The sequence below is a fragment of the Streptomyces echinatus genome (assembly GCF_014203595.1).
GTDB lineage: Bacteria > Actinomycetota > Actinomycetes > Streptomycetales > Streptomycetaceae > Streptomyces > Streptomyces echinatus.
Genome location: NZ_JACHJK010000013.1, coordinates 230,687 through 288,357, shown reverse-complemented (window position 1 = coordinate 288,357; position 57,671 = coordinate 230,687). Strand labels below are relative to the sequence as shown.

Below are 57,671 nucleotides of genomic sequence, written 5' to 3'. Positions count from 1 at the left end.
CGCCCGTGTCCGTCGTCGACCGGTGTCCAGGACCTTGGTTCTCCGTCGAACCCGGGTGCGGTCCGGACGCTCCTGCCGACGGGCAGGGCGGACCTACGCCGGAATGCGGCGACATCCGCGCACGGCTTCGCGGATCGCCAACCGGCGCCATCCGTCATGGAAGTGAAATCGGCGGCCACCGTCGGCACATGTCCGACGACAACCCGGAAACTCCACGCTTTTCTGTCAACGGGCGCGTGCAGGCGCCGCGTATTCGGCGTTCGGCGACTTCAGAGGGGGCGACGCGTCAGCGCTGTGACGGTGACACCGTCGCCCGTGTCATGCCTTGAACGAGAAAATCCCCTCAGATCTGCGGCGAGTGCCGGCGTTGCTGATCCACGGCACTCGTCTTTCCCCCGTGCGCCACGGAACTCGCATCCCGGCGGTGTGCGGGACGCGGTTCACGAGACGCTCTGTCAAATCGGTGCAGCACTGCACCCGCACGCCGGTCAGGCGGCACGCGACGGTTGGCAGAGTCCAGGCCTGAGTGGCTCAAACTCTCCGCGACGCCGCAACTCTTGTTACAGCAGGAGCTCTTCGCATGGCCCCGCCTCCTTCAAGATCTCGTGAGGAGAATAGGCCGGTGGTGCGATCCATTGCAACCGTCATCATCTTTGGTGCAGAGAATTGCACCAGCGGTGCCGTGTTGCCGCGTGCACACGCCTATGAGGCCGACCGCCCCGGTGGCGGGGGCGCCCCCGGCGACCGGACCGCACGGCCGGATCGCGTCGCCGCCCGCCCGTGTTCCCGCACGCCCCGGGGGAGCCGAAGACTGTGTTCCGCGTCACCAACCGGAAGCGGAGCCGGCCCTCCTGGTACGTCTGTTTCCGGCCGGACCCCACCGGGCACGCACCGCCCTCCCGCCGGGGCCCGATCGCCTCCGTCGCCCTTTCGCGGGCCCGCCCCCACGGAACCCGCCCCGGCCCCCGGTCCCGTCGCCGGGCGGAGGCGGCCCCTTCCGGTCCCCGGCCCCCGTGCGCCCGGTCCGCTCCCCGTGGCCGGCGACCGGGCCTCCGGTCCCCTCTCCGCCGGACGGCTCCACCACGGGCGAGCTGCGGAAACGTCCCAGGCCACCCCGCCGTCGGCACCCCCTCGGACCCCTCCGGCCCCCCCGACCCGCGCAGGGCGTCATGCAGTACCGTGGTGAACCACGCGGCATTGAGGGGGACAACTGTGACGCGTCAGCGGGGTGCGGGTGACGAGGCGACGGTCAGCTCTCTGGACGAGCAGATGCGCGCGGCGAAGACCGCGATAGCCGCACGCCTCCGGCATGTCCGGCAGCATCATCCGGAAGGCCCGTTCACCCTGGCGGCGCTGGCCGAGCGCACCGGAGTCTCCAAGCGGACCCTGGCGTCGGCCGAGTCCGAGGACGGGATGAACCTGACCCTCGAGACCCTGGTCAAGGTCGCGCACAGCCTCGGCATCCAGCGCTGGGCCTACTTCCTCGACGAGGAAGTCTTTGCACAGGTCAACGCGGAGTTCGAAACCGTCAGAGAACTCAGACAACGCGCCGTGCAAGGCGTGGCCCTGCGGACCGCTTCCGCCGCGGAGCCGTCCGCCGCGTCCTTGTCCGAACTGTCGGAACTGGTCATAGGGATCCTGCGCTCCGCGAAAGCCGCGAGTGACACCTTGAAGGGTATTTCCTCCCCTCCGGGCGAGCAGACATCCAGCGACGCGCAGAAATCGTGAAAACGGTGAAATGGTGGCGGGGGCCCGGCCGGCGGCGAGCGGAAAGCCTTCGGCGACGCTGCGAGAACCTGGTACGCGACCTCTCTTTGCCGACACACGGCCAAGTGACGGTCGACACACTCGTCGAGCATCTCGCCGAGCTCTACGGACAGCCCATCCACCTCGTTCCGTTACCGCTGCCCCTCGGCAGCCCCGACGGATTATGGGTGGCCGCCGACGGCGAGAACTACATAGTCTTCGAGCAGCGTCTGGCCCCCGTTCACCAGCATCAGGTCATCCTTCACGAGCTCGGCCATCTGATCTGTGGTCACGGAGCGGCCTCGGTGATGACCCCCGAAGCCACCCAGCTCCTGGTTCCCTCGCTCGACCCGGGCATGGTGCGACGGGTCCTCGGCCGTGAGCACTCGCATTCGGAGGCCGAGGCCGAAGCGGAACTCGTCGGCTCCCTGATAGGGCGCCAGGTCGGAATCTGGACCGCGGAACGCACATGGGACGTTCCTCCCGAAGCGCGCGAACTCGCCGCCCGTCTCGCGGCGTTGGAAAGCCCGTCCCAGCGAAGGAACGATGAATAGCATCCTCTACCCCGCCTGCGCGCTGGTCTCCCTGCTCGCACTGGTCTTCAAGCTGCGGGTCATACGCACCGATCGCTCACCGACACAACTCGGCCTGGTGGGCAACTTCTTCTTCCTGTTCGTCACCTTCACCGTCTCGACCCCGGCTGTCTGGATCGCGATCAGCCGCGCCGTGGGGATCGTCAACTTCTCGGGCCTGCTGTCCCAGAGCACGGTCATCCTGTCCGCCGCGTGCCAGCAACTGGTTCTGCTGCACCTGTCCCACACGAGAGACGTCGCCTGGCGCAAGGCCGTCCCGCGGCTGGCCGCGCTCGCCACGGTCCTCGTCGGCATGGTGGCGCTGTTCTTCACCGCCACCAGTGCGGGCGAGAACCCCGGCGACTTCGCTCTGACCAGGGCGAAGTACTACCCCGCCTACATCGCCCTCTACCTGCTCGGCTATGCCGCGAACCAGATCGACATCGGTGTCATGGGCTGGCGCTACGCGAAGATCGCGCCCACCCCGTGGCTCCGGCGCGGGCTGTGGCTGGTCGCGGCGTCCCTGCCCTTCGGCATGATCTACACCGGCTGTCGCGTGGCGGACATCGTCGCCGGCCAGTTCGGGACCACGGGCCACCCCTGGGAGCCGATAGCCCAGCTCGCGATCGCGGGCACGGTACTGAAGACGGTCGGCTGGACCCTGCCGGACTGGGGGCGCTACCTCGGCGCCGTCCGGGAATGGTTCGAACTCCGCCGCACCCACCGGGAACTGGCCCCGCTGCACCGAGCCGTGACCGCTCAGGTGCCCGAACCGGTTCTCGCCCTGGACGACGGGGCGGACCTGCGCACCCGGCTGTACCGGCGGCTGGTGGAGATCCGCGACGCCCAGTGGGCGCTGCGCACCTGGATGGACCCGGCGGTGGCGGACGCGGCCAGGCGACGCGCCACGGCCGCGGGACTGGCCGACGACGACCTGGCGGCCGTCGTCGAGGCCGCCCAGCTCAAGGACGCGCTGCAGGCCAAGGCCCGAGACCGCAGACCCGAGGCGCTCACGAGCACCCCGCGCATCGCCCAGCCGCAGGATCTGGCGGCCGAGCTGGTGTTCCAGCGCAAACTGGCCCGCGCCTTCGCCGAGTCCCCGTCGCCGCAGCCCCTGGAGCCCGCTCTGCCGACCTCATGCCCATGAGCACCGGCCCGGGTCAGGGCATCGGGCGCGCGGCCCCGTGACCGGCCCTTCCGGCCGCCCTGACCGTTCCGGTCACCGACCCGGTGCACCTGCTCGGTCAGGGCACCGGGCCGTTGCCCGTGGCCGGCCTGTCCAGTCGTCCCGACCGCTCCGGTCACCGGCCCCCGTGCGCTCCGACCGTTCCGGCCCCGGCGACCGTGTGCCCTGACCGTTCCCCGGCCACCGTGCCTCGCGCCGTTCCGGCCACCAGCCCCGTGCGCCCCGGCCGTTCCGGCCACCAGCCCCGTGCGCCCCGGCCGTTCCGGCCACCAGCCCCGTGCGCCCCGGCCGTTCCGGCCCCGGCCCCCGTGTGCTCCGGCCCCGGCCCCCGTGCGCCGCTCGTTCGGTCAGGCGCTCGCGTTCTTTGCCGTCAGGGCCTGGAGCAGTACCGGCGTCACCAGCTCGACCTGCCACGGACGCGCGCCGTAGCCCTCGAGCGCGCTTGCCACGGTCCCGGTGTCGGCGGCCTGCGGCGGCTCCCAGCAGATCCGCCGCACGGTGTCCGGGGACACCAGGTTCTCCTGCGGCATGTTCAGTCGCTCGGCGAGCGCCGACACCCCCGCCCGGGCGGCGGACAGCCGCGCCGCGGCGGCCGGATCCTTGTCGGCCCACGCTCGCGGCGGCGGCGGCCCGGTCACGGGCTGTCCCGGCTGCGGCAGCCCGGAGTCCGGCAGCGCCTTGGCCCGGTCCACCGCGGCCTGCCACTGGTCCAGCTGACGCCGGCCCGTCCGGTGCCCGAACCCGTTCAGCGCGGCGAGGGCGTGCACATTGCCCGGCAGGGCGAGCGCCGCCTCCACGATGGCCGCGTCGCTCAGCACCTTCCCCGGCGACACGTCCCGGCGCTGGGCGATCAGGTCCCGCGTCTGCCACAGCTCCCGCACCACGGCGAGCTGCCGGCGCCGGCGCACCTTGTGCATCCCCGACGTGCGGCGCCAGGGGTCCTTGCGCGGTTCGGCCGGCGGCGCCGTCGCGATCGCGTCGAACTCCTGCAGCGCCCACTCCAGCTTGCCCTGCCGGTCCAGCTCCTTCTCCAGGGCGTTCCGCAGGTCGATGAGGAGCTCGACGTCGAGCGCGGCGTACCGCAGCCACGGCTCGGGCAGCGGCCGGGTCGACCAGTCGACGGCGGAGTGTCCCTTCTCCAGGACGTAGCCGAGGACGCCCTCCACCATGGCGCCGAGACCGACCCGGGGGAAACCGGCGAGCCGGCCCGCCAGCTCGGTGTCGAACAGGCGGGTCGGGACCATGCCTATCTCGCGCAGGCAGGGCAGGTCCTGGGTGGCCGCGTGCAGCACCCACTCGACGCCGGTCAGCGCCCTGCCGAGTCCGGACAGGTCGGGGCAGGCCACGGGGTCGACCAGCGCGCTGCCGGCGCCGTCGCGGCGCAGCTGCACCAGATAGGCGCGCTGGCCGTAGCGGTAGCCGGAGGCGCGCTCGGCGTCCACGGCGACCGGGCCGGAGCCCCCGGCGAAGGCGGCGATCATCCGCGTGAGGGCCGCCTCGTCGGTGATCACGGGCGGAATGCCCTCGCGGGGTTCGAGCAACGGAGTCGGCGCCCCCAGCACAGAAGATCCGGCGTCGTCCGGAGGAGTGCCTCCGGTGGTGCGCAGGGAGCTGTCTGCTGTGGTCTCTTGGGCGTCGGTCACCCGTCAAGGGTATCGGTGTGCGGACGGCGCCCGTCGACGGAACGTTCCGTCGACGGGCACGGGAGGGGCGTAAACCGGTCAGCTCGGGGCAGGGCCCGGTTCACCTGAGGGAACACCGGATTCCGCCGAAGGGGGTATCCGGTGGGCTCAGTGGATGATCCCGGTGCGCAGGGCCACGGCCACCATGCCCGCCCGGTCACCCGTGCCGAGCTTGCGGGCGATGCGGGCGAGGTGGCTCTTCACGGTGAGGGCCGACAGGCCCATGGAGACGCCGATCGCCTTGTTCGACTGGCCCTCCGCGACCAGCCGCAGCACCTCGACCTCGCGTCCGGACAGCTCCCGGTAGCCGCCCGGGTGGCTCGGGGCACCCGGGGGGCGGCGGTGCATGCGGGCGGCGCCGCCGAGGGGAGCCGCGCCGGGCCGGGCGGGGAGCCCGATGTTGGTGCGGGTGCCGGTGACGACGTAGCCCTTGACCCCGCCGGCCAGCGCGTTGCGGACCGCGCCGATGTCGTCGGCGGCGGAGAGCGCCAGCCCGTTGGGCCAGCCCGCGGCGCGGGTCTCGGACAGCAGGGTGAGGCCGGAGCCGTCGGGGAGGTGGACGTCGGCGACACAGATGTCGCGCGGGTTGCCGATGCGGGGACGAGCCTCCGCGATGGACGAGGCTTCGATGACATCGCGCACACCGAGCGCCCAGAGGTGGCGGGTGACGGTGGAGCGGACGCGCGGGTCGGCCACGACCACCATGGCGGTCGGCTTGTTCGGGCGGTAGGCGACCAGGCTTGCGGGTTGCTCTAGGAGAACGGACACCAGGCCTCCTGGGTGGGGGACGGGGCCGGCTTGTGGGGAGGTAGCCGGGACGAACGGTGCTTTCAAGGTCACAGTCGTCTTCGGCAGCAAACTCGTCCGCCTTTAGAGAATGATCACGATCTAGTGAGTAACAATCTGTGCAATTCGGACACGCGATCGATCATCCGAAGATCGAGTCGGTTCGAGCGAGTGCGATTCGAGTACGGAAAGTGGCCGTATCGACAAAGAGATGGTCAACAGCGCGTTTCGCGGCGGCCGCTCAGCGGGACTGCGGGCCCCTGCGCTGCGGCAGCGTCACCACCGAGGCGTCCCCCGGGCCGGCCGGCGGCAGACCCCCGACCTGGGCCAGCAGATCGCACCAGGCGAGCAGGTGGGCGGAGGTGTCCGGCGCCCCGCCCAGGCCCTCGCGGGGCGTCCACGACGCCCGGATCTCGATCTGCGAGGCGGCCGGCCGCTCCGCCAGTCCGCCGAAGTAGTGCGAACCGGCCCGCGTGATCGTGCCGCTCGGCTCGCCGTAGGTCAGCCCGCGCGCCTGCAGCGCCCCGGTCAGCCACGACCAGCACACCTCGGGCAGCAGCGGATCGGCCGCCATCTCCGCCTCCAGCTCCGCCCGCACCAGCGTCACCAGCCGGAACGTGCCCTGCCAGGCCTCGTGCCCGGCCGGGTCGTGCAGCAGCACCAGCCGCCCGTCGGCCAGCTCCTGCTCGCCGTCGACCACCACCGCCTCCAGCGCGTACGCGTAGGGGGCGAGCCGTTGCGGGGCGGGCGTCGGCTCCACCTCGACCTGCGGCCGCAGCCGGCTGCTGCGCAGGGCTTCCACCGCGGCCCGGAAGGCCGGCGGCCCCGACGTGCCGGAGTGCCGGTCCGCATCCTCGGTGTCCTTCACGTCGCCCATTCCATCAGCGCTGTCCGACATTCGTCCGTGAGCCGCAGCCATGCGGGGAAGAGTAAGGGGAACCGGGCCTTCGTGCAGGGCAAGACACCCGCTACTCCGCACCCGGCTGACGCGCGCGGCGGCGGGCGGCCGTGCCGCCCGGGTCACCGCATACCCGCCCGGCGGCGCACGGCCCCGGGGCGCCCGCGTCCGCGCCCGCGCGCGTGCCCTCACGCACTCCCGCGCCCGCGGACGTGCTCTCACACACGCCCGCGCCCTCGCCCACGGACGCGAACGCTCCCCGCCGCCCGCCCACGCCCACGGGGAACCGGCACCGCCGCCCGCCCATGCCGACGGGCGAACCGGCCACCGGCGGGCCGGCCGGCACCGTGCCGGCGGGTGTCCGAAGCGGTGGCCCCCCCTCCGTACACACCGCGCAGGTCCCGTTCCGGCGGCATGCGAAACTTGCCTCGTGACCGCCAAAGACACCACGCAGCCGACAGCGACGTACGACAGCGCCTTCCTCAAGGCGTGCAGGCGTGAACCGGTGCCCCACACGCCCGTGTGGTTCATGCGCCAGGCCGGCCGCTCCCTGCCCGAGTACCGCAAGGTGCGCGAGGGGATCCCCATGCTGGAGTCCTGCATGCGGCCCGAGCTGGTCACCGAGATCACGCTGCAGCCGGTGCGCCGGCACGACGTGGACGCGGCGATCTTCTTCAGCGACATCGTCGTCCCGCTGAAGGCCATCGGCATCGACCTCGACATCAAGCCCGGCGTCGGCCCCGTCGTCGCGGAGCCCGTGCGCACCCGCGCCGACCTGGCCCGGCTGCGCGACCTCGGCCCCGAGGACGTGCCGTACGTCACCGAGGCCATCGGCATGCTCACCGGCGAACTGGGCGCCACCCCGCTGATCGGTTTCGCTGGAGCGCCTTTCACCCTCGCGAGCTACCTGGTCGAGGGCGGTCCCTCGCGTACGTACGAGAACGCCAAGGCGATGATGTACGGCGACCCCGAGCTGTGGTCCGACCTGCTGGACCGTCTCGCCGACATCACCTCCGCCTTCCTGAAGGTGCAGATCGAGGCCGGCGCGAGCGCCGTGCAGCTCTTCGACTCCTGGGCGGGCGCCCTGGCCCCGGCGGACTACCGGACGTCGGTCATGCCGGCCTCGGCGAAGGTCTTCGACGCCGTCGCCGGCTACGGCGTCCCGCGCATCCACTTCGGCGTCGGTACCGGTGAGCTGCTGAAGCTCATGGGCGAGGCCGGCGCGGACGTCGTCGGCGTCGACTGGCGCGTCCCGCTGGACGAGGCCCAGCGCCGCGTCGGGCCCGGCAAGGCGCTCCAGGGCAACCTGGACCCGACCGTCCTGTTCACCGACAAGGACACCGTCGCGGCCAAGGCCCGCGAGGTGCTCGACGCCGCCGCCGGGCTGGAGGGCCACGTCTTCAACCTCGGCCACGGCGTCATGCCGAACACCGACCCGGACGCGCTGACCCGGCTCGTGGAGTACGTCCACACCGCCACCGCGCGCTGACTCACCAGGAGTAGTGGGGCCGTGCCCGTCTGCCGAACAGCAGGCCGGGCGGCTCCGGCGGGGGAGGCGTGCCGGGCTTGAGCGGCCAGGCCAGCAGCATGCCCACCACGAAGCCGACGACGTGCGCCGCGTACGCCACCGTGCCCCCGCCGGACACCCCGTGCCCGGACGAGTACACCGCCTGCAGCGCGAACCAGAAGCCCAGCACCAGCCACGCGGGCAGCCGCAGCGGCAGGAAGACCAGGAACGGCACCAGGACCCACACCCTGGCCTTCGGCCACAGCACGATGTAGGCGCCGAGGACCCCGGCGATGGCGCCGGACGCCCCGATCAGCGGGTCGGCGGAGTCGGCGTTGAGCAGCGCGAAGCCGTAGCCCGCCGCGTAGCCGCAGACGAGGTAGAAGAAGAAGTAGCGGATGTGGCCCATCCGGTCCTCGACGTTGTTGCCGAAGATCAGCAGGAAGAGCATGTTGCCCAGCAGGTGCAGCCAGCCGCCGTGCAGGAACATCGCAGTGAAGACCGACAGCACGGGCGACTTGTCGTAGGCCGGCGGCCCCACCACGCAGCCCGGGCCGTGCGGGCCGAGGCCCACGTCGCCGGTCGGGACCAGCCGGGGCAGCTGATGGTGGATCAGCTCCTGGGGGACTGCCGCGTAGTGGTCCATGAAGGCGTGCAGCCGGCACAGCTGCACCAGGTCGCCGCCGCCGGTCACGGTGCCGGCCGTGCCGGGCGTCGTGAGGAACACCAGGACGTTGGCGGCGATGAGCGCGTACGTCACCCAGGGCGTGCGGCGCGCCGGGTTCACGTCATGGACGGGGATGACCACACAGAAGTAGTGCCCGCGATGCGGCGGGCGAATCGGTGAACGCCTCGGGGCGGGCGCGCGTATCTCTCCTCAACCGACGTGAGGATCAGGCGATGACGAACGCTCCCCAGGTTCCGGCGATGCACGCTCTGCCCGACGGCGAGGCCGAGCTGTCCTTGGTGGTACGGCTCCCCTGGGAGGACCTCGCGCGGCTCGGCCAGGAGGCCGGGCGGCTGGCCTCCCAGATGCAGCGGCCGGTGACGCTGGACGAGGCGGTGAGTTACCGCCTGCGCTCGACCCGTCCGTCCGCCTCCCACGCGAAGCCCTCGGGGGAGCAGCCGGCCGCCGTCTCCTCCGGGGCGGGCGTGACTTCCCTGCCCCGGATCAGCGGGACGGCCTAGGGGGTTTCGTTTGGATCAGGTCGGACCCGGGCTGATCCAAACGAAACCCCTAGCCCTGGCGCGGGGCGCGGCCGCCGCCCGGGGCGGGTCCCGCCGGCCCGGCCGCGCCCGTCCGACCGTGCCCGTCCGACCGGGCCGCGTGCCGGCACCGCCCCGTCGCCGGGGAGCGAGCCGTCCCGGTGACGGTCAGGGGGTCTCGTGGCGCACTCGCGCCGTCGCCTTCCGGGCCGCCACCAGGACCGGGTCCCACACCGGTGAGAACGGAGGGGCGTATCCCAGGTCCAGGGCCGTCATCTGCTCCACCGTCATCCGCGCGGTCAGCGCCACGGCCGCGATGTCGACCCGCTTGCCCGCCCCCTCCCTGCCGACGATCTGCACGCCGAGCAGCCGCCCCGTGCGGGTCTCGGCGAGCATCTTGACCGTCATGGGGGCGGCGCCCGGGTAGTAGCCGGCGCGGCTGGTCGACTCGATGGTGACCGCCTCGAACCGCAGGCCCACCCGGCGGGCGTCCTTCTCCCGCAGGCCGGTGCGGGCGATCTCCAGGTCACAGACCTTGCTCACCGCCGTGCCGACGACACCGGGGAAGGTGGCGTAGCCACCGCCGGCGTTGGTGCCGATGACCTGGCCGTGCTTGTTGGCGTGGGTGCCGAGCGGAACGTACTGCTCCTGCCCGGAGACCAGGTTCAGCACCTCCACACAGTCGCCGCCCGCCCAGATGTTCTCGTGGCCGCGCACCCGCATCGCGAGGTCGGTGAGCAGACCGCCGTGGGCGCCGAGCGGCAGGCCGGCCGCCCGGGCGAGCGCGGTCTCCGGGCGGACGCCGATGCCGAGGATCACCACGTCGGCGGGGTACTCGGCGTCCTCCGTGGCCACCGCCCGCACCCGGCCGTCCTGACCGGTGAGGAGCTTGGTGACCTCGGCGTCGTTCACCATGGTGATGCCGAGGCCCTCCATGGCCCGGTGCACCAGCCGGCCCATGTCCGGGTCCAGCGTCGACATGGGCTCCTCGCCGCGGTTGACGACCGTCACCTCGAAGCCCCGGTTGATCAGCGCCTCGGCCATCTCGACACCGATGTAGCCGGCGCCCACGACCACCGCCCTGCGGCCACGCGTGCGCGCCAGGGTGTCCAGCAGGGCCTGGCCGTCGTCGAGCGTCTGCACACCGTGCACACCGGGGGCGTCCGCGCCGGGCAGGTCCGGACGGACCGGGCGGGCGCCGGTGGCGATGACGAGCTTGTCGTACGGCGTCCAGGACTCGGCGCCGGAATCGACGTCACGCGCGCGTACCCGCTGCCCGGCCACGTCGATCTCCGTGACCTCCGTGCGCATCCGCAGGTCGATGTCCCGCGCGCGGTGCTCCTCGGGCGTGCGGGCGATCAGCCGGTCCCGCTCCGGGACCTCGCCCCCCACCCAGTACGGGATGCCGCACGCCGAGAAGGAGCTGAAGTGGCCGCGCTCGAAGGCCACGATCTCCAACTCCCCGGGGTCCCGCAGCCGCCGGGCCTGCGACGCCGCGGACATGCCCGCGGCGTCACCCCCGATCACGACCAGCCGTTCCCTGCCGCCGTTGCCCCGTCCACCGCTCATGCCCATGGGAACACGCTACGGGGCGCGGGCATTTCAGTCCCGGTCCCCCTCCCGGTTCCCCGCTCGTTCCCCCTGCCGGTGCTCCCCGGCCACCGCCTCCGCCTCCGCCGCGGAGTCCGGCGCCGGCCGGGCCGACGGCAGCGGGCCGAGCGCGGTCGTCGCGGGCGCGGCCTCCGCGCGGCGCGGCAGCCGGGGGCGTACGACCCGCCGCCACAGCACCGTCAGCAGCGTGGCGAGGGCCGCGAACGGCAGGGCCGCGCCGAGCGCGAGGGCGATCCAGCGCAGCACCGAGACGAACACGTGCCAGCCGCCCGCCAGGGCGTCCGTGAAGCCGGGCGAGTCGTCCGCCTGCCGCACCGGGGTCTCGGACAGCGTCAGGGTGACGGTGGCCAGACTCGTGCGGTCCTTCAGCGACGCCTGACGGGCCAGCAGCGCCTCCAGGTCGGCCTGACGGGTGCTCAGCTCGCCCTCCAGCGCGACGACGTCGCTGAGCTTCGCCGCCTTCCCCATCAGCGCGCGGATCCGGTCCACGCTGGCCCGCTGCGACCTGACGCGGCTGTCCACGTCCACCACCTGGTCGGTGACGTCGACCGCCTTGGCCGTGCGGTCGACCAGCCGGCCCGTGCCCTGCAGGCCGGTGAGGACCTCGTCGTACCTCTCGGTGGGCACCCGCAGCACGACCCTGGTGTGTTCGTGGCCGTCGGTGTCCCGGCTCGTGGTCTCGTCGCCGACGTAGCCGCCCGCGTCCTCGGCGGTCGTCCGGGCGGTCCGCAGGGCCTTGGGCACGTCCCCGACCTCGACGGTGAGGGACGCGGTGCGGATGATCGCGTCCGGGGTGAGCGCGGGCGTCGCGCGCGTGGCCTTTCCGCGTTCCGCCGCCCCGCCGGGGACACCGGCCGCCGGGGCGCCCGCGTCCGAGGCGGACTTCGCGGAATCGCCCCCCGAGTCGCCGCCGCCGCACCCGGCGAGCGCGAGGGACGCGGCGAGCAGGACCCCGGCCAGGGCCCCGACGGGCCGGGCGGAGCGGACGGCGAGGGCGGAGCGTGGTGTGCGCATGGGCGGTACCCCCCGAGGGCTGTGGGCTGTGTCGGTCCTTCGACGCCGGGCCCTGCGGGAACGTTGGGCGTGGCCGGTCCCGATGCGGTCACGGTCCGGACTCGTCCCGGACACCGGGTCCCGGAGGGGGTGTCGGCGGGGTCTGAGAGAGTGGGGACATGAGCACAACGGGCAAGGGCCTCGGGCACGTCGTCGTCATCGGGGCCGGCATCGCGGGGCTGGCCGCCGCGCACCGGCTGCTGGCGCGGGGCGCGCGCGTGACCGTGCTGGAGGCCGGCGACCGGGTCGGCGGCAAGCTGCTGCCCGGCGAGATCGCCGGTGTGCGGGTCGACCTGGGCGCCGAGTCCATGCTCGCCCGCCGCCCCGAGGCGGTCGCCCTCGCGCGCGAGGCGGGACTGGCCGAGCAGCTTCAGCCGCCGGCCACCGCCACCGCCTCGATCTGGACCCGGGGCGCCCTGCGGCCCATGCCCAAGGGCCATGTGATGGGTGTGCCCGGCACCGCCGCCGCGCTCTCGGGTGTCCTGTCCGACGAGGGCCTGGCACGCATCGAGCGCGACGCCGGCCTGCCCCGCACCGAGGTCGGCGACGACGTCGCCGTGGGGGAGTACGTGGCGGCCCGGCTCGGCCGCGAGGTGGTCGACCGGCTGGTCGAACCCCTGCTCGGCGGTGTGTACGCGGGCGACGCGTACCGCATCTCGATGCGCTCGGCCGTCCCGGGGCTCTTCCAGGCCGCCCGTGCCCACGCCTCCCTCACCGAGGGCGTCCGGGAGATCCAGGCCAGGGCCGCGGCGAGCGGGCAGACGGGCCCGGTCTTCATGGGTATCGCGGGCGGAGTCGGCCGGCTGCCGCTCGCCGTCGCCGGGTCGGTGCGCGCCCGGGGCGGCGAGATCCTGACCGGAACGCCCGCCCGTGCACTGCGCCGGGAGGCGGCCGGCGGCTGGCGGGTCACCGCGGGTGAGCGGGTGCTGCACGCCGACGCCGTGATCGTCGCCGTACCCGCGCCGGCCGCCGCCGGGCTGCTGCGCGCCGAGTCCCCGGGGGCCGCCGCCGAGCTGTCCGCCGTCGAGTACGCCTCGATGGCCCTGATCACCCTCGCCTACCGGCGCGCCGGCCTGGACCTGCCCGAGGGCAGCGGCTTCCTGGTGCCGCCCGTCGACGGCCGGACCATCAAGGCCTCCACCTTCGCCTCCCGGAAGTGGGGCTGGATCGCCGACGAGGACCCGGACGTGGTCGTGCTGCGCACGTCCGTGGGCCGCCACGGCGAGACGGAGGTGCTCGGCCGCGACGACGCCGACCTGGTGGAGGTGTCCCGGCACGACCTGCGGGAGGCCACGGGCCTGGACGCCGTGCCGCTGGAGACCCGTGTGACCCGCTGGACCGACGGCCTGCCCCAGTACCCCGTCGGGCACCACGCGCGCGTGGCACGCGTGCGGGAGCAGGTCGCGAAGCTCCCGGGGCTCGCGGTGTGCGGCGCGCAGTACGACGGCGTCGGCATCCCGGCGTGCATCGCGAGCGCGTACGCGGCGGTGGACCAGCTGGCCGGCGACCGGTCGGGGGTCGAGGAGCTGACGGCCAACCCGGTGCAGAGCCTGCACGGCGGAGCGGGAGAATAGGGACCATGAGTGACGACGCCCCCATCACCGAGTCCGGCAGGATCCCGAACAAGGGCAAGCTGGCCAAGGACCTCAACGAGGTCATCCGCTACACCCTCTGGTCGGTGTTCAAGCTGAAGGACGCGCTGCCGGAGGACCGCGCGGGATACGCCGACGAGGTCCAGGAGCTGTTCGACCAGCTCGCCGCCAAGGACGTGACGGTCCGCGGCACCTACGACATCTCGGGCCTGCGCGCCGACGCGGATCTGATGATCTGGTGGCACGCCGAGACCAGCGACCAGCTCCAGGAGGCGTACAACCTCTTCCGCCGGACCAGGCTGGGCCGCCACCTGGAGCCGGTCTGGTCGAACATGGCGCTGCACCGCCCCGCCGAGTTCAACCGCTCGCACATCCCGGCGTTCCTCGCCGACGAGACGCCGCGGAACTACGTGAGCGTCTACCCGTTCGTGCGCTCCTACGACTGGTACCTGCTGCCCGACGAGGACCGCCGGCGCATGCTCGCCGACCACGGCAAGATGGCCCGCGGCTACCCGGACGTGCGCGCCAACACGGTCGCCTCGTTCTCGCTCGGCGACTACGAGTGGGTCCTGGCCTTCGAGGCCGACGAGCTGTACCGCATCGTCGACCTCATGCGCCATCTGCGTGCCTCCGAGGCCCGGATGCACGTCCGCGAGGAGGTCCCGTTCTTCACGGGCCGCCGCAAGAGCGTCGCCGACCTGGTGGCGGGCCTGGCGTAACCCCCCCCCGAAGGGGCGCACCTCCGGCGGGGCACCTCCGGCGGGGGCGCCCCCGAAGGTGCGCGGGGAACCGCGCGACGGGCCACGACGCCCCCGCGGCCGCCGACGCCCCCCGGGCGGCACCCTGGTGGGCCGCCCGGCACCGCCGGCCCGGCGCTGGCGCCGGCGTTGTCCTAGCGCACCCTGCCCTTGCCCTTCAACGCCTCCCGCCGGACCCCTTTGCCGGCCGGACCGCCGGAGGCGACCGGTTCCGGGCGCGGCGCGCAGGACGCGTGCCGCGCCGGGAGGCGGCCCGTCAGCAGATACGCCTCCAGATGCCCGTTGACGCAGGCGTTGGGGCCGCCGCCGATGCCGTGCGTGCCCGCGTCCCGCTCCGTCACCAGCACCGAGCCGGCCAGCCGCCGGGTCATCTCCAGGGCGCCCTGGTACGGCGCCGCGGCATCCCGCTCGGCCGCCAGGACCATCACCGGCGGCAGCTCACCCGGCCCGGTCCGCACGTCCAGCGGCTGCTGCCGGGGCGCCGGCCAGTAGGCGCACGGCAGGTTCAGCCACGCGTTGTCCCAGGTCTCGAAGGGCGCCACCCGGGCGAGGCGCGTGTTGTCGCGGTCCCACACCCTCCAGTCCGTCGGCCAGGGCGCGTCGTTGCACTCCACCGCCGTGTACACCGCTTTGCCGTTCTCCGCCTCGGCGGCCGTCTCCGGGCTCGGCGCGGCCAGCCGGACCAGCGGTCCCGGGTCGCCGTGCAGGTAGGCCGAGAGGGCCGCGGCCCGGCTCGGCCAGAAGTCGTCGTAGTAGCCGGCCGTCAGGAACGCGTTCTGCAGCTGGCCGGGACCGACCTTCCCGCCCGCCGCCTTCGCGGCCAGCCGCTCGCGCGCGGTGTCGTAGCCGCGCTGCACCTTCGCGGGTGTGGCACCGAGCCGGTACACGTCGTCGTGCCGGGCGATCCAGTCGCGGAAGTCCGCCCAGCGTTCCTCGAACGCCGCCGACTGGTCCAGGTTGCTGCGGTACCAGATCTTCTGCGGGTCCGGGTTCACCGCCGAGTCCAGCACCATCCGCCGCACGTGCGAGGGGAACATCGCCGCGTACAGCGCGCCGAGATAGGTACCGTACGACGCCCCCATGAAGGTCAGCCGGTTCTCGCCCAGCGCGGCCCGCAGGACGTCCAGGTCCCGGGCGTTGTTGAGCGAGTTGTAGAACCGGAGTGCGCCGCCGGCCCGCTGGGCGCAGCCGCGCGCGTACGCCTTCGCCTGGGCGACGCGCTGCCGCTTGTAGGACTCCGAGGGGTGCGCGGGTGACGCGGAGGGCCCCTTGAAGAACTGTTTCGGGTCCTCGCAGGAGAGCGGGGCCGAGCGGCCCACCCCGCGCGGGGCGTAGCCGACCAGGTCGTAGGCGGCCGCGATCCGCTTCCACTCCCGGACCGTGCCGATCAGCGGGAAGTACATCCCGGAGGCGCCGGGGCCGCCCGGGTTGTAGACCAGGGCGCCCTGCCGGGGAACCTTCCGCTTGCTGTTGTGCGGGTCCTTGTGGGTGGCCGGGATGCGGCTCACCGTCAGCTTGATCCGCTTGCCGTCGGGGTGCGCGTAGTCCAGCGGGACGGACACCGTGCCGCACCGTGTCCCGGCCGGCGCCTGCGGCAGGTCGGCGGCGGTACACCGGCCGAAGTCGATGCCGGCCGCCCGGGCACGGGCCACGGCCTTGGCGGTGCCGTGCAGCTCGGCCGTACCGGGGGCGCCCGGGGTGCCGGGCGCGCCGCCCGCCGGGGCCGCCGCCAGGGTGGTCAGGAGCAAGGACCCGGCGGCCGCGTAGAGGGCGGCAGCTTTCATCGCGTATCCCTTCGGTGCGCGGCGGCGATGGCACGGCTGCCACGGCCCGGCGCCAATAAAAGGGATATTTCGTACGGCTGTGGGGGAAGGCAAGCACCACCCGGCCGGTGTCGGCGCCATTGCCCCCTATGCGCCGCCCGAAGCCGCCGCCGTCACTCCCGCCAGGGCTGGTCGCGGTGGGTGAAGGCCGCGCGCAGCTCCGGCTCGCCGATCGCGCGGATGCCGCGCACGGCGACGGAGGTGAGGAACGACCTCTCGTCACCGGCCGGCTTCCCGGCCAGCGCGCTCAGCAGCCGCTGTCCGGCGGGGGAGGCCCAGCGCGAGTACGGATGCACCTCGAACCGGGCGATGGCCAGGCAGCTCAGCGTCAGTACGAGGGGCAGGGCGAACCACAGGCCCACCAGCAGGCGCGGTGTCCCGGTCTGGACGGGCAGCAGCAGGGCGGTGACGCCCAGCACCACCACGGCCGGCACGGAGGCCCGCACCTGGCGGACGGCGGACCCCACCGTCGTCTCCGCGCCCTCGGGCACCGCGAGCCCCGCGCGCACCAGCCCGTCGGCCAGCCGGCGCACGGCCTCCGTGCCGGCCGCCCGTGCCCGTACCGGCGCTATCCGCGACTGTCCCTCGGGTCCTATGGCCCCTATGACGGACCGCTCCATCTCGTCGCGCCCCCGCGGGTCCACGACCGTGGCCCAGCCGGTGTGCGCGAGCAGCAGCCGTCGCTGCCGTGCCATGGAGACCAGGGTGACGTCGGCGACCCGCGCGGGGCCGCCGGAGAGGAAGGCCGCCTCGTACAGCGTCAGATCACGCTCCCGGCCCGTCGGCGCGTCATGCGCGTCCACGGCTGCCGCGCGAACGGCCGCCAGACACAGGCGAGTGCAGGCCGTACCGGCGAAAGCCCAGGCCAGGAGCAGGAGAAGGACCCAGAACATGACGTGTTTGTATGCCAGAGGCCTGGGCGAACGCCATGCCCTGTTCACGATCCGGACGGAGTGTTGCCGGTATGTGACGTTCCGTTTCCTGTGCTGGTCAGGGGTCGTGAGGGACCGTCAGAGGCGGTCGGGGGGCGCTCAGGGGCCGCTCGTCGCCGGCGGCAGGGAGGAGGTGTCGTCCGGCGGCGGGGTGACCGGCACGACGGCACTCGGATCGACCGCCGGCGGGGTCGGCACCGGGGAGGCGGAGGCCGCGAGGTCCTGCGCCAGCGTGCGGAAGTCGACGTACCCCGTCGCCTCCAGGACCTTGATGTGGTCCAGGACGGTCGCGTTGGCGTCGTCGGCGAGATCGCGGACCAGGGAGTTCTGCGTGCCGGCCCGGACCTGGGCGACGAGGGAGAACACCCGGCCGTGCGCCAGCCGGAGGAGGCCGGCGAACTGGCGGTCGAAGTCCTGGCCCTCGGCCGAGGTCAGGGTGGCGAGCCACTGCTTCTGCTGCTCGTTCGGCTCGTTGGGCAGGGCCACGCCGAGCTGGGTGGCGACGGTCCGCACGTGTGCGTCCAGGGAGGTGTGGCCGTCGACGAGGTGCCGGCCGGCCGTGCGGACGGCCGGCGCCGTTCCCTTCCGCAGCGCCAGCTCTCCGGCGGGCAGCTCCCACAGTCCGGCCAGCCGGACCTTGGTGACGAAGTCCCGGTCCTGCTCGGACAGCGGGCCGTACGGTGTCGTCACCGTCCGTGTGCTCAGCAGGGTCGCGCTCGCCGGGTCCTGCCGGTCGGCGTAGGACCACAGCGGGACGAGCAGGGCGACGACCGTCGCCGCGAGGGCGGTGACGATGAGGCCGGTGCCGCTGACTATGCCTCGGCCGTGGATGGGGGAACGCGGTCGCATGGTGCCTCCTGCACCGCACGCCGGGGGTGCTTGGGGTGGGTGCGGGGTTGGCATATTACTGGGGCCGCGAAGGGGGTTTCGCCGACGGTGGGTGTTCTCGGCGGCGTCGGTGTGGGGTGGGTGGTCCGGTGCGGGTGCGTCGTGGCCGGTCGCGTAGTTCCCCGTGCCCCTTCGGGGCGCTTCGGCTGGGGGTGTTGTCAGGGGTGGGTTCGTCGGAGCGTTTGGAGCATTCTGCCCGTGCGGCCTCGTTCGCGCCTCCGTGGAGCCGGGCCCGCGCGGTCCAGCCACCAGTCCCGCAGGCGCCGTCGCGCGCCCGCGTCCCCCGGCCGCCCCAGCTTCAGCAGATGCCCGGCGAAGTCCAGGGCGTCCCGGCGGTATCCGTCGGTCATCGGCCGGTGCCGGGCGTACTCCAGGAACTCCTCCCGGTACCCCGCCCCCAGGATCTCCGGCAGCTCGGGCGCCACCTTCGCCACCACGCCCGCCCGCTTCGCCGCGAGCGCCCGCGCCTGCACCCCCATCCGCACCCGGTCGAACCCCTCCGGCACCGGCGTCCCCGCCACCAGGGACGACAGCACGGCGGCCTGCGCCACGCCGAGCCGCTCCCGCACGGCGGCCACCGGCCGCACCAGAACGCCGACGCCCCCGGCATCCGGTCCGACGGCCTCCGCGCTCGTCGCCCTCGCGCCGGCGGCCTGCGCGCCCCCGGCCCCCGTGACGTCCGCCGGCGCCGTGCCCGTCGTCGACGGGACTGCCGGGATGCCTGCCAGGGCCGACCGGTCCTCTCCCCCGTCTTGCGGCGCGCGTGAGCGGCCCGCCGCCACGGCCCCGCGGATGGCGTTCAACTCCGCCTCCAGTACAATGGGTTCGGGGAAGTTCTCGTCCCGTTCCAGGAGGACGCCGGGCGGGGCCACCCGGGCGGCGAGGCCGGTCAGGATGTCGAGCACCGGGAGCGGCACGGGGTGCGCGTGGCTGTCGTGCCAGACGCCGTCGCGCTCGAAGCCGCCCGCGACATGGACGTAGGCGATCGCCTCCACGGGCAGCCCGGCCAGCGCCTCCGCCGGGTCCTCGCCCCGGTTGACGTGATTGGTGTGCAGGTTGGCGACGTCGATCAGCAGGCGCACACCGGTCCGCTCGACCAGCTCGGACAGGAACTGCCCCTCGGTCAGCTCCTCGCCCGGCCAGGAGAACAGCGCGGCGATGTTCTCCAGGGCCAGCGGCACCGGCAGCGACTGCTGGGCGATCCGGACGTTCTCGCACAGCACGTCCAGCGCGTCCCGGGTGCGCGGCACGGGCAGCAGATGGCCGGCCTCCAGACGCGGGGAGGCGGTGAGCGCGCCGCCCGCCCGGACGTAGGCGATGTGCTCGGTGACCAGCGGGGAGCCGAGGGCCTGAGCCCGCTCGGCGAGCGCCGTCAGCCGACCCTCGTCGGGGTGGTCCGCGCCGCCGAGGCCGAGGGAGACGCCGTGCGGGATCACCGTCACCCCGCGCTCGCGCAGCCGCAGCAGCGACTCCGGGACGTGACCGGGGCAGACGTTCTCCGCCACGACCTCCACCCAGTCGATGCCCGGCATGCGCTCCACGGCGTCCGCGATCTCCGGCCGCCAGCCGATCCCCGTCCCCAGTCGCCGCATGGCGCGTCCCCCTCCTCGGCCTGTGCTCGTGCGTCGAGTGACGGGGGTATGGCCCCGGCGGACGGCATCGAACCCCCTCCCCACCGCGTTCAGAGCAACATTTGAGGTTCGCTCCCGTGCCGGGCACCGCTCCGGAGGCCGGTCGCCCGGGACCGTGTGCGCGCTCGTGGGAGCCGGTCTGGGCGTCTCCCTGGCCCCGGCGAGCATCCGGCGCATCCGTCTCAGGGGCGTCGCCTTCCGCGGGACAGACCCCGGTACCGCCCGCACCCGGGTCGCCGTCGCCTGGCGTGAGCACGACCGAAGCCCCCTGGTCGCCCACCTGCCGGCGACGGTCAGTCAGGATCCGCCGCCGGACGGACCCTGGGGCGCGACGAGGGCCCGGACGCCAGCGGCTGCCGAATATGCCAAAAGCACACTGCTGAATCCCGGGTTCCGGTAGCAGGCTGCTGTCGTACCGGTCGCCCCCGCCGCGCCGGCGCCCCGACGCCTCCCCGCCCGGGCGGCCTTTCGCGCGGTGGGGCCACGGCCGGTACGACGGGCGGTCAGCGCAGCGCGGGATGGTCGGCGACGACCGTGCAGGAACCCGGTGCGATCTCGGTGAAGCCGGCGTCCCGTACGAGCGGCAGAGCGCCGCCGGTGAGCCGGGCCCAGTCGGCGGGGCCGGCCGTGCGGACGGACAGGGCGTGACCCGAGTCCCGCCACGCCGTGCGCTCCGCGTCGGACAGCGCCCACCAGGCCAGCTGGGCGCCGTGGCCGGCCTGGGCCATCGCCTTGCCGGCCGACATCTCCAGGTCCGGGTTGAGCCACAGCACGGGGTGCGCCGGGTCGGCGGCGACGGGCGGCTCGGGATCGTCCAGGTCGGTGCCCGACACCTGCAGCTTGGCCAGGTCCTTGGGCCAGCCGTCCAGCGGGATCGGCGGGAAGACCCGGACCTCCGCGGACTTGCCGGTCACCGTGACCCCGGGCAGCGCCTCGGCGCGCCGCCACTCGGCGCCCCGGGCCCGCCGGACGACCTTCCGGATCCGCGCGTCCTCCCAGTTCCGCACGGCCTCCGCCCACTCCCCGTCACCGTGCGCGCGCTCGTCGCCGAGGAGGACGAGGACGGCCCGGGCGGCCGTCTCCAGCGCGTCGGTACGGGCGGGCGGGGCACTCCGCTCGATCCGCACGACGAGCGGCAGCACGAACTGCGGGGCCTCGTCGCGGGGGGCGTGCCCGGGCTGGAAGGGACTGTCACCGGAGGGTGCTGGAACGTGGCTCACGGGAGCCCAGCCTACGAACCCGCGGCCGGACGGATCAACGCGCGGGTCGGCTCGAGGCCCACGCGGGCTGGGCGGGGCGGGGCGGACAGGGCCTGGCCGGGCGGGGCGGGATCGGACGAGGTGGGACCGGGCCGGGCGCGGTCGGGAAAATCGCGGTGCCGTCCGATGAACCGGCGGGCCGTGTCGTCCCGTCTTGATCCACTGAAGAAGGGGAGGGCCGATGAGCCAGTATTTCGAGATCGGTGACGAGACGCTCTGGAACCCGTCCAACGGGGCCGCGCGACTGTTCCTGCGGCAGGTGGAGGTCTTCGAGGCCGAACTGGAGCTGCCGTCCGGCCTCGGGCCGATGCGGAACGACGAGTGCGAGATCGACCCGGCCGTCTTCTCGGTCTTCGTGCACGCCCTGCTCGCCCGGCACCGGCGGACCGGCCACGGCGTCGTCCTGGCCCTGTCCGAAGGGTTCGTCGCCACCGTCGTCGCCCTCGCCGGGCGCGCCGGGACCGACATCGACTGGGCCCGGCTCGAAGCCGTGCCGGACGGCCCCCGGTCGGACGTGCACGTCTCGGCGGCCGGGATGTCCGGGCCGGGCGACGGGGGCCCCTGGGCCGCGGCGCTGCGCGCCAGGGCGGCCGAGCTCAGCCGCGGCATGGCCCGCTGACCCGCCGGCCGGGACATCAGCCATACCCCTCCGCACCGGAATGCCCCCCATGAACCCTGACCCGCGTCCGACCTCCGTGCGACCCATGCACCCCATGCACCGTGACCTGCGTCTGACCGCCGTCGGCCGCCGCTACGGCATCCGCGGACCCTGGGTGCTGCGGGGCGTCGACCTCGCCGTCGCCCCCGGCACCCTCACCCGGATCGAAGGGGCGAACGGCACCGGAAAGTCCACCCTGCTCCGGCTGCTCGCCCGGCTCGACGCGCCCACCGAGGGCCGGATCACCGGGCGGCCGCGCACGGCGTACGTGCCGGAGCGGTTTCCGTCCGCCCTGCCCTTCACGGCCGCCGGCTATCTCACCCACCTCGGTACCGTGCACGGCCTGTCCCGGGCCGACGCCGCCCGCCGCGCCGCCGAATGGCTGGAGCGGTTCGGCGCGGGCGCCTACGCCGGGACGCCGCTGACGCGGCTGTCCAAGGGCAGCAGCCAGAAGGTCGCCGTCGCCCAGGCCCTGCTCGGCGACCCGGAGCTGCTGGTGCTGGACGAGGCGTGGACCGGGCTCGACACGGCGGCGCGGGAGGAGCTGGAACGGGCGGTGGCCGAGCGGACGGCCGCCGGGGGCGCCGTGGTGTTCGTGGACCACGACCCGGGCCGGCTCGCCGGGATGCCGGACGCGACGTACACCGTGCTCGACGGCGGTCTGCGGGCGCGGACGGACGGCGGAAGCCCGCCGGCCGGACCGGTCACCGTCGTCGTGGTGCGGGGAGCCCCGGGCGGGCCGCTGCCGCCCGAGGCGGTACGGATCGCCCTCTCCACCGAGGAGACCGGCCCCGGCGGCCACCGCCTCACCGTCCCGGTCTCCCGCTCCGACGTCCTGCTGCGCACCCTGCTCACGGCACGCCCGCCCTGGCACGTGGAGCGGGTCGAACCCGCCGGTGCACCGCCCCCCGACCCCGGAAGCCGCCCATGACCGCACTCCTGCGCTACCAGGCCGACCTGCTGCTGCGCTCTCAGCGCTGGCTGCCGCCGGTGATCCTGTACGCCGTGTTCCTGGGGGTCGGGGTGCAGAGCGGCCAGCCGGTGCTGAACTCGCTCGGCTACACCGCCGCGGCCCTGCTGCCGGTGGCCGCCTGGCTGGTCCGCGTCTGTGTCACCGGCGAGCCGCCCGCGGCCCGCGCCTGCGTCGCCGCCGCGCGCGGACCCGCCCGCGCGCACCTCGCCTGTCTGCTGACCGCCCTGCTGGCGGCCGTGCTGCTCGGGGTGGCGGCCACCGTGGTGGTGACGCTCATCAGCACACCGGTGAGTGACGGCCACCGGGTCCACATCGCCCCGCTCCGGGCCGCCGCGGCCGGGCTGCCGGTCGTCCTCGCCTGCGCGTCGCTCGGCGCGGCCGTCGGCGCGCTCACCAGTCACCCGGTGCTGCGCTCTACCGGCCGGGCGGTGCCCGCGCTGCTGCTGGGCACGCTGCTCGCGGTGGTGTCGGCCGGATCCCCGGCGCAGGCCGCGATCAGCGGCCTGGTCACCGGCTCGCGGACCGGCCGGGCGCACATCGCGCTGCTGCCGCCGACCGTCGCGGCCCTGTGCACGGCCGCCGCCTTCGCCGCGGCGGCCTGGCTCGCCGGCCGCCGGTCACCCTGAGGTCAGCCGGAGCAGGCGGTGCGCTGCGCCTCCTGCCACTCGCACCGGGGGCACAGCGTGATGCCCTTGTACGAGTCCGGGTACTCCGTCGGCTCCCGGCACAGCACACACTCCGCGTACGGCGGCCCGTCGGCCTTCGCCGGCTTCACCGCGTCGACGATCGTGCAGTAGTCCTCGTCGCTCATGTCCTCAGGGTAGGACGGCCCCGCCGGATCACTGCCGTCCGTCGGCCTGGCCGATCAGCTCGGAGACCTTCACGAACCGGTAGCCCCGCTCGCGCAGCTCCGGTACGACCGTGCGGACGACCCGCTCGGTCGTCGGGGCGGCGCTGCGGGTGCAGTGCAGGACCACCACCGACCCCGGCTTCACCCCGTCGAGCACCTGCTTGACCACCGCGTCGGCGTCCGTGGCGAACGCGTCCCCGCTGACCACGTCCCACTGCACCGCGGTCACCCCGAGCCCGCTGAGCTCGCGCAGCGCCCGCTGGTCGTAACAGCCGCCGGGGAAGCGGAAGTACGGCATCGCGTGCGGCACGCCGGCGGCGCGGAGCGAGGTGTACGCCCGCTGGACGTCCGCCTTCATCCCGTCGGCGTCGACCGTCGGCAGGCCGTAGCAGTCGGCGGTGAACGCGTAGTGGCTCCAGGAGTGGTTGGCCACCTCGAACTGCGGGTCGTGGCCCAGCCGGCGGGCCTCGTCCGGGTACTGGTCGGCCCACCTGCCGGTCATGAACACGGTCGCCGGCACCTTCAGTTCGCGCAGCGCGGCGATCAGGCCCGGGTTGTCGAAGTGCTCGCCGGAGGCCGCACGGGGCTCCTGGTCGGCGGTCATGTCGGCGTCGAAGGTGAACGCGACCGTCTTGCCCAGGGTGCGCGGGCCGTGCTCGAAGACCGGGGTCAGCCCGCCGGGGCCCGGTGCCAGCACGGGCGGACGCGCGGCGGAGGGCGAGGCGGACACGGTGGGCCCGGCCGGGGCCCGGCGGGCGGGGCCCGAGGTCCCGCAGGCGGTGAGCGCCGCGCCCAGGGCGCAGACGGCGGTGATGCGGCGTACTGATGGGATCACCGTACGAACGTAGGCAGAAAAGTGTGTTTATACGGCGATATGGTCCGTGGCGCGGCGGTACGGTCACCCGCGCGGCGGGCGTACGGCCCCCGGTCAGTCGAGGTCGCGCCGTTCCAGCGGCTTGACCGCGGGGCCCTGGAGCACCGTGCCGTCGACGGCGAAGCGCGAGCCGTGGCAGGGGCACTCCCAGGCGCGTTCGGCGCGGTTGAAGGAGACCAGGCAGCCGAGGTGGGTGCAGCGGGCCGACACGGCGTGCAGGGCGCCCTCGTCGTCGCGGTGCACGGCGAGCCGTTCGCCGCCGGACCGCACCAGCGCTCCGTCGCCGGGAGCCAGGTCGTCCACGGAGGCCGGCGGCCTCAGCCGGTCGCCGACGAAGTGCCGGGCCACCTCCGCCTGCGTCTTCAGCAGCGACGGCGCCTCACGCACCACCGACTTCAGCCGGCGCGGGTCGTACAGCCCGCTCCAGGCGCAGTCCCGGCCGGTGATCAGCGCGGTCAGCAGCCGCCCGGCCATGATGCCGCCGCTCAGGCCCCAGCCGCCGAAGCCGGTGGCGACATAGGTGTGCCGGGCGCCGGGGTGGAACGGCCCGACCAGCGGGACCGTGTCGGTGGACTCGTTGTCCTGGGTGGCCCAGGCCTGGTCCAGGGTCGCCCCGGGGAAGTGCACCTCGGCCCAGGCGGCCAGCCGGTCGAAGCCGGCCCGCGGATCGCCGGTGCCGGGCGTGAAATGCTCCCCGGTGACCACGAGCAGCCGCCGCCCGTCCTCGCCGTAGGGCGCGGTGCGCACCGAGCGGGTGTTCTCGTCGGGGGTGATGTACATGCCGTGCGGGTCCCGGCCGTCGCCCAGCGGCCCGGCGACGACGAGTTCCCGGCGCGGGGAGAGCCGGGCGAACAGCAGGGCCCGGTCGAACACCGGGTAGTGGGTGGCCAGCACGACGTCCCGGGCGGTCACCGTGGCGCCCGCCCCGGTCGTCAGCCGGCACGGCTCGGCCTCCGCCAGACCGGTGACCCGGGTGCCCTCATAGACCTGCCCGCCACGCGCGATCAGATCGGCGGTGATCGCCCGCAGGTACTTGACCGGGTGGAACTGCGCCTGCCCGGTCACCCGGACCGCGCCCGCCACCGGGAACGGCAGCCCGGTCTCCGTGGTGAACACCGCCGGCAGACCCGCCTCCCGCGCGGCCTCCGCCTCGGCCCGCACCTCCTCGGCCCGGCCCCGGTCCCGGACGTAGGTGTACGCGTCCCTGGTCTCCCACTCGCAGTCGATGCCCAGCTCCGCCACCAGCGCCGCCGCGTGCTCGATCGCATCCGACTGCGAACGGGCGTACAGCCGTGCCCCGTCGGGCCCGCGGGTGCGCCGCAGCCGGTCGTAGACGAGGGTGTGCTGGGCGGTCAGCTTCGCGGTGGTGTGGCCCGTGACCCCGGCCGCCACCCGCCCGGCCTCCAGCACCGCCACCCGCAGCCCGGCCCGGACCAGCTCGTGGGCGGTGCTCAGCCCGGCGATGCCGGCGCCGACGACGGCCACGTCGACGTCGAGATCCTCGTCCAGGGCCGGGTGGGCCGGGCCGGGGGCGGTCCGCAGCCAGTACGACTCGGTGACCTTCCGCTGCTCACGCATGCCCGCCGGGTACCCCGGCCGACGGGGCTCACCTGTGCCGGGGGCGGCCCGTCCGGCCGGGTCGCGGCGGCCTCCGGTCGCCCGCGAGCCCGCCCGCCTCAGGTCGCCCGCGAGCCCGCCCGCCTCACGCCTGCTTCAGCAGCCGCTCCCGGCTCTCCGCGACGTCGAAGCCGGCCTCCGGATACCGTGGGTCCAGCTCGCGCAGATGCTCCAGCAGCAGCCGGCTGACGGCCCAGTTCCGGTACCACTTGCGGTCGGCCGGGACCAGGTACCAGGGCGCGTGCGGGGCCGCGCAGCGCTCCAGGGCGAGTTCGTACGCCTCCTGGTAGGCGGGCCACAGGGCACGCTCGTCGATGTCGCTCGGGTGGAACTTCCAGTGCTTGTCGGGACGGTCCAGCCGGCGCAGCAGACGCCGCTTCTGCTCCTCGTAGGAGAGGTGCAGGAAGCACTTGACCAGGGTGACGCCGTCCTCGGCCAGTTCCCGCTCGAAGTCGTTGATCAGCCCGTGACGGCTGCCGATCTCGGCGGGCGGGGCGAGCTGCCGGACCCGGGCGATCAGGACGTCCTCGTAGTGCGAACGGTCGAAGATGCCGATCTCGCCCGGTTCCGGCAGGACCCGCCGCACCCGCCACAGGAAGTCGTGCGCCCGCTCCTCCTCGGTGGGCGCCTTGAAGGCGTGGATACGGCAGCCGGACGGGTTCAACTGACCGATGACGTGCTTGACCGTGCCGCCCTTGCCGCTGGTGTCCATGCCCTGCAGCACGAGCAGGACCCTGCGGTGGTCACCCGCCGTGCCCGCCGCCCACAGCCGCTCCTGGAGCCCGGCCAGACGCCGTGCCATGCGTTCCCGGTCCGCCTGCGCGGCCTCCTTGCCGTCCGGGGCGCCGGGCGTGGCGCGGGCGTCGTACCCGGCGAGGTCGACCGGCTCGCCCGGCGGGAGCCGCAGCAGCTCCCGGAGTGTCACGCTCCTGTTCCTGGCCGGGGGCTTCGGCACCGGCACTCCTTCCGGCCTGACACGGGCACTCCTTCCGGCCTGATCCGAACGGACGACCCTAGCCGGGATGCGGTCCGCCGTTGGTGTGCGGCGCGGGCTGCGGCAGGTGGTCCGGCTCCGCCGGCGGTGGCTGCGCGCCCCGTTCCAGGAAGTGCAGCAGCTCCACCGGGATCGGCAGGACCAGGGTGGAGTTCTTCTCGGCCGCGACCGCCATCACCGTCTGCAGCAGCCGCAGCTGGAGCGCGGTGGGTGTGTCCGACATCTGCTGGGCGGCCTCGGCGAGCTTCTTGGACGCCTGGAGCTCGGCGTCGGCGTTGATGATCCGGGCCCGGCGCTCGCGGTCCGCCTCGGCCTGGCGGGCCATCGACCGCTTCATCGTGTCCGGCAGGGACACATCCTTGATCTCCACCCGGTCGACCTGGATGCCCCAGCCCACCGCCGGGCTGTCGATCATCAGCTCCAGGCCCTGGTTGAGCTTTTCGCGGTTGGAGAGCAGATCGTCCAGATCGCTCTTGCCGATGATCGACCGCAGGGACGTCTGCGCCATCTGCGACACCGCGAACTTGTAGTCCTCGACCTTCACCAGGGCGCTCGCCGCGTCGACCACCCGGAAGTAGACCACCGCGTCCACCCGGACGGTGACGTTGTCGCGGGTGATGCCCTCCTGGGCCGGGATCGGCATCGTCACGATCTGCATGTTGATCCTGTGCAGGCGGTCCACGAAGGGAATGATCAGGTTCAGGCCCGGTTCCCGCACGTCTCCGGTGACCCGGCCGAGCCGGAACAGCACACCCCGTTCGTACTGCTTGACCACGCGTGCCGCCGCCGCCAGGTACACCACACCGGCGGAGCCGACCGCCGCCGCGGCGACCAGAAGCTCGTCGACCATGGTGACCCCCTCGTACAGAGGTCGGTTATGTCTGTTGTTGCCACCATAGGCCCGTGGGGCCGGGAAACCGAGAGGTCCCGGCGTCCCGGCCCCACGGGCGGGCCCTCACGCGGCCATGACCAGCGTCACCGGCTCCGTGCCCGCCGCGCTGTGCCGCGCGGCCCAGTTCTCCAGGGCCGTACGGCAGGCGTGGTCCAGATGGTGCAGCCCGGACAGGTCGAGCCGGACCGGCCGGTCCTGCGGCAGCGACTCCAGGCTGTCCAGGATCTTCGGCAGCCGCAGGAAGGTCGCGTTGCCCGCCAGATACGCCTCCACCGGGCCCGCCCCCTTGTCCACGACCTCCAGCTTGACGTGCGAGGCCTCCCAGGCGGTCTTCACCACCGCCAGCGCGAGACCGATGAGCACGCCCTCGAACATGCTGACGGCGACGATGGAGACGGCCGTGACGGCGAGGACCAGTGCCTCCCCCCGGTGCTCGCGCCACAGCGCGGCCAGGGCCCGGACCGGGATCAGCTTGGCGCCCGCGTGGACCAGGATGCCCGCGAGGGCCGGGATCGGGATGTGGGCGAGCACGTCCGGCAGCAGGGCCGCGAACAGCAGCAGCCAGACGCCGTGCAGCACCCGGGAGGCCTTCGTCCGGGCGCCGGCCTGGACGTTGGCCGCGCTGCGCACGATCACCGCGGTGATCGGCAGCGCGCCGAGCAGCCCGCACACCGTGTTGCCGACGCCCTGGGCGAGGAGTTCCCGGTTGTACTGGGTGCGCGGGCCGGAGTGCAGCCGGTCCACGGCCGCCGCGCTGAACAGCGACTCGGCCGACGCGATCAGGGTGAAGGCGACGACCGTGCCCAGCAGCCCGACGCCGGCCAGCTCGCCGAAGGCGCTCAGCGGCGGCGGCTGGACGGAGCCGAGCAGGCCCCGCACCTCCACCGTGGCCACCGGCAGGCTCAGCGCGAGCGTGGCCAGTGTGGCGAGCCCGACCGCGGCGAGCGGACCGGGCACCGCGCGCACCTTGGCCGGGGTGTGCTTCCACAGCAGCAGCACCGCGATCGTGCCCGCGCACACCGCGAGCGAGGCCAGGGCGTCGCCGTCGCCGAAGGCGTCCCGGAACGCGCCGGGCAGGCCGGCGATCTTGCCCAGACCGGAGTCGGGAGCCTTCGCCGACAGGGCCGGATACAGCTGCCCGGCGATGAGGACCAGGCCGATTCCGGCCAGCATGCCCTCCACGACGGAGACGGAGATGGCCCGGAAGTAACGGCCCAGCCGCAGCAGGCCCATGGCCACCTGGAGCAGCCCGGCGAGGAGCACGATCACGCCGAGCACCGGCAGGCCGAACTCCTTGACCGCCTCGAAGACGAGCACGGTCAGGCCGGCGGCCGGCCCCGACACCTGCAGGCTGCTGCCGCGCATCAGCCCGGTGACGAGGCCGCCCACGATGCCGGTCACCAGGCCGAGTTCGGCCGGCACCCCGGAGGCGACGGCCACGCCCACGCACAGGGGGAGCGCGACCAGGAAGACGACGAGGGAGGCGGCGAAGTCCTGCCTCAGGTACGGGAAACGGGATATGAGGGTGCGGTCACTGGTCATCGGCGTGCTCACAGGGCCTCGAAGGTGTCGGTCTGCGGGCGGTGCGTCCGTACGGCGCCGGTGTGCACCTCGTAGTACCAGGCGTGCAGGTCCAGCCGGCCCTCCGTCAGCTTCCGCTCGACGCAGGGGTACGAGCGCAGCCGCAGCAGCTGGGCCAGGACATGGCTCTGCACACCCTCGGCGACCTCCGGGTCCTCGGCGGCGCCGGCCGGGCGCGGGGTGGCGTGCGCCAGCCAGTCGCGCACGGCCGGTACGGCGGTCAGGTCGTCACCGCGCACCAGGGCGCCGACGGCGCCGCAGTGCGAGTGGCCGCAGACCACGATGTCGCGGACGCCGAGGACCTCGACGGCGTACTCGATGGTGGCGGCCTCGCCGGTGGGGTGCCCGGAGGCGTACGGGGGGACGATGTTGCCCGCGGTGCGCAGCTCGAACAGCTCGCCGGGGCGGGCGCCCGTGATCAGGGCCGGGACGACCCGGGAATCGGAGCAGGTGATGAACAGCACCTGTGGGGACTGGCCTTCGGCGAGCTCGGCGAACTCCTCAGGGCGCTGTCCGAAGGTACGGGCGTTGTCGATGAGGGGCTGCATGTCTGTGAGTTCCTCCTGGCGCGCCTGCCCGGCGCGTCGGACTTGAACGACGGTGGTGGGGGGAACGGCCCGGGTCTCAGCAGCGGAAGACCTGAAGCGCTGCCGGTGTGTGGGCTCTCGACGGTCCGGGGGTGTGGCGGGGCGGGGCGCCGGCGGGTGCCGTCGGGCGGGCCTCGGCCGCCCGGCCGGATATCGGGGGGTGTTCCCCGCTGCCGTGGGGCGCCGGGCCGCGGTGGCGGTCGCGCACGTGCGGGATGCCCACGGGTTCACCCGGGCGGCCGGGGGCGCGGACCGACTCCGCCCCGTCACGCGCCAGGTGCGCGGAGGGGGTGATTCCGGTCTGGGTCTTGGCCAGCGCCTGACCGAAGGTGTGCGCGGGTGCGAAGTTTCCCGTGGGGGCGAAGGGCAGGAGCGCGAGCAGTGTCGCGCCGAGGAGGGAGAGCAGGGTCCGGGCCGTCGTACCTCGGAACATGAGCCCCCCTCCGCCGTGTTCACGTTCTTGTCCAGACCAAGTGATGGTCAATGGATGGTCAAGAAACACGTTAACCCTGCAAAGTCCTTTGCAGGGTTAACTGCGCGTTACGCGCGGAAGAGAGCGTGAAAAGTGCGGGTCGGGTGGCGCGAACCAGCCCTTGACCCGCGGGGGCCGGTCCGTTAACGGCGGCCGGGGGTACGGGTCAGGCGCCGACCAGTCCCTTGGCGTCCCGGGCCAGCGCGGTGAGCCGGGATATCGCGCGGAAGTACTTCTTGCGGTAGCCGCCGTTCAGCATCTCCTCGCTGAACAGCCTGTCGAACGGCAGTCCGGAGGCCAGTACCGGTACCTCGCGGTCGTACAGCCGGTCGGCGAGGACCACCAGCCGCAGGGCCGTCGACTGGTCGGGCACGGGCCGCACGCCGGTCAGGCAGACCGCCCGCACCCCGTCGGTCAGGGCGCCGTACCGGCTCGGGTGCACCTTGGCGAGGTGGTCCAGCAGGTGCGTGAAGTCGTCCAGCGAGGCGCCCTCGGTGGCGAAGGCCGTCTTCATGACCTCCTCGTCGGAGAAGGGCGCCGGAGCCTCGGGCAGGCCGCGGTGGCGGTAGTCCTCGCCGTCGATGCGCAGGGTGCGGAAGCGGGCCGACAGGCCCTGGATCTCGCGCAGGAAGTCGGCGGCGGCGAAGCGGCCCTCGCCCAGCTTGCCGGGCAGCGTGTTGGAGGTGGCGGCGAGTGCCACGCCCGCCTCCACCAGCTTGCCGAGCAGCGTCGACACCAGGACCGTGTCGCCGGGGTCGTCCAGCTCGAACTCGTCGATGCACAGCAGACGGTGCCCGCCGAGCGTCTGCACGGTCTTCTGGAAGCCGAGCGCCCCGACCAGATTGGTCAGCTCCACGAAGGTGCCGAACGCCTTGAGCGCGGGCTCCGCGGGGGTGGCGTGCCACAGGGAGGCGAGCAGATGGGTCTTGCCGACGCCGTAGCCGCCGTCGAGGTAGACGCCCCGGGGGCCGGCCGGGGTCTTCGGCGCCTTCGCCCGGCCGAAGCCGAGGAAGCCGCGCTTCCCGCCGCCGACGGCGTGCGCTCCGCCGAGTCCGGCCGCGAAGCCCTCCAGCACCCGGACGGCCTCGGACTGGCTGGGCTGGTTCGGGTCCGGGAGGTACGTGGCGAAGCGGACCGAGTCGAACCGCGGCGGCGGCACCATCTCGGCGACCAGCTGATCCGCGGGGACGTGCGGCTCGCGCGCACACAGCGACAGAGGGCCCGCGTCGGGCAGGGGGCTGGATCCGGGGGCGGCGGTGGAGGACGACACAGTTACCCATGCTAAGCGCCGTGTCACACTGCACGAATGCGACGCCTCTTCCCTGTGACCGAAGAAACAGCAGCCCAGGCCCCCGTCGGGGCCGCTCCGGCCGCCGGGGGGCCCGTCGGGGCCGCGGCGGTCGTGGACCGGGAGTGGGACCTCGCGGAGCTGGCCGCCGCCTACGCCTACCCGGAGCCCGCGCCGGGCGCCCCGCGGCCGTGGCTGCGGGCCAACATGGTCTCCTCCCTCGACGGCGCCGCCCAGCACGAGGGCCGCTCGCAGCCCATCTCCAGCGCCACCGACATGCGTGTCTTCGGCACGCTGCGGGCGCTCGCGGACGTGGTCGTGGTCGGCGCGGAGACGGTGCGGCAGGAGGGGTACCGCCCCGCCCGGGTGCGCGCGGAGTTCGCCGGTGCCCGCACGGCCGCCGGCCAGGCTCCGGTCCCGGCGATCGCGATCGTCAGCGCGAGCCTGGAGCTCGACTTCACGCTGCCGCTGTTCACCTCGCCCCTGGTGCCGACGCTGATCCTGACCGGGGCCGCGGCCGCGCCCGACCGGATCGCCGCCGCCGAGAAGGCGGGGGCCCAGGTGGTGATCGCCGGTGCGGGCATGGGGGTGGAGCCCGCGAGGGCGGTCCAGGCCCTCGCCGCTCTCGGCCACACCCGGCTGCTCACCGAGGGCGGGCCCCGGCTGCTCGGCCAGCTGATCGCCGCGGAGGTGCTGGACGAGCTGTGCCTGACCGTCTCGCCGACGCTCACCGCCGGAGGCGCGCAGCGGATCGCCGGGGGGCCGTCGGTGGCGGTTCCGCACCGGTTCGCACTCGTGTCGCTGCTGGAGGAGGACGGATTCCTGTTCGGCCGTTACCGTCGCTCCTGAAGCAAGTGGAATCTGCCGTTCCGGTTAGCTTCCGGCGGGCAGGCATTCTCCGGCAGTACCCGTGCGATCACGGGGAAGGATGGTTTCCGCAGGGGCCCGGCCGGGCCCTCTAAGGAGAAGAGGCGCCTGGTGTTCACAAGCGTTCTGATGATCGAGAAGGCCCTGACGTCCGCCGACGTGGAGTTCGTCACCACCCTGCACGGGGACGAGCCCGTCTTCTTCCACGTGCTGCTCCAGCCCCGCGGCGACCAGGCGGACCGGCTGCTGCGGGCCATCGACGACATCGCGCTCGGCGAACTCGACGAGGCGGTCCGCGAAGGAGAGACCCCGGAGGGCACCGAGGCGCGGGGCGTGGCGGAGCAGGCCCTCGACGTGTCGCTCCAGGCGTTGCGCGCCGCGGGGAGCGAGGCGGAGGGACGGATGGTCGAGGACCACCCGCTGGACGCGCTGAAGGCGCTGGTGGGCGAGGTGGCCGCCGACGAGGTGATCGTGCTGACCGATCCGCACTACGTGGAGGAGTTCTTCCACCGGGACTGGGCCTCCCGGGCCCGGCACAAGGTGGGCGTGCCGGTGCTGAAGCTCTTCTCGCACAGCAAGGCGTAGCGGCTCCGTGCGGGACGCGGCGTGTACACGACCGCCGGGTGCGCCGTGGCCCCTCGCGCGGTTCCCCGCACCCCCGGCCCGCGGCCGGCCAGCCCCGTTGCGAGGAGCCCGGTGCCCGAGCGCATAGGGTAGGTCTGCTCTCGCTCGTACCGTCTCTGGGGAGAAACACATGGCACCCGGCCTTCCTGCCGCCATGGACCGACCGCACTTCATCGGCATCGGCGGCGCCGGGATGTCGGGTATCGCCAAGATCCTCGCGCAGCGCGGGGCCCGGGTGGCCGGCAGCGACGCCAAGGAGTCGGCGACCGCCGGGGCACTGCGGGCGCTGGGCGCGACCGTGCACATCGGACACGCCGCCGAGCACCTCGCCGACGACGCGAGCTGTGTCGTCGTGTCGTCGGCGATCCGCGAGGACAACCCGGAGCTGGCCCGCGCCGCCGAGCTGGGCATTCCGGTCGTGCACCGGTCGGACGCGCTCGCCGCGCTCATGAACGGGCTGCGCCCGATCGCCGTGGCCGGCACCCACGGCAAGACCACCACCACCTCCATGCTGGCGGTCTCCCTGACCGAGCTGGGCCTGCAGCCGTCGTACGCCATCGGCGGCGACCTGGACGCGCCCGGCTCCAACGCGCTGCACGGCGAGGGCGACATCTTCGTCGCGGAGGCGGACGAATCGGACCGCAGCTTCCACAAGTACGCGCCCGAGGTCGCCATCGTCCTCAACGTCGAGCTGGACCACCACGCCAACTACGCCTCCATGGACGAGATCTACGAGTCCTTCGAGACGTTCGTGGACCGCGTCACCGAGGGCGGCACCCTGGTCGTCTCCGCGGACCACGAGGGCGCCCGGGAGCTGACCCGGCGTGTCCGTGCGGGCGCCGTGCGGGTGGTGACCTACGGCGAGGCCGAGGACGCCGACGTACGCGTCCTGTCGATCGTCCCGCAGGGACTGAAGAGCCAGGTCACCGCGGTGCTCGACGGGCAGGAGCTGACCTTCGGCGTCTCCGTGCCCGGCCGCCACTACGCCCTCAACGCCGTCGCCGCGCTCGCCGCCGGTGCCGCCCTCGGCATCCCGGCCGCCGAGCTGGCCCCCGCGCTCGCCGCCTACACCGGCGTCAAGCGGCGCCTCCAGCTCAAGGGCGAGGCGGCCGGCGTCCAGGTGATCGACTCCTACGCCCACCACCCCACCGAGATGACCGCCGACCTGGAGGCCATGCGCGCCGCCGCCGGCGACAACCGCATCCTCGTCGTCTTCCAGCCGCACCTCTTCTCCCGCACCCAGGAGCTGGGCAAGGAGATGGGACAGGCACTGGCCCTCGCCGACGCCTCGGTGGTCCTGGACATCTACCCGGCCCGTGAGGACCCGATCCCCGGCGTGACCAGCGAGCTGATCATCGAGGCCGCGGGCGCGGCCGGCGCCGACGTGACGGCCGTGCACGACAAGGCGGAGGTCCCGGCGGCGATCGCGGGAATGACGAAGCCCGGCGATCTCGTTCTCACCATGGGCGCGGGCGACGTGACCGACCTGGGCCCGCTGATCCTGGACCGCCTGTCGCAGTGAAGGGGCTGAGAGCTCATGTCGTACGACGTCGAGAAGCCGGACGAGCAGTGGCGCGCGGAGCTGAACCCGGCCGAGTACGCCGTGCTGCGCCAGGCCGGCACCGAGCCGGCGTTCACCGGTGAGTACACCGACACCAAGACCGAGGGTGTCTACTCCTGTCGCGCCTGCGGCGCCGAACTGTTCACCTCCGACACCAAGTTCGAGTCGCACTGCGGCTGGCCGTCCTTCTTCGACCCGAAGGACACCGACGCGGTCGAGCTGATCGAGGACCGGTCCCACGGCATGGTCCGCACCGAGGTGCGGTGCGCCCGGTGCGGCTCCCACCTCGGGCACGTGTTCGCGGGGGAGGGGTATCCGACCCCGACCGACCAGCGGTACTGCATCAACTCGATCTCCCTGCGGCTGGCCCCCGCGGAGGGCTGAGCCGCCCGCGCGCCCAGGCGCCGCCCCGGACACCCGCCGGCCCGTCCCGGCGGGCGTCCCGGGGCGGCCGTTTGGGCTACCCTCGTCTCCTCGCATCACCGCGCCGAGGAGGGTGAGTTGACGGGGAGCACACCGACGGCCCGGCCACGCGACGGCAAGGCACGCAAGCGTGACTTACGGAGCAGGCCCTTCCCGGCGCTCGGCACGCGCACGCCGGCCGACCGGCTGGAGGCGGTCGAGGCACTGCGCGCCTGGGCCGAGCAGGAAGCCGAGGACGCCATCGAGTGGTACCTCGCCGACAAGCGGCTCAAGCGCCTCGGGTCCCGCGCCGTCCGCGGTCTGATGATCATCCTCGCCACCGCCGGCACCGTCCTGCCCCTGGCCGGCGCGGCCCTGGACGAGCGGATCCAGGGCTGGGGCTATGTCTTCCTGGCCGCCGCCGCGGGCTGCAAGGGCTTCGACCACTTCTTCGGACTGTCCACCGCCTGGATGCGGGACATCACCGCCGCCCAGGCGCTGCGCGGCGAGCTGAACGAGTTCCGCCTGGCCTGGTCCGCCGAACTGCTCCGGGAGGCCACCGGAGAACCGGAACAAGCCGTGATCGCGCGCAGGATGAAGCTCGTCGGCGGCCTCGTCGCCAAGGTCCGGGCACGCCTCGACACGGAGACCTCGGACTGGACCCAGGAGTTCCGCGCCGGACTCCAGCAGATCCAGGAACAGACCGTGACGCTGCCGGCGCCGCGGGAAGCCGGCGCGGCACCGGAACGCTGACCCCGCCGCCCCCTCGCCCCGTCCCCTCCGGCGTGACCCGCCCACCGGAACCGCCGGCTCCCGAGGATGTGCCATGCCACTCCCCAGCCGCTCAGCACCCCGGGCGCGATACGCGTACGGCCCCCCGCCGGACGCGGACCCGGCCGACGGCCTCCTGACGCGCGTCGACCCGGACGGCGCGCGGCTGCTGGCACCGGCCCTGCGCCCGCTCACCGACAACGCCTACCTGCTGCCGCGACTCGGTGCCGTCTGGCTCTGGGGCGACGAGATCGTCGCGCAACTGGCCGACGCCCCGCCCGACCTGCTGCCCGACCACTGGCGGGCCGGCCCCGACGGCGGCTCGTGGTTCCTCGGCAGACAGGCCGCGCAGACGTGCGCCACCCCCGACGGGGCCTCCGCGGCCACCGGCCACCTCCGCCTGGTGACCGTGGGCCGCAACGGCGACCTGAGACTGCTGCTCAATCTCGACGCCGGCACCGGACTCGGCGCCGTGACCGGTCCCGCGGAGCACCGCGGGGCACTCCTCGCGGCGATCGCCGCCGAACTCGCCACGGCACCCTGGTCGGTCCGGGTCCGCGTCAGCTGCGTCGGGGTGGCCCCCGACGTGGCCGCCGCGTTCCCGGACCGGGTGGAGACGCTCCCCGGCATCCCCGAACTGATCGAGTCGGTGACCGGGGCGCCGGCGGCCGGCCCGCGCGACGACGAAGTGCTCACCGGCTGGGCGCCCCGCCCCGCGACGCCCGGCCGGGTCGTCCTGGTCGGCGTCGAACCGTCGCCCGCCGAGGCCCGGGACCTGGCCCGGCTCGCCGCCCGCGGCGGCCGGACCGGCCCGCGCGTCCTCGTGGGCACGGCGGCCGGCGACCTGCCCGGCGCGGGCTACGAGATCATCGTCGCCCCCGACGGCAGGATCACCGCCCCCCTGCTCGGCGCGGACGCCGCACCGGAGTCCGCACCGCCCGCCCGTACCGGCACCCGCACACCCCCGCCGGGCCGGTCGGCCCAGCCGGTCTCCCGGGACCGGCCGGCCCGGCCGCCGTCGTGGTCGGCCCTGCCCCCGGCCCCCCGGGCACCTGGGCACCCGGCACCCGCCCGCTGGACGTTCACCGTGACGACGCCCGCCGGACCGGAACTGGACGTCGTCCTCGAAGCCGACCCCGCCACCCCCGTACGGTCCCTCGCCGAACAGCTCGCCCGCCGCGCCCGGCACCAGACCGTCCCCGAACTGTTCACCGCCGAAGGGGAGTTACTGGCGCCGGACACATCACTGGCCCGCACCCCCTTGTACGACGGCTGCCGGGTCTTCCTCGGCGCACCGCCCCGCGAGGCGCGCCCCGAGCAGGACCTGCCGCTCCGGCTCACGGCGGAGGGCTTCGCGCGGTTCCGGGACCGGTATGTGTCCGCCGGCCAGGGCGGCGCGCTGGCGTTCGACCGGCGGGCCGCCGCGGAGAGCGTGCCGGAGATCCGGCCGGAACCGGAACTCCCGGACGGTCCCGGACCGGCCCGGGGCGGGGCCCTGCGCCGGGCCTACGCGACCCTGCGGGACTCCCTGCCGCGCGACCGGCGTGACGAGCCCAGGCCGCGCTTCCCCGACGCCTTCGAACTCCCCGCCGAGATCTTCGGCTCGCCGACCCGGCTGTGGGAGCGCGCTCCCGGCCACACCGACGGGCTCGTCCTGCGCGTCGGCCGCGGCCCGAGCGGGCCGCGGGTCCTCGCCCTGTGGTCCGGCGGCAGCGTGGACATCGTGGCCGAGCGCGACGTCGCCCGGGGACTGGCCGGCTGGCTCGTGGCCCAGACGGTGCTGCTGCACCCGCCCTCCGACGTCGCGGTACGGGTGCTCACCGACGAGTCCGGGAAGCCCTTCTGGCGCTTCGCCCGCTGGCTGCCGCCCGACGGACTGATGGCCCGCGGGGCCCGGCCGGTGCGGATCAGCCGGGACCCCGCGGGGCACGCCCGGCACCTCGACGAGGCCGCGCTGATCATCCACGAACGGCTCCGCGAGCAGGGACCCGGCACCTTCTGGGGCCGCACCGCGCTGGTCCTGGTCATCGACGACCCGTCGGCGCTGCGCGCGGCGCCCTGGGCCGAGGAGGTGCTCCGCTCCGGTCCCGAGGCCGACGTGTACGTGATCCGTCTCGCCGAGCAGGCACGGCCGCTCGACGACTGGGACGGCATCACGCTCCTGACGGACCGCACCGGACTGCGGATCGTCGACCCCGCGCACGGCGAGCCGGACGAGGGAGGGCGGTGCGTCCCCGACCAGCTGGTGCCGGCCCAGCTGGACGCCCTCGCCCGGCTGCTCGCCCCGCTGCGCGACGACCCGGCCCCGGCCGCCGGCCACCTGGCCGGCCGGCTGCCGGAGCTGCTCGACCTGGACTTGCCCACCGCCCACCAGGTCGCCGGGCGGATCGCCGAGCGCTGGCAGGGCACCCCCCGCTCACCCGCGGCCGTGCTCGGCGGATCGCCCGGCCGGCCTGTCGTCCTCGACCTGCGCGACGACGGCCCGCACGCCCTGGTGGCCGGCGCGGCCGGCTCCGGCATGGAGGAACTGCTGTGCGGCTGGCTGACCTCGCTGGCCGTGGCCAACCGCCCCGACGAGCTGAATCTGCTGTTCGTCCACCACGACGGCGGCGAGGCCCTCGCACCGGCGGCCCGCCTGCCGCACACCGTGGGCGTGCACACCGCCCTCGACCCGTACACGGCCGCCCGCGGGCTGACCGCCTTCGCCGCGGAACTAGGGCGCCGGCAGAAGCTGCTGAAGGAGGCCGGGGCCCGCGACTTCGAGCAGTACACGGTGATCCGGGCGTCCGACGCCGCCGACCTGCCCGCGCTGCCCCGGCTCGTGGTCGTCGTCACCGACCTCGCCCAACTCCGCGAGGAGACGCCCGAGTTCGTGTCCGGACTGGTCGAGGGCACCCGGCGGGGCGCCAAACTGGGCGTCCACCTGGTGTGCGCGACCCGCCGCCCGTCCGACGCGGTCACCCCCGACCTGCTCGCCCACGCCCCCCTGCGGATCGTCCTGCGGCTCCCCGACCCCGCCGACAGCGAGCTGCTGATCGGCACCCCGGCCGCCGCCCGGCTGGAGTCCGGACGCCACGGGCTCGCGTACGTGCGCCGCGCCTGCGGCGCCCTGGAACTCGTACGCCGGGCACGCCTCGACGGGCCCGAGCCGGACACGTCCCCGCCGCGCGCCGGCGTCCGGCTCCGGACGACGGACTGGACGGGCGCCCCGCGGCAGCGCGCCGCCCGGGCCCCCGTGGCCGCGCGCGGCGGCCCGGTCACCGCCCTCGCCGGCGCCGTCACGCAGGCCGCCGCCGCCCTGGACGACCTGCCCGCACCACACGTCCCCTGGCCGCCCCCGCTGCCGCTGTCGGTACGGCTGAAGGAGACCGCCACCGGGCCGGACGCGCTGTGGCCCGCCCGCCCCCGGCCCGGGACCCGGACACCGGTCGTCTACGGACTGCGCGACGCCCCCGACGCCCAGGGGTTCGAGCAGGCCGCCTGGGACCTCGGCCAGGACGGGCCGCTGTTCGTCTCCGGCGACACGGGCAGCGGGCGCACCCAGCTGCTGCTCACCCTGGCCGTCGCGGTCGCCGAGCAGTACAGCGTGGAGGACGTCCACCTCTACGCCATCGACTGCGCGTCCGGCGCCCTCGGCGCCCTCACCGACCTGGTGCACTGCGGAGCCGTGGTGACCGGCGACGAGCCGGAGCGGATGCGGCGGCTCGTCGACAAGCTCGTCACCACCGTCCGCAGCCGCCAGGAACTCTTCACCCAGACCGGCAGCAGAAGCCTGCACGGGCACCGGCAGGAGCGCCGCGGCGAACGCCCGCCCTACCTCGTTCTCCTGCTCGACGGCTGGGAGGAGTTCGGGCTCTGGGCCCGCCGCACCGGCAACGGAGCGTGCGTACGCGACCTGCTCGGACTGCTCCAGGACACCCGGGCCGGCCTCTGCGCCGCCGTCACCGGAGGCCGCGAGGTGCTCCAGTTGCGCACCGGGGTGGCGGACGCGGCGCTGCTGGTGCTCCGGCAGGCCGACCGCGCGGGCTACGAAGGGGCCGGCCTGGGCGGCCGGCCGCTGCCGCCCGTCATCGGCCCCGGCCGCGGCCTGGACCCGGCCACCGGTACCGAGGTGCAGATCGCGCTGCACGACCGGATCCAGGAGACGGTGACGGAGACCCGCCAGCGCGACGCACACGTCTCGCTGGCGCGCAAGCCCTTCGGCATCGGCAGCAGCGCGCTGGCCGCGGACCGGTTCTCGCTGGGGCCCGCGGGACGGCCGGTGGGCCGGGAGGACGTGTTCGCCTGGCTCGACCGCAACTACCGGGACGGCACGTCCGCCGCGCTGCTGGGACCCCGGCGGGCCGGCAAGTCGTGGATCGTCAAGGAACTCCAGGAGCGCATGCACTCCGACGGCCTCGGCAACGTGCAGAAGGTGGTGACGCTGTCCAACCGGGACCGGGCCGGCTCCCAGGACGAGCTGTCCGTGCGGCTGATGCCCGCACTGGCCGGCTCCGCCCGGCCCGCCGACGCGCTGATGGACCGGGCGGCCGCGGGCCGCGGCGCCTCCCGGCTGGTGCTCCTGCTCGACGAGGTCGGCAGGCTCACCGGCTACGACCCGGCGGCCGTCTCCTGGCTGCGCGACCTCGGCCAGGCCGGCGCCTGGCTCGTGTACTGCGGCACCTACAAGGACTGGAACGACACCCTGCGGCACGCGCTGCGCGTGCCCGGTTCGAGTTTCGGCAACGACGTCAACCACTTCACCCTCGGCCCGCTGGCCGAATCCGACGCCCGCGAGTTCCTCACCGGCACCGCGCAGAACGAGGGCCTGGTGATCCCGCCCGTCACCGCCGACCGCATCCTCAAGAGCGTCGGGCCCTGGCCGTTCTACCTCCAGGTGATCGGCGACGCCCTGGTCCGCACCGCACGCGCCGGCAGCACCCCGGCCCTGGGCGACGCCGGCGCGCTGCGGTCGCTCATCGAGCGGGAACTGCTCGTGAAGAAGGCCGACGTCTTCCGCTCCCGGTGGAGCGAGATCGGCCCCGCGGCCCGTGAGGCCCTGCTCGGCGCGGGCGGCGGCCCGCCCCGCAACCCCACCCCCGCGCAGAGCATGCAGCTGCGTGACGTCGGCCTCCTGCTGCCGCAGAACAAGTGGCTGTCCGACCCTCCGTTCTTCGACTGGATCCAGTACGCCCACCAGGAACTGCACGATGAGGAGCAGCACCGATGAGCCACTACCGGCCGAGCCGGTCGTACGAGCAGGACCTCGACATCAGGTTCCGTGACGGGCAGGTACCGGCCTGGGCGCATCCGCTGGTGGCCGGGGTCGCGCCCAACGACGCGTGCTGGCTCGTGGTCATGCCCCGGCGGTCCGGCAAGAGCTGGCTGGCCAGCGCCGTGAAGCAGGCCCGCCCCGAAGGGCACACCAAAGTGGTCGACGTGCGCAGCGAGGCCGACGTCCGCAGGACCGGGCTCACCTGCCTGACCAGCGGCAAGGCCCAGCGGCCCCAACTGGGCGACGTCCAGGTCGTGCTCGTCGACGAACCGGCCGTCGGCCCGTCGAGCGGCCGGACCAAGGCCCCTGCCACCCTCGCGGCCGGCCTCACCCGGCTGCGCGAGGAGGGCGTCGTACCCGTCGTCTTCGCCACGCCCGCCGAGTACGAACTCCTCATCCCGCACCTGGGCGCCGACGCCGTCAAGGACCGTCTGACGGCGCCGCCGCTGACGGACGAGGAGGCCGGACGCATGGCCGCCCGCACGCCCGGCTGGGCGCCCGGCGTCGTGGCCCGGCTGCGCGCCGGACAGCCCGGCTGGCTGCTCACCCCCTTCCTGCTGGAACTCGCCCTGCAGACCGCCGAGGCCGAACCGGAGCTGCGCGGGGACCCGGCCGCGCTCTCCCGCCGGGCCGCCGAAGCCGCCGCGTTCCCCCACCTCTACGTCAACCAGCTGTTCCACAACGGTCTGTCCGAGACCCACCGCGCCGCCCTCCGGCGCGAACGCTGGCGCGGGGCCGGGCTGTCCTTCGGCTCCGACGACCAGGACGCGCGGACGACGAAGGTGCTGCCGCCGGTGGCCGAGGACCCCGTCCTCGCCCACCACCTGCCCGCGGTGCTGCGCATCCACCACGTCTCCGACCTGCACGTCGGCGGCAGGCACCGGACCAACGTCGACCAGAAGGACCGCACCCAGCTGGGCACCGCCCTCGCCCGGCTCACCGGCGACGGCAGCCCCCTGACCGGCTATCTGGAGCACGTCCGGCACCTGGCCGACCAGGGCAGGGCCCCGCACCTGGTGATCGTCTCCGGCGACCTGGTCGACCGGCCGGTGGACGCGTACGGGCGGGAGGCCCTCGACTGGCTCGGGGGGCTGGCCGAGCTGCTGGCCGGCCACCCCGACCTCCGCGCGGACGACCCGCGCGTCCTCCTGGTCGGCGGCAACCACGACGTCTCCTGGGACCGCTGCCTGGACGAGCGCTCCGGGGCCCGGCACGAGTGGTTCGCCGACACCTTCCACGCCTACCCGCACCCCGAACTGGACAAGGAGGACTACGACACCCGCCGCCTCTACGTGCGGTACGCGGACGCCGGCCTCAGGGTCGCGCTCCTCGGCTCCGCCGAGTCCGGCGGCGAACCGGTCCGCAACGAGGACCGCGACCGGGTGCGCCTGCTCCTCGCCGAACTCGCCCGGTCGGCGGACGACACCGACGTCAGCGAGCTGATGAGCCGGCTCGAACGCCACGACCCCGGTGTCGTCGCCCACGGTGTGCTGCGGCGGCTCAAGAAGGAGACGGGCTGCGTGAACCTGGCCGTCGTCCACCATCCGCTCTCCCCGGTGCCGTCCGTCGAAGTGGCGCCGTACGCGGGTGTCGTGAACGCCGGCCAGGCCAAGCTCGCCCTCGCCGACGCGGACACGGCACTGGTCCTGCACGGCCACACCCACCTGGGATTCCTGGCCTCGGAACGGCTCATCGACCGGGACCGGGACCGGCCCTGGACCACCCGGATCGCCGGCGCCCCGGCGCTGGCCAGCATCCACTCCAACGAGGAGAACGGCTACAACGAGGTCTACGTCGCCCGGGAGGGCGAGGACCACTCCGTGGCCGTACGCACCGTCCGCTGGCGCAACGGCCAGTGGAAACCGGACCGCGTCATCGCCTTCCGGCCCGGAGCGGCCGACGAGTTCGCGTTCGACGAGCTGGGCGCCGACCTCGGTGCCCGGCCCTGACCCGGGGGAGCCCGCGTGCGCCTCACCCTCACGGTCGTCGACCCCCGCCGGGGGACCTCGGCCGACGTCGTCCTCGACGCCGCTCCCGAGTCGCCGATGGGCGAGGTCGCCCGGACGCTCCGGCGGCAGCTCCGCGACGAGCGGGAGCTGGAGCGGGACACGGACCCGCCGCCCCCCGTCCACGTCGACGGTCTCGCCGTCGACCCGGCCGTGCCCCTCGGCCGGTCCCCGCTGCGGGACGGTACGGTCGTCAGCCTGTACTCGCCGGCCGGCTGCCCGCCGCGCGAGGTCACGGGCATCGTCGAACTCCGGGTGGCCGGCGGCCCCGACGCCGGGGCCGTGCACCGGCTCGGGCTCGGCCGCACCGACATCGGCCGGGGCGCGGCGGCACACGTGCGCGTCCACGACCCCGAACTGCCCGAGCGGGCCCTGACCCTCACCGTCACCCCGGACGGCAGCCGCACGGTCCGGGCCCACGCCGGCGCGGCGGCCGTCCTGGACGGGGTGCCGCTGGCGCGGCGGGTCGACGGCACGGCCGGCCGCGACGGCGGCGCCGAGGCCCCGTGGCCCCTCGGCTCCCAGCTCGCCGTCGGGGGCACACTGTTCGAACTGGTCGTCTACCAGCCGCCCGACGTCGTCCTGCGCCCCGCCGACGACGGCCGGGGCCTGGCCTTCGAGCGCCGCGGCCGGCTGGTGTCGTCCGAGGGCCGGCGCGGCAAGGGCCTGCTCCCGAGGAAGCCGCGCGCCTCCCGGCTCCTGAGGGCCCAGCAGGTCCTGTTCTCCACGGGGGCGGTGGCGGCGGTCGTCGCCGCCGTCGTCACCTCCCTCCTCTTCGAGAGGTGGTGGTTCCTGCTGCTGGCGCTGGTCGGCGCGCTGTACGCGTGGCTGGCCCAGGAAGCCGGCCGGCAGCTCTCGGAGCGGCGCAGAAAGGCGGCCGAGCTGTTCGAGGAGGGCCTGGGCGCGGTCCTGCGCCGCCTGCGCCGCCGGTATCCCTCCCCGGCGGCCGTCCTCTCCCTCGCCACCGGCCCGCGTGCCGGCCTCTGGGAGCGCCGGCCCGGCGATCCCGACCACCTGGCGCTGCGGGTGGGCACCGGCTCCGTCCCGGTGCGGAGCGCACCGTTCCGCAGTGACGACCTGGCCGGGGGCCCGGACCCGGAGCCGGCCGCCGACCCGTCCGGGATCGCCGACGCCCCGGTCGTCCTGTCCCTCCGGGACCTCGGCGTGCTCGGTCTGGCCGGGCCCGGCGACTCGGCCCGGGCGCTCGCCCGCTGGGCGGTGGCCCAGATCGCCACCCTGCACAGCCCGCTCGACGTCGCCGTGCACGTACTGACGCTCAAGGGCGCGCACGACTCCTGGAACTGGCTGCGCTGGCTGCCGCACGCCCGCCCGCTCGGCGGCACCGACGCCCTCGTCGCCATCGGCACGGACGCCGAGACCGTAGGGGCCCGCATCGGCGAACTGGTCCGGACCCTGGAACACCGCCGGAAGGCCGGTGCGGGCGGGGGCGCCGTGGCCGGGCACGCCGCCGACATCGTCGTCGTCTGTGACGGCTTCCGGCAGCTGCGTTCCCTGCCCGACATGGCGTACCTGCTGCGGGAAGGACCGGCGGTCGGCATCCGGGTGCTGTGCCTGGACGAGGATCCGCGGTTCCTGCCCGAGGACTGCCGGGCGATCGTGATGGCCGGGCCGCGCGAGGAGAACCGGCCGTCCGTCGCGCGCGCTCCCGCCGGGACCACCGAAGGCCCGGCCCGGCCCGGCACACCGCCGGAGGTGCTGCGCGTCGTGGGGGCCGACAAGGACCGGCCGCGTGACATCCGGCCCGACTTCGTCTCGGCGGCCTGGTGCGAGCGCCTCGCCCGGGCCCTGGCCCCGCTCCGGGACACGGTGGGGGAGGCCGAGTCCTCCGCGCTGCCCGCCCAGACCCGCCTGCTCGACGTGCTCGCCCTCGAACCGCCCGGCGGGCGGGCCGTCGCCGCGCGCTGGGCGAGGGGCCCGTCGACCGTGGCCGTCATCGGCGAGACCTACGACGGCCCGTTCGGCATCGACCTGCGGCGCGACGGGCCGCACGCCCTCATCGCGGGCACGAGCGGCTCCGGGAAGTCGGAGCTGCTGCAGACGATCGTCGCCTCTCTGGCCCTCGCCAACTCACCCGAGCACCTCACGTTCGTACTGGTCGACTACCGCGGCGGTGCCGCCTTCCGCAGCTGCGCCTCCCTGCCGCACACGGTCGGCCTGGTGACCGACCTCGACCCGTACCTCGTCCAGCGGGTGCTCGCCTCCTTCAGCGCCGAACTGCGCCGCCGCGAACACCTGCTCGCCGACGTCGGCGCGAAGGACATCGAGGGGTACCAGGACCTGGTGCTGCGCGACCCCGGCGCCGAGGAGCCCCTGCCGCGGCTCGTCATCGTGGTCGACGAGATCGCCTCGATCGCGCGCGAACTGCCCGACTTCATCACCGGCCTGATCAACGTCGCGCAGCGGGGCCGGTCGCTCGGCGTCCACCTGGTGCTGGCCACGCAGCGGCCCAGCGGCGTCATCTCCGCGGAGATCCGCGCCAACACCAACCTGCGCCTGGCCCTGCGGGTCACCGACAGCGGTGAGTCCCACGACATCGTGGACGCGCCCGAGGCCGCGATGATCCCGCGGTCCACGCCCGGCCGCGGATACGCCCGGCTCGGCCACGCCTCCCTCATCCCGTTCCAGTCGGGCCGGGTCGGCGGGCTGCGCCCCGGCGCCGCCGGTCCGGCCGCCGGCCTGCCGCGGGCCACCCGGGTGACCTGGCAGCAGCTGGGCCGTCCCGCGCCGCCGGCCCCGGTCCCGCAGCCGGTGCCGGGCACAGCCGCCGGCACCGATCTCGACGCGCTGGTCGACGCCGCCCGCGACGCGTACCGGACGCTGGACGTCCCGGCCCCGCGCCGCCCGTGGCTCCCGCCGCTGCCCGACGTCCTGCGGCTGGACGGGATCGACCCGTGGCCGGCCGGGGAGACCGCCGGGGACACCGAGGAGAACGGCGCCCGGCCCGGCGCGCTCCGGCCGGTCGCGTTCGGCCTCGAGGACCTGCCCGCGGAGCAGCGCCGCCGCCCGGTCGTCATCGACTTCGCGCACTTCGGCCATCTGCTGATCGGCGGGGCGCCGAGGTCCGGCCGCTCCCAGGCCCTGCGGACGATCGCCGGGGCGCTGGCCCGCGTCCACTCCGGCGCCGACGTGCACCTCTACGGCATCGACTGCGGACCCGGGGGGCTGCGCGGGCTGGCCGCGCTGCCGCACTGCGGGGCGCTGGTCACCGGGCGCGAACCGGAACGCGCCGCACGGCTGCTGGCCCGGCTCACCAGCGAACTGAGCGACCGTCAAGGTCTGCTCGCAGCCGGGGAGTTCCTGTCGATCGCGGACCAGCGCGGCCGGGCGGCGGCGGCCGAGCGGCTGCCGCACCTGGTCGTCCTCCTGGACGGCTGGGAGGGCTGGGGCCCCACCCTCGGCGAATACGACTTCGGCAGGCTGACGGACGAACTGCTCACGCTCATGCGGGAGGGCGCGACCGTCGGCATCCACCTCGTCATCACCGGTGACCGGCAGCTGTTCCTCGGCCGGATCGCCTCGCTGACCGAGGACAAGTACGCGCTGCGGTTCACGGACCATGACGACTACCAGGCCCTCCTCGGCATCCGGCCGGGCGAGCTCCCGGAGTCGATGCCCGCGGGCCGGGCGGTCCGCGCGGGAGCGGGCACCGAGGTCCAGTTCGCGCTGCTGGCCGGCCGGGCGGCGCCCGAGGCACAGGACGAGGCGCTCGCCCGGATCGCGGCGGGCGCCGGCGACGTCCCCGCGGACCGGCGCCCGTTCCGCGTCGACGCCCTGCCCGACCGCGTCGGCTTCGACGAGGCCTGGTGGCTGGGCGAACCGGAACGCTCGCGGGCGCGGCTGTGGACGCTTGCGGGGGTCGGCGGGGACGAACTGACCGGATACGGCCCCGATCTCGCCGACGGGGTCCCGGCGTTCGTCATCGCGGGCCCGCGGGGGTCGGGGCGTTCCACCGCGCTGCTGAACGCGGCCCGCTCCTGCCTCCGGCAGGGCGTGCGCCTCGTCGTGGCGGCGCCGCGGCCGTCACCGCTGCGGCAGCTGCGGGGGCAGCACGGGGTGCTCGCGGTCTTCCAGAACACCGACATCGAGCGCTCCGCGCTGGACCAGGCGCTGCGCGTGGCGCTCCCCGACGACCCGGTCGTGGTCCTCGTGGACGACGGGGAGATTCTCGCCCGCTGCGCGGCGGGCCCCACGCTGGAACAGCTGATCCGGGACGGCGACGAGCGAGGGCTCGCGCTCGTCCTGGCCGGCGACGAGGAACGGCTCTGCCCCGGGTACGCCGGCTGGCAGGCCGAGGCGAGGAAGGCCCGGCGCGGACTGCTGCTGTCCCCCCGGACCATCGAGTCGGGGTCCCTGGTCGGGGTCCGGCTCGGCCGGCACGCGACCGTCGATCCCATCCGGCCGCGCCGGGGACTGCTGCACCTCGGCGACGGGAGGCTGCGGTCCGTGGTGATTCCGTCGGAGTGAGCGGTGATCCCCGTCGTAGGGCGGGCGACTCCGTCGAGTGACCGGTTGGCCCGCCTCCGTGAGGGGTCGCTTCCGTCGGCGTGAGCGGACCGTCGGGACCTGTGCGGCGGCCGGGGCCGGTGGGGCGGCCGGGGCTGGTGCCCCGGCCGCCCCGGTTTGAGATTCTGTGAGGGTGTGGGGAGTCGCGCGGTGGATCCGGTCCCGGCGCAGGCCCCTGCCCGCCGGCGGCGACCGCCACCGGAAGGGCGACGGCCCCGGTGCGGGCCCCGGCGGCGCCGAGCGGGCCGAGGACCCCGGCGCGCGGCTGGGCGCCCTGCGGGAGGCCCTGTCCGGTATCGGCACGACCCTCGACGCGGACACGACGTGCACCGAGCTGACCCGGGCCGCCGTACGGCTGGCCGGGGGCGCCGCCGCCGTTCTGCGCCGCACCGGGGACGCCTTCTCCGGGTACGACGCGATCACCGGGGACGCCGCGTCGCTGCCCGACGTCCGCTGGGCCGCCGCCGCGGCCCGCGAGGCGGGTGTACCGGCCGTCGACACGCCCCCCGACCCCTGGCTGGAGCACCCGGCCGCCGGCCACCCGGGAGCCGCCTTGTCCGTCCCGCTGACCAGCGGGGACACCGTGTACGGCGTCCTGGTGTGGGCCGACGCCGGGGGGCCGCTGCGCCGGGCCGACGCCGAGCTGCTCGCCCTGCTCGCGGAGCGCGCCGCCTCCCACCTCCGGCACGCCCGCGAGTACGAGCAGGTCAGCCGCACCGCCGGTGATCTGCAGCGGGCCCTGCTCGCCGAGCCCGGCCGCCCGCACCCCAACCTGGACGTCGCCATCCGCTATCTGCCGGCCGGCCGGAGCACCCTGGTGGGCGGCGACTGGTGCGAGACCGTGCGGCTGCACTTCGGCCGGACCCTGCTGGTCGTCGGCGACGTCATGGGGCACGGCCTGGAATCCGCGGTCGACATGAGCGCCTACCGCTCCTCCCTGCGCTACATCGCCTCCGCCGACCTCCCCCCGCACCGGGTGCTGCGGCAGATGGACGACATCGCCTCCGGGGAGGCCGACCGCCGGCCCGCGACCTGTCTGCTGGCCCGTGTCGACCCGGGCCGGGGCCAGGTCACGCTGGCCAGCGCCGGCCATCTGCCGCCCGTGCTCATCGGCCGGGACGGTGCCGCCGGGCTGCTGCCGGTGCCGGTCGGACCGCCGCTGGGCACCGGACTCGGCGGGTACGAGTCGGCCACCCACCGGGTGGCGCCCGGCGAGACGCTCGTGCTGTTCACCGACGGCCTCGTGGAGCGCCGCGGTGAGGACATCGACCACTCCCTCGCCCGGCTGGCCGCCCTGCGTTTCACCGCCGGGGACGCCGTCGACGCCGTCCTGGACTGGATCCTCGGCCGCCTGGACGTCCGGCACGCGGAGGACGACGTCGCCATCCTCGCGGCCCGGCCGCACATCCGGCAGGGACCGGCGCCGGGGGCGGTCGAGCCCGGGAAGTGACACGGCGTCATCCCCGTCGCCCCGCGTGGCCCGAGGGATCCGTGTCCGCGACAGGCGCCCGGTCCCGTGCCCGCCGAACTGCCGGAACACTCCCGGTCTAGACTCTTCCCGCAGCAGGCCAGGATCGGTCGGACCCGAAGGGCACGCGGCGTTTTGATACGGATAGATTCAGTCACGAAGCGGTATCCGGACGGCACGGTCGCGGTCGACCGGCTGTCGCTGGAGATACCGGACCGCTCGGTCACCGTCCTCGTCGGGCCCTCCGGCTGCGGCAAGACGACGACCCTGCGGATGATCAACCGGATGGTGGAGCCCAGCGAGGGCAGCATCCTCCTCGACGGCCAGGACATCCGGCAGCAGCCGGTCAACACCCTGCGCCGGTCGATGGGTTACGTCATCCAGAACGCCGGTCTCTTCCAGCACCGCACGATCCTCGACAACATCGCCACCGTGCCCCGCCTGCTCGGCCGGCCCAAGCGGGAGGCCAGGGCCCGGGCCGCCGAGCTGATGGAGCGGGTCGGCCTCGACGCCGCGCTGGCCAAGCGGTACCCGTACCAGCTCTCCGGCGGCCAGCAGCAGCGCGTCGGCGTGGCCCGCGCGCTCGCCGCCGACCCGCCGGTGCTGCTGATGGACGAGCCGTTCTCCGCCGTCGACCCCGTCGTCCGCAAGGGTCTCCAGGACGAACTCCTGCGCATCCAGGACGAGCTGGGCAAGACCATCGTCTTCGTCACGCACGACATCGACGAGGCGATCAAGCTGGGCACGAAGGTCGCCGTACTGCGCACCGGCGGCCGGCTCGCCCAGTTCGCCCCGCCCGCCGAGCTGCTCAGCGCGCCCGCCGACGCCTTCGTGGAGGACTTCCTCGGCGCCGACCGCGGTATCCGCCGGCTCTCCTTCTTCCCGGCCGCCGGGCTGGAGCTCCAGACCGCCCCCGTGGTCCCGATCGACGCCGACGCCGGCCGGCTCGCCTCCGGGGCCGCGGCGCCCTATCTCCTCGTCACCGACGCCGACGGCAGGCCGCTCGGCTGGAGCGAGCCGGACCGGCTCACCGCCGGCGCCGTCGACCGGGAGCGACTCCTCGACTTCGGACGGCCGTTCGTGCCGGACACCGACTCGCTGCGCACCGCGCTCGACGGTGCCGTGCTCTCACCGACCGGATGGGCGGTCGCGGTGGACGGCGAGGGGCGCGCGGTCGGCGTGGTCTCCCAGCAGGTCATCGGCGAGGCGATCCGGGACGCCCACGGCCGGGTGGCGGCGCGGGCCGATGCGAAGGCCGGGCGATGAGCGGCTTCTTCGACCTCCCGAGCGACCTTCAGCACAGCTATCTCGGCCTCGTCGGGCTGCATCTGCGCGAAGCGCTGGTGCCGGTGCTGGCCGGGCTGCTCGTCTCACTGCCGATCGCCCAGCTGTGCGTGCGGTTCCGCTGGATCTATCCGCCCGTCCTCGGCATCACCACCGTGCTCTACGCCATCCCGTCGCTCGCCTTCTTCGTCGTCCTCATCGACTACTTCGGCCAGAGCGAGACGACCGTCATGGTCCCGCTCGCGCTCTACAGCCTGGTGGTGCTGGTCCCGGCGATCGTGGACGGCGTCCGCTCGGTGCCTCCGGAGACCCTGGCCGCCGCGCAGGCCATGGGCTTCGGGCCCGTACGCCGCTATCTCCAGGTCCAGTTGCCCATCGCCGTGCCCGCCATCATCGCGGGTCTGCGGGTGGCGACCGTCTCCAGCATCTCCCTGGTCAGCGTCGGCATGCTCATCGGCAACCAGGGAGCCCTCGGCAACATGCTGTACGACGCCCAGGCCTACGAGCGTCCCGCCCTCGCCGTGAACTCGGTGCTGACCATCGCGGTGCTGGGCGTCCTCGCCGACGGCGCGCTGGTCCTCGTCCGTGTCCTCCTCACACCCTGGATGCCCAGGAAGGGGGCCGGCCGGTGAACGTCCTGGACTTCGCACGTGCCTTCTTCAGCGACGGCGCGCACTGGCACGGGTACGACGGCATTCCCACCCGGTTCGGCGAGCACGTCCGGTACTCGCTGGAGGCGCTGCTGATCGCCGCCGCGATCGGCCTGCCCGTCGGGCTGGTCACCGGTCACTACGGCCGCGGCGGCAACGCCCTCGCGTTCCTCGCCACCGCCGGCCGGGCGCTGCCCAGCTTCGGCCTGCTGGTGCTGATGTTCATCTGGATCGGCTTCGGTCTGCTGCCGGTGATGATCCCGCTGGTGGTGCTCGCCGTACCGCCGATCCTGGTCACCACCTACGAGGCGGTCCGCTCCGTGGACCCCTCCCCGGTGGACGCGGCCCGAGGCATGGGGATGCCGGAGGCGCGCGTGCTGTTCCAGGTGGAGGTGCCGGTCGCGCTGCCGCTGATCCTCAGCGGGCTGCGCACGGCGGCCATCCAGATCGTCTCCACCGCCACCATCGCCGCCTACGTGAGCCTCGGCGGCATCGGCCGGTACATCATCGACGGCCTCTACCAGAAGGACTACGAGAAGGTCGTGGGCGGCGCCACCCTGGTGGCCGGCCTGGCTCTCGTGACCCTGGCCCTGTTCTGGGCGGTGTCCCGGCTGACGGTGTCACCGGGCGTACGGCGGAGCGGCTGACGGTCGAAGTGGCCACAGATCGAAGCCAATTGGTGATCTGTGGCACTTGACTGACCGAGAACCGGCTGGATTGGATCGTCGGGTGACTTATACGACCCACATCAGCAGGTCCATCCGGAGGAGCCGAGGCGCGGCGGTGGTCGCCCTCGCGGCGGCGACGGCTCTGCTGGCGGGCTGTTCCTCCGACGACACGAACGACAACCCCCTCACGGGCGGCAAGGCGAGCGGCGACAGCGTGGTCGTCGGGTCCAACAACTTCCCCGAGAGCAACCTGCTCGCCGACATCTACGGTGAGGCCCTCAAGGCCAAGGGGATCGAGGTCACCTACAAGCCGAACATCGGCAGCCGCGAGACCACCTACGGGCTGATCAAGAACGGCTCCGTCTCGGTGATGCCCGAGTACAACGGCGCGCTCCTGGCACACCTCGACAAGAACGCCGTTCCGAAGACCCTCGAGGAGACCACGAAGGCCGTCAACGCCAAGCTGGACTCGAAGCTCACGCTGCTGAAGCCGTCCTCGGCACAGGCCAAGGACTCGGTCACGCTCAACGCGGCGACCGCGAAGAAGTACCACCTCACCGAGAAGTCCTCCATCGCCGACCTGAAGGACGTCGCCGGGGACCTGGTCATCGGCGCCTCGCCGGAGTTCCAGACCCGGCAGCAGGGCCTGGTGGGCCTGAAGGCCGTCTACGGCCTGGAGTTCAAGTCCTTCAAGGCGCTGGACGCGGGCGGCCCGCTCACCCGGGCGGCGCTGAAGAAGGACGACGTCCAGGTCGCGGACATCTTCACCACGGACCCGAAGATCACCGAGGAGAAGTTCGTCGTCCTGCAGGACCCGAAGAACCTCTTCGGCTTCCAGAACGTCCAGCCGCTCGTCCACAAGGGCACGTTGTCCAAGGAGGGCGTCGCCGCGCTCGACGCGGTCTCCGCCAAGCTCGACACCGAGACCCTGCTGGAGCTGGACACCCAGGTGCAGGCGGAGAAGAAGGACCCGCTGGACGTCGCCAAGGCCTGGCTGAAGTCCGCCGGTCTCGGCTGACGGACCACCGCCCGGAACGGCCACGGGCGTGCCGGCGCGGGTGACCCCGGACCCAGGGGTCACCCGCGTCCCGCTCCGTGCCCGCCGCTTCCCGGAAAGCTCAGAGGTCGAACTCGTGCGGCGGCAGGTCCAGCGCGTAGCACGCCTCACGGACCACGGCCTGCTCGTCCTTGTCGAAGTCACCGTCCGCGCCGCCGATGACGATGCCGATCTGGACGACGGCCCGCGCCTCGGCCGGCTTCTTCTTCGCCTTGGCGACTTCCTGCAGCACGCTCACCTTGCCGAAGGCGAAGTCGGCCGTCAGCTTGTTCAGGTTCTCCTCGAAACGCCGGCGCAGGTCGTCCGCCGGGAAGTTCTGCAGCACCTCGTTGGTGGCGATGAGCTGGGCCACCCGCTGCCGCTCCGACGGATCCACCGAACCGTCGGCGGCGGCCACCAGCGCGCACATCGCCATGCTCGCATCGCGGAACGCGCCGCTCTTCAGGTCGTTTTTCTTCGCCACCAACTGGGTCTGCATCTGCGACGCGGACTCCTTGACGCGGTCCCACAGGGCCATGTCCACTCCTCGTATCGGCCGTCCGGTGCGCCCTCGGCACCCGGCAGCGACTTCTACAGCACCGTAGAAACTAGTGGGGCGGACGGAAAGTTCCTGAGATCTACACTGAGTCCGCATACCACGGCAGGGACGGACGGAACACGGGGACCACGCGGCGGGAGGAAGGCGACAGTGACGACAGTGCCCGGCACCGGCCACCAGGACCCCTCCGCCGAGGTACTCGCCGCGGCGGCCGCCGCGTTCGGACTGCTCGCCGCGCCGGCCCGGCTGCACATCGTGTGGGCGCTCGCCCAGGGTGAGAGCGACGTGACCGGGCTCGCCGAGCGGACCGGCGGTGCGCTGCCCGCCGTCAGCCAGCACCTGACCAAGCTCAGACTCGCCGGACTCGTCCGCTCGCGCCGCGAGGGCCGCCGTCAGGTGTACTTCGTCGACACCGCCGAACAGGCCGCCGTGGTCGAGGTCGTACGCCTCCTCGTCGGCCGGCTGTCCGAAGGGCAACGGGCCCCCGTACCGGCCCGCTGAATCAGGTCGGGTGTGTCCCTCGCCCCTCTCGGGGGCGGTGCCGTCAGGCCGCTCCCTCCATGTTCTCCGCCCGTTCCGGTGTCAGGGCGCGTGCCGCGGTCCTCGCCCGCTTGCGGCGTGCGCGGCGGCTGACACGCGGTTCCCGGTCCGGGAGCCAGCCGAAGGCGAGGCAGCTGCCGGTGACGCCGAGGAGCAGGCCGAGGAAGAAGCCGCCCAGGTTGGAGGTGAGCCAGGTGCCCAGGGAGAGCAGGACACCGGTGAGGGAGTAGAAGAGCCGCTGGGACGGATTGAAGAGGATCAGCAGACCCAGCAGCACCATGAGGCCCGGCAGCAGATAGCCGGCCAGGCCCTGCATGCCGATGTGCAGCACGACCTTCAGCGAGGCCTGCTCGGTGAGCAGGATCTCGCCGCCGGCGAGGGTGAGCAGCAGCCCGCCCCAGAACGGCCGGCGGGCCCGCCATCCGCGGAAGGCGAGCCTCGGTCCCCGGTGTGGGCGATCCGGCACGGTGCTCAGCAACCCGTGTCGCTGAAGCGGAGCTTGAGGCCGGGCAGCTTGAACACACCTGCCGTCGTGGCGTAGTTGGTCTGCCGCAGCTTGGCGATGCGCACGGTGTCCGCCTGCTGGCTGAAGACCCCGATCGGACCCTTCACGCCCGCCTTGGTCAGGGTGCTGGCGTCGTTGCCGATCTCGATGTTGTTGAACTCCGCGTTGCCCGACAGCACGGTGGAGTCGGTGGTCAGATCGGTCGCGGAGACCTTCTCCGCGCCCCTGCCCGCGGTGATCAGCAGGTTGATGCCGCCGAGGTCGACGCTCTGGCACAGCTTGGTGAGGGTGGCGTTCTTGATGGCGGAGGTGACGACGAGCACCTGCCCGCCGGTGTCCCCGGCGTTCGGGCTGCCCTCCGCCATGTTGTCGAGCGCGCCGAACTGCTCGAATCCGGTGCCGTTCAGCTCGGTCGCGGTGACCGTGAACGGCATGCCGGAGATGGCGAACTGCACACCCAGTGCTCCTTGCGCGGTGAGGACCGCGAGACCGGCGGCGATCAGGGTGGCGGGCACCGCCATCACCGCGGCCCGGCGGGCCCGGACCCGCCCTCGTCTCTCGCCGCCGGCGGTGCTCCCCGCGGCGTTCGGGGCTTCGGGCGGGGTGTCGCTTCCAGGATTCTCCGGGGTGTTGCCGACGGACGGGACGTCCGGGGACGAGGCCATGTCTGCTCCCATGGGCATGGATCAATGCGGGTTGGGCTTCAGTGGCGCGGTGTCCTGGCGCGGACAGCGGATACCGCGCACGCCTCCTCGCGCCTCCCGGCGGATGCAAGGGCTTTCTCGTTACGCGGCAGTAGCCTCCGAGGAAGTTACCGCCGGTTACATTCGAGGGTCAAGGGAGATGTGGAAAAAGGGTGTGGGATGTGCGCGGGTAGCGACCGCACGCCACAACTCCGCTTGACTGCCTTGACGTTGACGCTTCATCAGGTCTACAACTTGCCTCGTTTCCACGGATCCGTGGCGCCGGATCCGGCAGGCGGCACCAGCCGCGTCCCGCGGCGCGGCAACGGTCACGTTCCCGGCCCTGCAACGGCAAGCGCTCCACCTCTCAGCGCGGCTCCGGCGCGATCGCTCTTTCCTTCTTCCGCCGTGCCCGGCCGCCCTCTTGTCCCGGCCCGGCCGGAGGTCTTCCCCCGAGATCTCCGGCCGGTGCCCGGTGTGCCGCCGACGCGGGGCCGTGGTGTACGGAGAAGGCGCTACGGCCCCGCGCCGGCGGCATCGCACGCACCACCGCCACCCCCCACCTCACCTCATCTGTCCCCCCACTTCGGAAGAGAGGCATCCGCATGCGTACGCGCTCCCTCCTCGCCCTCGGCGGCGCCGCCACCGCGCTCGCCCTGGCCTGGGCCACCCCGGCCTCCGCGGCCGGCACGGTCCTCACCACCGGCAGCACCGGCGGCACCGCCGTGGCCGTCGGCGACACCCTCACCGCGCCCCTGGCCTCGGGCACTTCCGCGACGTTCTACTCCAGCGCGACCGGCACCAGCGGCGTCAAGTGCACGGGCTCCCAGTTCACCGCCACGGTCACCGGCAACCCGACCGCGCCCGGCACGGCCACCGAGTCCGTCACCGCGCACACCTTCAACAGCAGCACCTGCACCAGCAACGTCACCGGCGTCCTCGGGGTCAACGGCATCACCATCAACAACCTGCCCTACTCGGCGACGATCACCTCCGGCGGCGACCTCACCGTCTCGCCCCCGAGCGGCTCCGCCATCCAGGCCACGGTCCAGCTGCGCACCCTGCTGGGCACCGTGACCTGCGTGTACCAGGCGCCCGCTCTGTCCGGCAAGGCGGACAACGCCGACAGCAGCATCACCTTCACCAACCAGCGCTTCACCAAGACGTCCGGCTCGTCGCTGTGCTTCGCCAACGGCTACTTCACGGCCAAGTACGCACCCGTCACCGACGCGGGCGTCCGCGTCTACGTCAACTGAGCGACCGGAGCCTCGGGTTCAGCGTCGTCGCAGCCGCAGCGCCAGGGCGGCGCCCCCGGTGAGCAGCAGCACCGCGGTGGCGCCGCCCGCCAGCAGTGACACCGAGGGGCCCGAGCCGCCGTGCGTGGCCCGGGCCACCGGGGTCGCGGCCGCGGCGGCGCGCTCGGGCCGCCCGTCACCCCGCTCCGGCCCGGAAGCCGGGCTCTCCACCGGCGAACCGGCCGTCCGCGCGGGCCGCGGGCTGGCCGCCGCCGGCGCCGCCGGTGTCGCCGCGGGCCGCCTGGACCGCGTCACGCCGGCGGCTTTCCCGTGCCTGGGGAAGACCACGTCGGAACAGGAGTAGTACGTGTCCGGCGTACTGCTGTTCTGCCATATCGTGTACAGCACCTGACGCCCCGTCCGGTCCGCGGGCAGCGTCGCGCTCATGCGGTACGCCCCGTCGCGCAGCGGCGGGTCCGTGATCTCGGCGAAGGGCCGCTCCGGCAGGTCGGACCAGGTCAGCGGCCTGGACGGGTCGTATCCCTGCTTGGTCAGGTACAACCGGAACGTGCCCGTGTGCGCGATGGTCGACGCATAGGCCAGCGTCAGCCGGCCGCCCGGTGCCAGCCGCGTCGCCGGCCAGTCCCGCCGGGCAAGGTCCAGGCCCCGGTACGCCGGCAGGTTCCCGCTGCACAGCCTGCCGTCCTCGATCATCTGCCGGTCACGGCCCCCCACCCCCGCCACGCGCAGGTTGTCCCAGGCGGTGAACGGGGCGCCGTTCGCCGCGATCGCCGCCCGGCAGGCCGCCGAGCCGGCCGCGCCCCCCTCGGGTGAGCAGGCGTAGACCCGGCTGACCGGGTCCGTGGGGGCTCCGTGCGCCTGGGCGGGCCCCGCCGCCCACGGCAGAAGCAGGAGCGGCGCCGCGGCGGCGGTAGCCCTGACGCTCAGTCGGGCGGTCATCCGAGTCATCCGGAACGTCTCCTCGGCAGGCGCGGGAACAGGGTCTGCGGCGTCCAGTACGGCGCCGGGGTGCCCCCTGTTCAGCCGGTCCGGCGCGCCCGTCACCGGAGGGGCGCGAAGGCACCGACCGGTTCTGCCGTTTTGCGCCTGTTCCCACG

Annotated in this window: 49 protein-coding genes and 1 pseudogene; 26 read left to right on the top strand and 24 right to left on the bottom strand. The window is 74.0% G+C overall.

Annotated elements, in window-relative coordinates:
- Positions 1-1,212 precede the first annotated feature (1,212 nt).
- The 3 genes from FHS34_RS31575 (at position 1,213) to FHS34_RS31565 (ending at position 3,465) form a co-directional block, all read left to right on the top strand.
- Positions 1,213-1,728: a helix-turn-helix domain-containing protein gene (locus FHS34_RS31575; protein ID WP_225817676.1), complete on the top strand. Its 516-nt coding sequence runs from the start codon at positions 1,213-1,215 to the stop codon at positions 1,726-1,728.
- Positions 1,729-1,832: 104 nt separating this feature from the next.
- A complete protein-coding gene (locus tag FHS34_RS31570; protein ID WP_184971784.1) occupies positions 1,833-2,300 on the top strand; it encodes a M78 family metallopeptidase domain-containing protein in 468 nt (155 codons plus the stop codon).
- Entirely contained in the window at positions 2,293-3,465 is a 1,173-nt protein-coding gene (locus FHS34_RS31565) for an MAB_1171c family putative transporter (RefSeq protein ID WP_184971782.1), read from the top strand. The genes FHS34_RS31570 and FHS34_RS31565 overlap by 8 nt, the downstream gene beginning before the upstream one ends.
- A gap of 386 nt (positions 3,466-3,851) precedes the next feature.
- Here FHS34_RS31565 and FHS34_RS31560 read toward each other — a convergent pair whose 3' ends face one another.
- From FHS34_RS31560 to FHS34_RS31550, 3 genes are all read right to left on the bottom strand, one after another.
- Positions 3,852-5,147, bottom strand: a complete 1,296-nt coding sequence (locus tag FHS34_RS31560) for a ribonuclease D (protein ID WP_184971780.1) — start codon at positions 5,145-5,147, stop codon at positions 3,852-3,854.
- A 147-nt stretch (positions 5,148-5,294) separates the two neighbouring features.
- Positions 5,295-5,954: a response regulator transcription factor gene (locus tag FHS34_RS31555; protein WP_037655387.1), complete on the bottom strand. Its 660-nt coding sequence runs from the start codon at positions 5,952-5,954 to the stop codon at positions 5,295-5,297.
- Between the two features lie 259 nt (positions 5,955-6,213).
- On the bottom strand, positions 6,214-6,891 hold the full coding sequence (locus FHS34_RS31550; RefSeq protein ID WP_184971778.1) for a DUF3000 domain-containing protein: 678 nt from the start codon (positions 6,889-6,891) through the stop codon (positions 6,214-6,216).
- Between the two features lie 409 nt (positions 6,892-7,300).
- Here FHS34_RS31550 and hemE point away from each other — a divergent pair, with 409 nt between their 5' ends.
- Entirely contained in the window at positions 7,301-8,359 is a 1,059-nt protein-coding gene (gene hemE, locus FHS34_RS31545; RefSeq protein WP_184971776.1) for a uroporphyrinogen decarboxylase, read from the top strand.
- Between the two features lies 1 nt (position 8,360).
- Here the strand turns inward: hemE and FHS34_RS31540 are convergent, their stop codons facing one another.
- Entirely contained in the window at positions 8,361-9,185 is an 825-nt protein-coding gene (locus FHS34_RS31540; RefSeq protein WP_184971774.1) for a rhomboid family intramembrane serine protease, read from the bottom strand.
- Positions 9,186-9,277: 92 nt separating this feature from the next.
- Between FHS34_RS31540 and FHS34_RS31535 the strand changes: the two genes are divergently transcribed.
- Positions 9,278-9,565: a hypothetical protein gene (locus FHS34_RS31535; protein ID WP_225817677.1), complete on the top strand. Its 288-nt coding sequence runs from the start codon at positions 9,278-9,280 to the stop codon at positions 9,563-9,565.
- A 186-nt stretch (positions 9,566-9,751) separates the two neighbouring features.
- On the opposite strand, the gene FHS34_RS31530 is transcribed toward FHS34_RS31535, so the two are convergent.
- Entirely contained in the window at positions 9,752-11,158 is a 1,407-nt protein-coding gene (locus tag FHS34_RS31530; protein WP_184971772.1) for an FAD-dependent oxidoreductase, read from the bottom strand.
- Positions 11,159-11,185: 27 nt separating this feature from the next.
- Positions 11,186-12,208 (bottom strand): DUF4349 domain-containing protein, encoded by a 1,023-nt coding sequence (locus FHS34_RS31525; protein WP_184971770.1) that lies wholly within the window; start codon positions 12,206-12,208, stop codon positions 11,186-11,188.
- Positions 12,209-12,366: 158 nt separating this feature from the next.
- Between FHS34_RS31525 and hemG the strand changes: the two genes are divergently transcribed.
- Positions 12,367-13,821, top strand: a complete 1,455-nt coding sequence (gene hemG, locus FHS34_RS31520) for a protoporphyrinogen oxidase (RefSeq protein WP_184971767.1) — start codon at positions 12,367-12,369, stop codon at positions 13,819-13,821.
- A 5-nt stretch (positions 13,822-13,826) separates the two neighbouring features.
- On the top strand, positions 13,827-14,558 hold the full coding sequence (gene hemQ / locus FHS34_RS31515; RefSeq protein ID WP_184971765.1) for a hydrogen peroxide-dependent heme synthase: 732 nt from the start codon (positions 13,827-13,829) through the stop codon (positions 14,556-14,558).
- A gap of 173 nt (positions 14,559-14,731) precedes the next feature.
- Here the strand turns inward: hemQ and FHS34_RS31510 are convergent, their stop codons facing one another.
- From FHS34_RS31510 to FHS34_RS31495, 4 genes are all read right to left on the bottom strand, one after another.
- Positions 14,732-16,381 carry an alpha/beta hydrolase gene (locus FHS34_RS31510; protein ID WP_184971763.1) on the bottom strand — a complete coding sequence of 550 codons (1,650 nt, stop codon included), beginning with the start codon at positions 16,379-16,381 and terminating at the stop codon, positions 14,732-14,734.
- 152 nt (positions 16,382-16,533) lie between these two features.
- Positions 16,534-17,313, bottom strand: coding sequence for a TIGR04222 domain-containing membrane protein (locus FHS34_RS31505; protein WP_184971761.1), 780 nt, complete (start codon positions 17,311-17,313; stop codon positions 16,534-16,536).
- A gap of 138 nt (positions 17,314-17,451) precedes the next feature.
- The gene (locus FHS34_RS31500) at positions 17,452-18,201 is read right to left on the bottom strand and encodes a DUF4142 domain-containing protein (protein ID WP_184971759.1); all 750 of its coding nucleotides are present in this window, start codon (positions 18,199-18,201) and stop codon (positions 17,452-17,454) included.
- Positions 18,202-18,398: 197 nt separating this feature from the next.
- Positions 18,399-19,832, bottom strand: coding sequence for an MbnB/TglH/ChrH family RiPP precursor modification enzyme (locus FHS34_RS31495; protein WP_184971757.1), 1,434 nt, complete (start codon positions 19,830-19,832; stop codon positions 18,399-18,401).
- A 151-nt stretch (positions 19,833-19,983) separates the two neighbouring features.
- Here FHS34_RS31495 and FHS34_RS42815 point away from each other — a divergent pair.
- Positions 19,984-20,184: pseudogene (locus FHS34_RS42815) on the top strand (LysR family transcriptional regulator); the annotation flags it as partial.
- 190 nt (positions 20,185-20,374) lie between these two features.
- Here the strand turns inward: FHS34_RS42815 and FHS34_RS31490 are convergent.
- Positions 20,375-21,091 carry a peptidyl-tRNA hydrolase gene (locus FHS34_RS31490; RefSeq protein WP_184971755.1) on the bottom strand — a complete coding sequence of 239 codons (717 nt, stop codon included), beginning with the start codon at positions 21,089-21,091 and terminating at the stop codon, positions 20,375-20,377.
- A 220-nt stretch (positions 21,092-21,311) separates the two neighbouring features.
- Here FHS34_RS31490 and FHS34_RS31485 point away from each other — a divergent pair, with 220 nt between their 5' ends.
- The 3 genes from FHS34_RS31485 (at position 21,312) to FHS34_RS31475 (ending at position 23,387) form a co-directional block, all read left to right on the top strand.
- On the top strand, positions 21,312-21,749 hold the full coding sequence (locus tag FHS34_RS31485; protein ID WP_184971753.1) for a DUF6086 family protein: 438 nt from the start codon (positions 21,312-21,314) through the stop codon (positions 21,747-21,749).
- Between the two features lie 94 nt (positions 21,750-21,843).
- Positions 21,844-22,719 (top strand): ABC transporter ATP-binding protein, encoded by an 876-nt coding sequence (locus tag FHS34_RS31480; protein ID WP_184971751.1) that lies wholly within the window; start codon positions 21,844-21,846, stop codon positions 22,717-22,719.
- Positions 22,716-23,387, top strand: a complete 672-nt coding sequence (locus FHS34_RS31475; protein WP_184971749.1) for an ABC transporter — start codon at positions 22,716-22,718, stop codon at positions 23,385-23,387. Before FHS34_RS31480 ends, FHS34_RS31475 begins: the two co-directional genes overlap by 4 nt.
- Positions 23,388-23,389: 2 nt before the next feature.
- Here the strand turns inward: FHS34_RS31475 and FHS34_RS31470 are convergent, their stop codons facing one another.
- The 9 genes from FHS34_RS31470 to zapE form a co-directional block, all read right to left on the bottom strand.
- On the bottom strand, positions 23,390-23,572 hold the full coding sequence (locus FHS34_RS31470; protein WP_184971747.1) for a hypothetical protein: 183 nt from the start codon (positions 23,570-23,572) through the stop codon (positions 23,390-23,392).
- Between the two features lie 28 nt (positions 23,573-23,600).
- Entirely contained in the window at positions 23,601-24,446 is an 846-nt protein-coding gene (locus FHS34_RS31465) for a polysaccharide deacetylase family protein (protein ID WP_184971744.1), read from the bottom strand.
- Positions 24,447-24,539: 93 nt separating this feature from the next.
- Positions 24,540-26,063, bottom strand: coding sequence for an FAD-dependent oxidoreductase (locus FHS34_RS31460; protein ID WP_184971742.1), 1,524 nt, complete (start codon positions 26,061-26,063; stop codon positions 24,540-24,542).
- A 124-nt stretch (positions 26,064-26,187) separates the two neighbouring features.
- Positions 26,188-27,027: a PPK2 family polyphosphate kinase gene (locus FHS34_RS31455; protein WP_308288320.1), complete on the bottom strand. Its 840-nt coding sequence runs from the start codon at positions 27,025-27,027 to the stop codon at positions 26,188-26,190.
- Positions 27,028-27,115: 88 nt separating this feature from the next.
- On the bottom strand, positions 27,116-27,946 hold the full coding sequence (locus FHS34_RS31450; RefSeq protein ID WP_184971738.1) for a slipin family protein: 831 nt from the start codon (positions 27,944-27,946) through the stop codon (positions 27,116-27,118).
- Positions 27,947-28,051: 105 nt separating this feature from the next.
- Positions 28,052-29,530 carry a SulP family inorganic anion transporter gene (locus FHS34_RS31445; protein ID WP_184971736.1) on the bottom strand — a complete coding sequence of 493 codons (1,479 nt, stop codon included), beginning with the start codon at positions 29,528-29,530 and terminating at the stop codon, positions 28,052-28,054.
- Between the two features lie 8 nt (positions 29,531-29,538).
- Positions 29,539-30,117 (bottom strand): carbonic anhydrase, encoded by a 579-nt coding sequence (locus FHS34_RS31440; RefSeq protein ID WP_184971734.1) that lies wholly within the window; start codon positions 30,115-30,117, stop codon positions 29,539-29,541.
- A 76-nt stretch (positions 30,118-30,193) separates the two neighbouring features.
- Complete coding sequence (locus FHS34_RS31435; RefSeq protein ID WP_184971732.1) at positions 30,194-30,589, bottom strand: hypothetical protein; 396 nt, start codon at positions 30,587-30,589, stop codon at positions 30,194-30,196.
- Between the two features lie 205 nt (positions 30,590-30,794).
- Complete coding sequence (gene zapE / locus FHS34_RS31430; protein WP_184971730.1) at positions 30,795-31,898, bottom strand: cell division protein ZapE; 1,104 nt, start codon at positions 31,896-31,898, stop codon at positions 30,795-30,797.
- A gap of 36 nt (positions 31,899-31,934) precedes the next feature.
- Between zapE and FHS34_RS31425 the strand changes: the two genes are divergently transcribed.
- The 13 genes from FHS34_RS31425 (at position 31,935) to FHS34_RS31365 (ending at position 53,013) form a co-directional block, all read left to right on the top strand.
- Positions 31,935-32,765: a pyrimidine reductase family protein gene (locus FHS34_RS31425; protein WP_184971728.1), complete on the top strand. Its 831-nt coding sequence runs from the start codon at positions 31,935-31,937 to the stop codon at positions 32,763-32,765.
- Between the two features lie 129 nt (positions 32,766-32,894).
- A complete protein-coding gene (locus tag FHS34_RS31420) occupies positions 32,895-33,368 on the top strand; it encodes an indole-3-glycerol phosphate synthase (protein ID WP_184971726.1) in 474 nt (157 codons plus the stop codon).
- Positions 33,369-33,537: 169 nt separating this feature from the next.
- Entirely contained in the window at positions 33,538-34,929 is a 1,392-nt protein-coding gene (gene murC, locus FHS34_RS31415) for a UDP-N-acetylmuramate--L-alanine ligase (RefSeq protein WP_184971724.1), read from the top strand.
- Positions 34,930-34,944: 15 nt separating this feature from the next.
- The gene (gene msrB, locus FHS34_RS31410; RefSeq protein ID WP_184971722.1) at positions 34,945-35,352 is read left to right on the top strand and encodes a peptide-methionine (R)-S-oxide reductase MsrB; all 408 of its coding nucleotides are present in this window, start codon (positions 34,945-34,947) and stop codon (positions 35,350-35,352) included.
- Positions 35,353-35,469: 117 nt separating this feature from the next.
- Positions 35,470-36,123, top strand: a complete 654-nt coding sequence (locus FHS34_RS31405) for an SLATT domain-containing protein (RefSeq protein ID WP_184971720.1) — start codon at positions 35,470-35,472, stop codon at positions 36,121-36,123.
- A 73-nt stretch (positions 36,124-36,196) separates the two neighbouring features.
- Positions 36,197-41,350, top strand: coding sequence for an FtsK/SpoIIIE domain-containing protein (locus FHS34_RS31400; RefSeq protein ID WP_184971716.1), 5,154 nt, complete (start codon positions 36,197-36,199; stop codon positions 41,348-41,350).
- On the top strand, positions 41,347-43,344 hold the full coding sequence (locus tag FHS34_RS31395; protein WP_184971714.1) for a metallophosphoesterase family protein: 1,998 nt from the start codon (positions 41,347-41,349) through the stop codon (positions 43,342-43,344). The genes FHS34_RS31400 and FHS34_RS31395 overlap by 4 nt, the downstream gene beginning before the upstream one ends.
- A gap of 15 nt (positions 43,345-43,359) precedes the next feature.
- On the top strand, positions 43,360-47,886 hold the full coding sequence (locus tag FHS34_RS31390; protein ID WP_184971712.1) for an FtsK/SpoIIIE domain-containing protein: 4,527 nt from the start codon (positions 43,360-43,362) through the stop codon (positions 47,884-47,886).
- A 172-nt stretch (positions 47,887-48,058) separates the two neighbouring features.
- A complete protein-coding gene (locus FHS34_RS31385; RefSeq protein WP_184971710.1) occupies positions 48,059-49,375 on the top strand; it encodes a PP2C family protein-serine/threonine phosphatase in 1,317 nt (438 codons plus the stop codon).
- Positions 49,376-49,528: 153 nt separating this feature from the next.
- On the top strand, positions 49,529-50,659 hold the full coding sequence (locus FHS34_RS31380) for an ABC transporter ATP-binding protein (RefSeq protein WP_184971708.1): 1,131 nt from the start codon (positions 49,529-49,531) through the stop codon (positions 50,657-50,659).
- Complete coding sequence (locus FHS34_RS31375) at positions 50,656-51,309, top strand: ABC transporter permease (protein WP_184971705.1); 654 nt, start codon at positions 50,656-50,658, stop codon at positions 51,307-51,309. Before FHS34_RS31380 ends, FHS34_RS31375 begins: the two co-directional genes overlap by 4 nt.
- On the top strand, positions 51,306-51,974 hold the full coding sequence (locus tag FHS34_RS31370) for an ABC transporter permease (protein ID WP_184971703.1): 669 nt from the start codon (positions 51,306-51,308) through the stop codon (positions 51,972-51,974). Before FHS34_RS31375 ends, FHS34_RS31370 begins: the two co-directional genes overlap by 4 nt.
- 82 nt (positions 51,975-52,056) lie before the next feature.
- Positions 52,057-53,013, top strand: coding sequence for an ABC transporter substrate-binding protein (locus tag FHS34_RS31365; RefSeq protein ID WP_184971701.1), 957 nt, complete (start codon positions 52,057-52,059; stop codon positions 53,011-53,013).
- 100 nt (positions 53,014-53,113) lie between these two features.
- Here the strand turns inward: FHS34_RS31365 and FHS34_RS31360 are convergent, their stop codons facing one another.
- Positions 53,114-53,569 (bottom strand): tellurite resistance TerB family protein, encoded by a 456-nt coding sequence (locus tag FHS34_RS31360; RefSeq protein WP_184971699.1) that lies wholly within the window; start codon positions 53,567-53,569, stop codon positions 53,114-53,116.
- A 171-nt stretch (positions 53,570-53,740) separates the two neighbouring features.
- Here FHS34_RS31360 and FHS34_RS31355 point away from each other — a divergent pair, with 171 nt between their 5' ends.
- The gene (locus tag FHS34_RS31355; protein WP_184971697.1) at positions 53,741-54,091 is read left to right on the top strand and encodes an ArsR/SmtB family transcription factor; all 351 of its coding nucleotides are present in this window, start codon (positions 53,741-53,743) and stop codon (positions 54,089-54,091) included.
- Between the two features lie 43 nt (positions 54,092-54,134).
- On the opposite strand, the gene FHS34_RS31350 is transcribed toward FHS34_RS31355, so the two are convergent.
- Positions 54,135-54,596 (bottom strand): DUF6114 domain-containing protein, encoded by a 462-nt coding sequence (locus FHS34_RS31350; RefSeq protein WP_225817679.1) that lies wholly within the window; start codon positions 54,594-54,596, stop codon positions 54,135-54,137.
- A gap of 5 nt (positions 54,597-54,601) precedes the next feature.
- Positions 54,602-55,300 (bottom strand): DUF6230 family protein, encoded by a 699-nt coding sequence (locus tag FHS34_RS31345; protein ID WP_184971829.1) that lies wholly within the window; start codon positions 55,298-55,300, stop codon positions 54,602-54,604.
- Between the two features lie 623 nt (positions 55,301-55,923).
- On the opposite strand from FHS34_RS31345, the gene FHS34_RS31340 reads away from it, so the two are divergent.
- Positions 55,924-56,574 carry a Tat pathway signal sequence domain protein gene (locus FHS34_RS31340; RefSeq protein WP_184971693.1) on the top strand — a complete coding sequence of 217 codons (651 nt, stop codon included), beginning with the start codon at positions 55,924-55,926 and terminating at the stop codon, positions 56,572-56,574.
- Between the two features lie 18 nt (positions 56,575-56,592).
- On the opposite strand, the gene FHS34_RS31335 is transcribed toward FHS34_RS31340, so the two are convergent.
- The gene (locus FHS34_RS31335; RefSeq protein WP_184971691.1) at positions 56,593-57,522 is read right to left on the bottom strand and encodes a lytic polysaccharide monooxygenase auxiliary activity family 9 protein; all 930 of its coding nucleotides are present in this window, start codon (positions 57,520-57,522) and stop codon (positions 56,593-56,595) included.
- Positions 57,523-57,671: the final 149 nt, after the last annotated feature.

Bases quoted from the DNA above. Each gene is read 5' to 3' on its own strand.
- FHS34_RS31565 (WP_184971782.1), top strand. From the start codon at position 2,293: ATGAATAGCATCCTCTACCCCGCCTGCGCGCTGGTCTCCCTGCTCGCA.
- FHS34_RS31550 (WP_184971778.1), bottom strand. From the start codon at position 6,891: ATGGCTGCGGCTCACGGACGAATGTCGGACAGCGCTGATGGAATGGGC.
- FHS34_RS31535 (WP_225817677.1), top strand. From the start codon at position 9,278: ATGACGAACGCTCCCCAGGTTCCGGCGATGCACGCTCTGCCCGACGGC.
- FHS34_RS31530 (WP_184971772.1), bottom strand. From the start codon at position 11,158: ATGGGCATGAGCGGTGGACGGGGCAACGGCGGCAGGGAACGGCTGGTC.
- FHS34_RS31525 (WP_184971770.1), bottom strand. From the start codon at position 12,208: ATGCGCACACCACGCTCCGCCCTCGCCGTCCGCTCCGCCCGGCCCGTC.
- hemG (WP_184971767.1), top strand. From the start codon at position 12,367: ATGAGCACAACGGGCAAGGGCCTCGGGCACGTCGTCGTCATCGGGGCC.
- hemQ (WP_184971765.1), top strand. From the start codon at position 13,827: ATGAGTGACGACGCCCCCATCACCGAGTCCGGCAGGATCCCGAACAAG.
- FHS34_RS31510 (WP_184971763.1), bottom strand. From the start codon at position 16,381: ATGAAAGCTGCCGCCCTCTACGCGGCCGCCGGGTCCTTGCTCCTGACC.
- FHS34_RS31505 (WP_184971761.1), bottom strand. From the start codon at position 17,313: ATGTTCTGGGTCCTTCTCCTGCTCCTGGCCTGGGCTTTCGCCGGTACG.
- FHS34_RS31500 (WP_184971759.1), bottom strand. From the start codon at position 18,201: ATGCGACCGCGTTCCCCCATCCACGGCCGAGGCATAGTCAGCGGCACC.
- FHS34_RS31495 (WP_184971757.1), bottom strand. From the start codon at position 19,832: ATGCGGCGACTGGGGACGGGGATCGGCTGGCGGCCGGAGATCGCGGAC.
- FHS34_RS31485 (WP_184971753.1), top strand. From the start codon at position 21,312: ATGAGCCAGTATTTCGAGATCGGTGACGAGACGCTCTGGAACCCGTCC.
- FHS34_RS31480 (WP_184971751.1), top strand. From the start codon at position 21,844: ATGCACCGTGACCTGCGTCTGACCGCCGTCGGCCGCCGCTACGGCATC.
- FHS34_RS31475 (WP_184971749.1), top strand. From the start codon at position 22,716: ATGACCGCACTCCTGCGCTACCAGGCCGACCTGCTGCTGCGCTCTCAG.
- FHS34_RS31470 (WP_184971747.1), bottom strand. From the start codon at position 23,572: ATGAGCGACGAGGACTACTGCACGATCGTCGACGCGGTGAAGCCGGCG.
- FHS34_RS31460 (WP_184971742.1), bottom strand. From the start codon at position 26,063: ATGCGTGAGCAGCGGAAGGTCACCGAGTCGTACTGGCTGCGGACCGCC.
- FHS34_RS31450 (WP_184971738.1), bottom strand. From the start codon at position 27,946: ATGGTCGACGAGCTTCTGGTCGCCGCGGCGGCGGTCGGCTCCGCCGGT.
- FHS34_RS31445 (WP_184971736.1), bottom strand. From the start codon at position 29,530: ATGACCAGTGACCGCACCCTCATATCCCGTTTCCCGTACCTGAGGCAG.
- FHS34_RS31440 (WP_184971734.1), bottom strand. From the start codon at position 30,117: ATGCAGCCCCTCATCGACAACGCCCGTACCTTCGGACAGCGCCCTGAG.
- FHS34_RS31435 (WP_184971732.1), bottom strand. From the start codon at position 30,589: ATGTTCCGAGGTACGACGGCCCGGACCCTGCTCTCCCTCCTCGGCGCG.
- FHS34_RS31425 (WP_184971728.1), top strand. From the start codon at position 31,935: ATGCGACGCCTCTTCCCTGTGACCGAAGAAACAGCAGCCCAGGCCCCC.
- murC (WP_184971724.1), top strand. From the start codon at position 33,538: ATGGCACCCGGCCTTCCTGCCGCCATGGACCGACCGCACTTCATCGGC.
- msrB (WP_184971722.1), top strand. From the start codon at position 34,945: ATGTCGTACGACGTCGAGAAGCCGGACGAGCAGTGGCGCGCGGAGCTG.
- FHS34_RS31400 (WP_184971716.1), top strand. From the start codon at position 36,197: ATGCCACTCCCCAGCCGCTCAGCACCCCGGGCGCGATACGCGTACGGC.
- FHS34_RS31395 (WP_184971714.1), top strand. From the start codon at position 41,347: ATGAGCCACTACCGGCCGAGCCGGTCGTACGAGCAGGACCTCGACATC.
- FHS34_RS31375 (WP_184971705.1), top strand. From the start codon at position 50,656: ATGAGCGGCTTCTTCGACCTCCCGAGCGACCTTCAGCACAGCTATCTC.
- FHS34_RS31360 (WP_184971699.1), bottom strand. From the start codon at position 53,569: ATGGCCCTGTGGGACCGCGTCAAGGAGTCCGCGTCGCAGATGCAGACC.
- FHS34_RS31345 (WP_184971829.1), bottom strand. From the start codon at position 55,300: ATGGCCTCGTCCCCGGACGTCCCGTCCGTCGGCAACACCCCGGAGAAT.
- FHS34_RS31340 (WP_184971693.1), top strand. From the start codon at position 55,924: ATGCGTACGCGCTCCCTCCTCGCCCTCGGCGGCGCCGCCACCGCGCTC.
- FHS34_RS31335 (WP_184971691.1), bottom strand. From the start codon at position 57,522: ATGACTCGGATGACCGCCCGACTGAGCGTCAGGGCTACCGCCGCCGCG.